The organism is Chroococcidiopsis sp. [FACHB-1243] (genome assembly GCF_014696895.1).
GTDB lineage: Bacteria > Cyanobacteriota > Cyanobacteriia > Cyanobacteriales > Chroococcidiopsidaceae > Chroococcidiopsis.
In genome coordinates this window covers 1-57,671 of sequence record NZ_JACJQX010000029.1, presented here as the reverse complement: position 1 = coordinate 57,671, position 57,671 = coordinate 1, and the positions used below count along the sequence as shown (strand labels likewise).

Annotated in this window: 49 protein-coding genes (1 of these 49 running past the window's edge); 14 read left to right on the top strand and 35 right to left on the bottom strand. The window is 43.8% G+C overall.

The genetic code is table 11. The features are described 5' to 3' along the window. On the bottom strand, positions 1 to 2,270 hold the 5' portion of the coding sequence (gene alaS, locus H6G17_RS21035) for an alanine--tRNA ligase (RefSeq protein ID WP_192160518.1). Its footprint begins 361 nt before the window's first position; 2,270 of the gene's 2,631 nt are visible here — the first part of the coding sequence; its start codon is at positions 2,268 to 2,270; the stop codon falls past the left edge of the window. A 306-nt stretch (positions 2,271 to 2,576) separates the two neighbouring features. Between alaS and H6G17_RS21030 the strand changes: the two genes are divergently transcribed. Together H6G17_RS21030 and H6G17_RS21025 are read left to right on the top strand one after the other, a co-directional pair. Continuing rightward, a complete protein-coding gene (locus tag H6G17_RS21030; RefSeq protein ID WP_106544111.1) occupies positions 2,577 to 2,786 on the top strand; it encodes a heavy-metal-associated domain-containing protein in 210 nt (69 codons plus the stop codon). Positions 2,787 to 2,953: 167 nt separating this feature from the next. Next, complete coding sequence (locus H6G17_RS21025; protein ID WP_192160516.1) at positions 2,954 to 3,739, top strand: SDR family NAD(P)-dependent oxidoreductase; 786 nt, start codon at positions 2,954 to 2,956, stop codon at positions 3,737 to 3,739. 535 nt (positions 3,740 to 4,274) lie between these two features. Here the strand turns inward: H6G17_RS21025 and H6G17_RS21020 are convergent. After that, entirely contained in the window at positions 4,275 to 4,808 is a 534-nt protein-coding gene (locus H6G17_RS21020) for a hypothetical protein (protein ID WP_192160514.1), read from the bottom strand. Between the two features lie 125 nt (positions 4,809 to 4,933). Continuing rightward, positions 4,934 to 6,046, bottom strand: a complete 1,113-nt coding sequence (gene dprA / locus H6G17_RS21015) for a DNA-processing protein DprA (RefSeq protein ID WP_192160512.1) — start codon at positions 6,044 to 6,046, stop codon at positions 4,934 to 4,936. Positions 6,047 to 6,170: 124 nt separating this feature from the next. Between dprA and H6G17_RS21010 the strand changes: the two genes are divergently transcribed. Further along, positions 6,171 to 7,151: an ATP-binding cassette domain-containing protein gene (locus tag H6G17_RS21010; RefSeq protein ID WP_192160507.1), complete on the top strand. Its 981-nt coding sequence runs from the start codon at positions 6,171 to 6,173 to the stop codon at positions 7,149 to 7,151. A 47-nt stretch (positions 7,152 to 7,198) separates the two neighbouring features. Here the strand turns inward: H6G17_RS21010 and H6G17_RS21005 are convergent, their stop codons facing one another. The 4 genes from H6G17_RS21005 to H6G17_RS20990 form a co-directional block, all read right to left on the bottom strand. Next, a complete protein-coding gene (locus tag H6G17_RS21005; protein WP_192160506.1) occupies positions 7,199 to 7,729 on the bottom strand; it encodes a Uma2 family endonuclease in 531 nt (176 codons plus the stop codon). A 67-nt stretch (positions 7,730 to 7,796) separates the two neighbouring features. Continuing rightward, complete coding sequence (locus H6G17_RS21000; RefSeq protein ID WP_192160504.1) at positions 7,797 to 10,229, bottom strand: DUF3769 domain-containing protein; 2,433 nt, start codon at positions 10,227 to 10,229, stop codon at positions 7,797 to 7,799. Between the two features lie 159 nt (positions 10,230 to 10,388). Continuing rightward, positions 10,389 to 10,505 carry a photosystem II reaction center protein I gene (locus H6G17_RS20995; RefSeq protein WP_015152134.1) on the bottom strand — a complete coding sequence of 39 codons (117 nt, stop codon included), beginning with the start codon at positions 10,503 to 10,505 and terminating at the stop codon, positions 10,389 to 10,391. A gap of 241 nt (positions 10,506 to 10,746) precedes the next feature. Next, positions 10,747 to 14,496 (bottom strand): hypothetical protein, encoded by a 3,750-nt coding sequence (locus tag H6G17_RS20990; RefSeq protein WP_192160502.1) that lies wholly within the window; start codon positions 14,494 to 14,496, stop codon positions 10,747 to 10,749. 461 nt (positions 14,497 to 14,957) lie between these two features. Here H6G17_RS20990 and H6G17_RS20985 point away from each other — a divergent pair, with 461 nt between their 5' ends. Then, the gene (locus H6G17_RS20985) at positions 14,958 to 16,196 is read left to right on the top strand and encodes a PAS domain-containing protein (protein WP_192160500.1); all 1,239 of its coding nucleotides are present in this window, start codon (positions 14,958 to 14,960) and stop codon (positions 16,194 to 16,196) included. Between the two features lie 112 nt (positions 16,197 to 16,308). On the opposite strand, the gene H6G17_RS20980 is transcribed toward H6G17_RS20985, so the two are convergent. Then, entirely contained in the window at positions 16,309 to 17,955 is a 1,647-nt protein-coding gene (locus H6G17_RS20980) for a hypothetical protein (protein WP_192160498.1), read from the bottom strand. 280 nt (positions 17,956 to 18,235) lie between these two features. Between H6G17_RS20980 and H6G17_RS20975 the strand changes: the two genes are divergently transcribed. Together H6G17_RS20975 and H6G17_RS20970 are read left to right on the top strand one after the other, a co-directional pair. After that, positions 18,236 to 18,592 carry an iron-sulfur cluster assembly accessory protein gene (locus H6G17_RS20975; protein WP_015152130.1) on the top strand — a complete coding sequence of 119 codons (357 nt, stop codon included), beginning with the start codon at positions 18,236 to 18,238 and terminating at the stop codon, positions 18,590 to 18,592. Between the two features lie 96 nt (positions 18,593 to 18,688). Next, positions 18,689 to 19,117 (top strand): tetratricopeptide repeat protein, encoded by a 429-nt coding sequence (locus H6G17_RS20970; RefSeq protein ID WP_192160570.1) that lies wholly within the window; start codon positions 18,689 to 18,691, stop codon positions 19,115 to 19,117. A 122-nt stretch (positions 19,118 to 19,239) separates the two neighbouring features. Here the strand turns inward: H6G17_RS20970 and cheB are convergent, their stop codons facing one another. After that, positions 19,240 to 20,313 carry a chemotaxis-specific protein-glutamate methyltransferase CheB gene (cheB, locus tag H6G17_RS20965; protein ID WP_192160496.1) on the bottom strand — a complete coding sequence of 358 codons (1,074 nt, stop codon included), beginning with the start codon at positions 20,311 to 20,313 and terminating at the stop codon, positions 19,240 to 19,242. Between the two features lie 109 nt (positions 20,314 to 20,422). Beyond that, positions 20,423 to 20,851 (bottom strand): response regulator, encoded by a 429-nt coding sequence (locus H6G17_RS20960; protein ID WP_192160494.1) that lies wholly within the window; start codon positions 20,849 to 20,851, stop codon positions 20,423 to 20,425. Here H6G17_RS20960 and H6G17_RS20955 point away from each other — a divergent pair. After that, entirely contained in the window at positions 20,850 to 21,011 is a 162-nt protein-coding gene (locus H6G17_RS20955; RefSeq protein WP_192160492.1) for a hypothetical protein, read from the top strand. The two genes, H6G17_RS20960 and H6G17_RS20955, sit on opposite strands and share 2 nt — an antisense overlap. A 161-nt stretch (positions 21,012 to 21,172) precedes the next feature. Here H6G17_RS20955 and H6G17_RS20950 read toward each other — a convergent pair whose 3' ends face one another. The 6 genes from H6G17_RS20950 to H6G17_RS20925 all read right to left on the bottom strand — a co-directional run bounded on the left by H6G17_RS20950 (position 21,173) and on the right by H6G17_RS20925 (position 30,781). Next, the gene (locus tag H6G17_RS20950) at positions 21,173 to 22,966 is read right to left on the bottom strand and encodes a methyl-accepting chemotaxis protein (protein ID WP_192160490.1); all 1,794 of its coding nucleotides are present in this window, start codon (positions 22,964 to 22,966) and stop codon (positions 21,173 to 21,175) included. A 130-nt stretch (positions 22,967 to 23,096) separates the two neighbouring features. After that, positions 23,097 to 25,586, bottom strand: coding sequence for a hybrid sensor histidine kinase/response regulator (locus H6G17_RS20945; protein ID WP_192160488.1), 2,490 nt, complete (start codon positions 25,584 to 25,586; stop codon positions 23,097 to 23,099). A gap of 7 nt (positions 25,587 to 25,593) precedes the next feature. Further along, positions 25,594 to 26,706, bottom strand: coding sequence for a chemotaxis protein CheW (locus tag H6G17_RS20940; RefSeq protein WP_192160486.1), 1,113 nt, complete (start codon positions 26,704 to 26,706; stop codon positions 25,594 to 25,596). Positions 26,707 to 26,824: 118 nt separating this feature from the next. After that, positions 26,825 to 27,985: a response regulator gene (locus H6G17_RS20935; RefSeq protein ID WP_192160484.1), complete on the bottom strand. Its 1,161-nt coding sequence runs from the start codon at positions 27,983 to 27,985 to the stop codon at positions 26,825 to 26,827. Between the two features lie 382 nt (positions 27,986 to 28,367). Further along, complete coding sequence (locus H6G17_RS20930; protein ID WP_192160482.1) at positions 28,368 to 29,141, bottom strand: sulfite exporter TauE/SafE family protein; 774 nt, start codon at positions 29,139 to 29,141, stop codon at positions 28,368 to 28,370. Between the two features lie 65 nt (positions 29,142 to 29,206). Continuing rightward, positions 29,207 to 30,781: a protein-glutamate O-methyltransferase CheR gene (locus H6G17_RS20925; protein ID WP_192160480.1), complete on the bottom strand. Its 1,575-nt coding sequence runs from the start codon at positions 30,779 to 30,781 to the stop codon at positions 29,207 to 29,209. A 167-nt stretch (positions 30,782 to 30,948) separates the two neighbouring features. Here H6G17_RS20925 and H6G17_RS20920 point away from each other — a divergent pair, with 167 nt between their 5' ends. Continuing rightward, the gene (locus H6G17_RS20920; RefSeq protein ID WP_192160478.1) at positions 30,949 to 31,437 is read left to right on the top strand and encodes a WbuC family cupin fold metalloprotein; all 489 of its coding nucleotides are present in this window, start codon (positions 30,949 to 30,951) and stop codon (positions 31,435 to 31,437) included. Positions 31,438 to 31,457: 20 nt separating this feature from the next. On the opposite strand, the gene H6G17_RS20915 is transcribed toward H6G17_RS20920, so the two are convergent. From H6G17_RS20915 to H6G17_RS20895, 5 genes are all read right to left on the bottom strand, one after another. Next, positions 31,458 to 33,818 carry a caspase family protein gene (locus tag H6G17_RS20915; RefSeq protein WP_192160476.1) on the bottom strand — a complete coding sequence of 787 codons (2,361 nt, stop codon included), beginning with the start codon at positions 33,816 to 33,818 and terminating at the stop codon, positions 31,458 to 31,460. A 253-nt stretch (positions 33,819 to 34,071) separates the two neighbouring features. Beyond that, entirely contained in the window at positions 34,072 to 35,256 is a 1,185-nt protein-coding gene (gene sat, locus H6G17_RS20910; protein WP_192160474.1) for a sulfate adenylyltransferase, read from the bottom strand. 185 nt (positions 35,257 to 35,441) lie between these two features. Then, on the bottom strand, positions 35,442 to 36,344 hold the full coding sequence (locus H6G17_RS20905; protein ID WP_192160472.1) for a DUF2382 domain-containing protein: 903 nt from the start codon (positions 36,342 to 36,344) through the stop codon (positions 35,442 to 35,444). A 250-nt stretch (positions 36,345 to 36,594) separates the two neighbouring features. Then, positions 36,595 to 37,584: a DUF2382 domain-containing protein gene (locus H6G17_RS20900; protein WP_192160470.1), complete on the bottom strand. Its 990-nt coding sequence runs from the start codon at positions 37,582 to 37,584 to the stop codon at positions 36,595 to 36,597. Positions 37,585 to 37,966: 382 nt separating this feature from the next. Next, positions 37,967 to 38,806 carry a DUF2382 domain-containing protein gene (locus H6G17_RS20895; RefSeq protein ID WP_192160468.1) on the bottom strand — a complete coding sequence of 280 codons (840 nt, stop codon included), beginning with the start codon at positions 38,804 to 38,806 and terminating at the stop codon, positions 37,967 to 37,969. Positions 38,807 to 38,954: 148 nt separating this feature from the next. Here H6G17_RS20895 and H6G17_RS20890 point away from each other — a divergent pair, with 148 nt between their 5' ends. Continuing rightward, positions 38,955 to 39,626, top strand: coding sequence for a bifunctional 4-hydroxy-2-oxoglutarate aldolase/2-dehydro-3-deoxy-phosphogluconate aldolase (locus H6G17_RS20890; protein WP_192160466.1), 672 nt, complete (start codon positions 38,955 to 38,957; stop codon positions 39,624 to 39,626). A gap of 55 nt (positions 39,627 to 39,681) precedes the next feature. On the opposite strand, the gene H6G17_RS20885 is transcribed toward H6G17_RS20890, so the two are convergent. The 7 genes from H6G17_RS20885 to H6G17_RS20855 all read right to left on the bottom strand — a co-directional run bounded on the left by H6G17_RS20885 (position 39,682) and on the right by H6G17_RS20855 (position 45,673). Continuing rightward, entirely contained in the window at positions 39,682 to 40,428 is a 747-nt protein-coding gene (locus tag H6G17_RS20885; protein WP_192160464.1) for a creatininase family protein, read from the bottom strand. A gap of 474 nt (positions 40,429 to 40,902) precedes the next feature. Next, complete coding sequence (locus H6G17_RS20880) at positions 40,903 to 41,097, bottom strand: NblA/ycf18 family protein (protein WP_015152113.1); 195 nt, start codon at positions 41,095 to 41,097, stop codon at positions 40,903 to 40,905. A 299-nt stretch (positions 41,098 to 41,396) separates the two neighbouring features. Continuing rightward, positions 41,397 to 41,570 (bottom strand): hypothetical protein, encoded by a 174-nt coding sequence (locus H6G17_RS20875; protein WP_192160462.1) that lies wholly within the window; start codon positions 41,568 to 41,570, stop codon positions 41,397 to 41,399. Positions 41,571 to 41,777: 207 nt separating this feature from the next. Next, a complete protein-coding gene (locus H6G17_RS20870) occupies positions 41,778 to 43,466 on the bottom strand; it encodes an AarF/ABC1/UbiB kinase family protein (protein WP_041462299.1) in 1,689 nt (562 codons plus the stop codon). Between the two features lie 88 nt (positions 43,467 to 43,554). Then, entirely contained in the window at positions 43,555 to 43,881 is a 327-nt protein-coding gene (locus H6G17_RS20865) for a DUF6825 family protein (RefSeq protein ID WP_192160460.1), read from the bottom strand. A gap of 216 nt (positions 43,882 to 44,097) precedes the next feature. Next, positions 44,098 to 45,474: a chromosomal replication initiator protein DnaA gene (gene dnaA / locus H6G17_RS20860; RefSeq protein ID WP_192160458.1), complete on the bottom strand. Its 1,377-nt coding sequence runs from the start codon at positions 45,472 to 45,474 to the stop codon at positions 44,098 to 44,100. Between the two features lie 61 nt (positions 45,475 to 45,535). Beyond that, a complete protein-coding gene (locus H6G17_RS20855; protein WP_192160456.1) occupies positions 45,536 to 45,673 on the bottom strand; it encodes a hypothetical protein in 138 nt (45 codons plus the stop codon). Positions 45,674 to 45,683: 10 nt separating this feature from the next. Between H6G17_RS20855 and H6G17_RS20850 the strand changes: the two genes are divergently transcribed. Continuing rightward, positions 45,684 to 47,105 (top strand): HhoA/HhoB/HtrA family serine endopeptidase, encoded by a 1,422-nt coding sequence (locus H6G17_RS20850; RefSeq protein WP_192160455.1) that lies wholly within the window; start codon positions 45,684 to 45,686, stop codon positions 47,103 to 47,105. Between the two features lie 84 nt (positions 47,106 to 47,189). Continuing rightward, positions 47,190 to 47,705, top strand: a complete 516-nt coding sequence (gene def / locus H6G17_RS20845) for a peptide deformylase (RefSeq protein WP_192160451.1) — start codon at positions 47,190 to 47,192, stop codon at positions 47,703 to 47,705. A gap of 49 nt (positions 47,706 to 47,754) precedes the next feature. Here def and H6G17_RS20840 read toward each other — a convergent pair whose 3' ends face one another. Then, the gene (locus H6G17_RS20840; protein ID WP_192160449.1) at positions 47,755 to 48,123 is read right to left on the bottom strand and encodes a response regulator; all 369 of its coding nucleotides are present in this window, start codon (positions 48,121 to 48,123) and stop codon (positions 47,755 to 47,757) included. Positions 48,124 to 48,250: 127 nt separating this feature from the next. Further along, a complete protein-coding gene (locus H6G17_RS20835; protein ID WP_015157499.1) occupies positions 48,251 to 48,496 on the bottom strand; it encodes a hypothetical protein in 246 nt (81 codons plus the stop codon). 336 nt (positions 48,497 to 48,832) lie between these two features. Between H6G17_RS20835 and dhaK the strand changes: the two genes are divergently transcribed. Together dhaK and dhaL are read left to right on the top strand one after the other, a co-directional pair. Then, positions 48,833 to 49,900, top strand: a complete 1,068-nt coding sequence (dhaK, locus tag H6G17_RS20830) for a dihydroxyacetone kinase subunit DhaK (protein WP_192160447.1) — start codon at positions 48,833 to 48,835, stop codon at positions 49,898 to 49,900. A gap of 86 nt (positions 49,901 to 49,986) precedes the next feature. Further along, the gene (gene dhaL / locus H6G17_RS20825; RefSeq protein ID WP_192160446.1) at positions 49,987 to 50,613 is read left to right on the top strand and encodes a dihydroxyacetone kinase subunit DhaL; all 627 of its coding nucleotides are present in this window, start codon (positions 49,987 to 49,989) and stop codon (positions 50,611 to 50,613) included. Positions 50,614 to 50,661: 48 nt separating this feature from the next. On the opposite strand, the gene H6G17_RS20820 is transcribed toward dhaL, so the two are convergent. Beyond that, positions 50,662 to 51,336 carry a hypothetical protein gene (locus H6G17_RS20820; RefSeq protein WP_192160445.1) on the bottom strand — a complete coding sequence of 225 codons (675 nt, stop codon included), beginning with the start codon at positions 51,334 to 51,336 and terminating at the stop codon, positions 50,662 to 50,664. A gap of 315 nt (positions 51,337 to 51,651) precedes the next feature. Here H6G17_RS20820 and ptsP point away from each other — a divergent pair, with 315 nt between their 5' ends. Then, positions 51,652 to 54,141 carry a phosphoenolpyruvate--protein phosphotransferase gene (gene ptsP / locus H6G17_RS20815; RefSeq protein WP_192160444.1) on the top strand — a complete coding sequence of 830 codons (2,490 nt, stop codon included), beginning with the start codon at positions 51,652 to 51,654 and terminating at the stop codon, positions 54,139 to 54,141. A 63-nt stretch (positions 54,142 to 54,204) separates the two neighbouring features. On the opposite strand, the gene H6G17_RS20810 is transcribed toward ptsP, so the two are convergent. The 4 genes from H6G17_RS20810 to H6G17_RS33160 all read right to left on the bottom strand — a co-directional run. Further along, positions 54,205 to 54,594, bottom strand: a complete 390-nt coding sequence (locus tag H6G17_RS20810; protein WP_192160443.1) for a hypothetical protein — start codon at positions 54,592 to 54,594, stop codon at positions 54,205 to 54,207. 76 nt (positions 54,595 to 54,670) lie between these two features. Further along, entirely contained in the window at positions 54,671 to 56,440 is a 1,770-nt protein-coding gene (gene argS, locus H6G17_RS20805) for an arginine--tRNA ligase (protein ID WP_192160441.1), read from the bottom strand. 143 nt (positions 56,441 to 56,583) lie between these two features. Then, entirely contained in the window at positions 56,584 to 57,450 is an 867-nt protein-coding gene (gene nadC, locus H6G17_RS20800; RefSeq protein WP_192160439.1) for a carboxylating nicotinate-nucleotide diphosphorylase, read from the bottom strand. A 31-nt stretch (positions 57,451 to 57,481) separates the two neighbouring features. Continuing rightward, on the bottom strand, positions 57,482 to 57,671 hold a 190-nt coding region (locus H6G17_RS33160), incomplete at its 5' end, for a hypothetical protein (RefSeq protein ID WP_206757168.1).

The window sequence follows — 57,671 nt, the reverse complement described above, 5'->3', positions numbered from 1 at the left end:
TCAGATTTTGCTAAAGCAAGTTGTGCTTTGAGGGTATCGAGTTGCTTTTGAGTGTTTTTGAGTTCGGTTTGCAAAGTTGTAATTCGATCCGGTAATTCTTCCGGTTTTACCTTAAAGCGATCGCTTAAATCTTTGACAACTTTATCCCTAACATTTAGGTAATCTAACACGGCGGAACCAGCTACCGCTTCAATTCTCCTGACTCCCGAAGCGACACCAGCTTCAGAAATAATCTTAAATACGCCAATCTCGGCTGTATTGCTGACGTGAGTTCCACCGCATAATTCCATCGATACGCCAGGGAAATCTAATACGCGCACTTCCTCGCCATATTTTTCGCCAAACATAGCAACTGCGCCTCTAGCTTTAGCTTCTGCTAGTGGCAAAATGGAAATTTCGGCTGTATGTGCTTCGGCAATCCAAGTATTAATTGTCTCTTCGATTTGCTGTAATTCATCTGGTGTCACCGGACGAGGACAGTTAAAATCAAACCGCAATTTCGTGAAATCTACTAAAGAACCTGCTTGCGAAATTGAATCATCGACAATCTTTTTCAACGCCGCTTGTAGTAAATGCGTGGCGCTATGATTAGCTTGGGCACGACGACGACAAGCACGATCGATTTGGGCTGTTACCTTATCTCCTACACGTAAAGTCCCGCGTTCAATTCTGCCGAAATGGACGAAGAAATCGGATTCTTTCTTCACGTCTTCAACCCGAACCAAAATCGCATCGCCAGAAAGATAACCGCGATCTCCTATTTGTCCGCCTGATTCAGCATAAAATGGTGTTTTGTCAAGCACAATTTGTACGTCTTGTCCTGCTTCTGCTTCCTCGACGCATTTTCCAGCCATCAGCAGCACTTTAATTTCAGCCGTAGCAGCGGGTTGAGAATATCCGACAAATTCTGTAGCGTGGATATGCTCGGCAAGTTTGTCTAACGAACCTTGTACTGTCAAATCGATCGTTTCGTGTGCTTCTTTTGCCCGTTCGCGCTGTTTTTCCATCTCCACCTCAAAGCCATCAACATCGACAGTGAGGTTGTGTTCTTCAGCAACTTCTTGGGTTAATTCTAAAGGAAAACCGTAGGTGTCGTAGAGAGTAAAAGCACTCTCGCCGCTAATTTGAGCTTTATTCTGCTGTTTTGCTGTTTCGATAATCTCATCCAGCAGTTTCTCTCCGCGTTCTAAAGTCTTGAGGAATTGCGATTCTTCTCGTTGCAACTCAGCTTTGATTTGTGCTTCTCGCACCCGCACGTTAGGATAAGCAGATTCAGACAAGGCGATCGCAGTCTCTACTACTTTAGTTGTAAATTCACCCTGAATTCCGATTAATCTTCCATGTCGGACGACACGCCGAATTAACCGCCGCAATACGTAACCCCGTCCTGTATTTGAAGCGCGAATTTCATCCGCAATCATGTGCATCACAGAACGGATATGATCGCCAATCACTTTTAAAGAGACTTTGGTTTTCTCGTCACACTTGTTATAGTCAATCTCTGCAATTTCCGCCGCTGTTTTAATAATCGGGAAGATTAAATCGGTTTCGTAGTTATTCGGAACTTTTTGGAGAATCTGCGCCATTCTTTCCAATCCCATTCCCGTATCGATATTTTTCTTAGCCAGGGGTGTGAGATTACCTTCTGCATCGCGGTTGTATTGCATGAATACCAAGTTGTAAAACTCGATAAACCGCGTGTCATCTTCTAAATCGATATTTGCGTCACCGCGTTCGGGATGAAAATCGTAGTATATTTCCGAGCAAGGACCGCATGGACCTGTAGGACCAGAATACCAGAAGTTATCATCTTCCCCCATGCGCTTGATTCTGGCTTCAGGAACGCCAATTTTATCCCGCCAAATAGCATAAGCTTCGTCATCTGACTCAAACACGCTAGCAACCAAGCGTTCTGGAGGTAAGCCAAAAACTGTTGTCGAGATTTCCCATCCCCAGGCGATCGCTTGTTCTTTAAAATAGTCGCCAAAGCTGAAATTGCCCAGCATCTCAAAAAAAGTGTGATGCCTTGCCGTGCGTCCGACATTTTCAATATCATTGGTGCGGATGCACTTTTGAGACGACGTAGCGCGTTTGAACTGGGGCGATCTCTGTCCCAAAAAGATCGGCTTAAATGGTAACATCCCCGCGATCGTCAGTAACACGGTAGGATCTTCTGGCACGAGGGATGCACTCGCGAGGATCTGATGTCCTCGCTGGGAATAGAATTCTAAAAACTTTTGCCGAATTTCGTTACCACTAAGATACTGCATGGCGCTGGGTGTGATTGGGAACGCGGTAGTTGGTAGTTGGTAGTTAGTAGTTGGTAGTTGACTTTTCTCAACTCACGACTCACGACTCCCGACTTACGACTCCCGCTCAATATATTTTTGCATTTCAGCTCTAGTTACAGCTACCAGTTGTCAGTTATCAGTTATCAGTTATCAGTTATCATGCACCACTAGCCACTAGCCACTCCCGACAATTCACAAATCTAGCTGAAGAGTCATGAGCGATCGCGCCTTAAGTCGATAAGATTGAAGCCTGAAGACAAAAAATGACGAATTTTCAGTTTTGCTATGGCACTCAAACTAAAAGTACCCGATATTAAGTGTGATGGTTGTGCAGAGACGATTACCGAAACTATCCATACGATGGAACCCGATGCTAAAGTCGATGTTGATGTCGATGCAAAAACGGTAACGGTAGAATCTGCGGCATCCGAAGAGACAATTAAGCAGTCAATCGTAGCTGCGGGTTTTACAGTTGAAGGATACCAAGCTGGGTAATTGGTAGTTGGTAGTTGGTAGTTGGTGAGTTGGATAAGAGACAAGTTTTGAATTTTAACTTTCAACTTTTGACTTTGCCATTGCCAACTACCTATTACCACCTCAGCAGCATGACTCATCCCTTGACTACGTGATACATAGCTGTCAGAGCATAGGGAGATATATTTATGCAATTGGCAGGAAAAGTCGCCTTAGTGACGGGCGCAGGTTCTGGAATTGGCAAAGCAGCCGCTAAGTTGATGGCAAAAGAAGGGGCGAAAGTTGCACTGTTGGGACGTTCTGAAGATGAATTACAGAAAACTCTAGCTGAAATTGAATCTAACGGAGGTACGGCTATATCTGTAATTGGTGATATTTCCAAACCCGAACAGATGCAACAAGCGAATCAAAAAGCTGCTGATGAGTGGGGACGGTTAGATATCGTTTTTGCAAATGCGGGAGTTAATGGTGTTTGGGCATCTTTAGAGGAATTAACACCCGAAGAGTGGAACAAAACGATAAATATCAATCTGACAGGAACTTTTTTAACAGTTAAGTACGCCGTACCATATTTGAAAAAACAACCGGGTTCGTCCATCATTATTACTTCCTCAATTAATGGGACACGGGTGTTTAGTAATACAGGTGCAACTGCATATTCTTGTACGAAAGCGGCTCAAGTTGCTTTTACCAAAATGGTTGCTTTAGAGTTGGCAGAACACAGAGTTCGGGTAAATGTAATTTGTCCTGGGGCGATCGAGACTAGTATTGATGAGAATACCGAACGACGCAATTTAGAAGAAATTAAGGAACCTGTAGAGTTTCCCGAAGGCAAAGTTCCTTTAACAGATGGTAAGCCAGGAACATCGGAACAAGTAGCTCAATTAGTTTTATTCTTAGCTTCCGATGCTTCTAGTCACATTACAGGTACGGAAATGTGGATTGATGGCGGAGAATCGTTGCTGAAGGGATAATTTAGCAAGTCACAAGTCATTTGTAGGGGTGGGTTTACCTAAAATATTTGTCTTATCAGAGTGATTTTGTGAACCCGCCCGTACAAAAAGTAAAAATTTAAATAAAAAAGGTGGGCATTGCCCACCTTACAATTTAAGCTAGTGTGTTGTCACGAACGATCGCCTTTTGTTGAGTTTTCGTTAAGATATGCAAAACTTGTTATCTCAGCAAAATAAGTTTGACGCTCTACCCTAGAGCTATTTGGTTGTAAGCGGATTCCCCAAAATAAATAGAGGGATACAGTGATCGATAAAGCTAATAATATTCTTTGAAACATAACTCTTTCCTCTTCACCACACACGTAATTGCAATCTCGTCTGAGGCAGCACAGAAAGCAATTTTCACTCTTGCCTTAGTGTGCCTAATATTTTCTACAAAACGATCGGACTCGATTCCGGTCTTTTAACTGGCACAATCAAAAGTGGTGAGTGGTGAAGCAGCGAACGTGCCGTGCGACGGCACGGTATTAGCTGCGTCATGGTGCGTGAAGAAAAATTAATTTATTTGCTCTAAAGCTTGACAAATCGCTTGTTTTTGCTCAGGGTCATAATTCCAGCGTTCTAAAAAGCCTTTGTACGTGCCTTCTCCAGTTTTGGCTGACTCTATCAGTTGTTGGGTGCGATCGCGTACTTGAGGCAAATCGACAAGCTGTATGAGCTTTTTTGTGCGGCGATGCACTCGATCTGAGCCTTCTGCCATGTCTTCTTTTTGCTGCCGACGATGAAAGATGGCTTGAGCCGTTGACATGGCTATATTTTTGACTAACAGCTCTGATACAATTTCTGGACTCGATCGCAATGCCTCGATAACTGCATCAGAAGGAGAATCTGCTGCGGATGATGCTGAGGTGAGGTAAGTGACGAAAAAACCCCTCGCACCGTTTTCTGTCTTGACTAATGCCGATATAACAGTAGCTATGTCTGTCTCACTCAGCGTTCCTGTTTCTATTTGTGATAGTAAAGATTCAGTTAAGGCAATCGCTTGCTCGAAGGAGACTGCTGCGGGTACTTCTAGAGAAGATTGTGACATTAGGGGTAAGTTGATGGTGGATGGTTGATAGTTGATGGTTGATGGTTGTCGTTGCTCTGCTCGTGCGCTCGTGCGCTCGTGCGCTCCCTACTCCCTGCTCCCTGCTCCCTGACAACTGATTCAGCCTAACAGCGTTGATACCGCATTCCTGGTAACTGGGAAACTAACCCCAGCAATTCCAACTGTAACAAAGCACTGGCAACTATACCTGTGGCGTAACCTGTTTGCTGGACGATCGCATCAAAAGACATTAACTCAGAAGCAATCGTCGTCAGCACTTGCTGAAGTTCTGGTGCTAAATCTGGCAAACTTAATTGCTCGAAAGCAGCAGGCGCTGAATCAATTTGGGGCAGACTTCCCAGCAATTCCAGCAAATGACCTTCACTTAAAATGACGGTAGCACCCTTATTGAGCAAACCCAAACAACCATGCGATCGCGGGTTATCTAAACTACCTGGTAATACATAAACATCCCGCCCAAAATCATTCGTAAACCGTGCCGTAATCAAAGCCCCCGACTTAGTTGGAGCTTCCATTACCAACACTGCACGACATAAACCTGCAATAATTCGATTGCGACGGGGAAAATGGGCGCGATCTGGAGGAGTTTTACTGGGAAATTCGCTGACTACTAAACCCTGCTCGACAATTTGCTCGTAAAGCTTTCGGTTTCGAGGTGGATAGACGATATCAACTCCCGTTCCCAAAACCGCGATCGTCCTTCCGCCTGCATCCAGACAACCTTGATGTGCTTCCGTATCAATGCCTTCTGCTAATCCAGACACGACGGTGAACCCATTACGAGCAAGCGCCATACTAATTTTCCGCGTCCAACGCTTGCCATATTCCGAAGGACTGCGCGTACCAACAATTCCAATTAGCGCTTTACTACCTTGATTTTCTCCCTCATCCACGATACCGCGATAGTACAGCACGGGTGGCGGACTAGCAATTTCCAACAGCAGGCGGGGATACTCATGGCTGTCTGCGGGTGTCCAGAAGTGGGAGTTTTGTGCTGCGTGGGTGACAAGAAATTCTACTGGATGCAGTTGCGATCGCGCCGCATTGACTTGTTCGAGCGTCTGCGTTCCCATCCCTTCCACCGCTTGTAAAGCCGCCGAACTCGCTTGCCAAGCTGCTGCCAGCGTTCCAAAATGCTGCTGTAAGCGTTGTAACAACACTGGACCCACGCCAGAAATTTGCGCCCATGCCAGCCAAAAAGCCCTTTCTTCCGTCAATGATTTATCCTTAATGTATGCGTGCCTGTTAGATTACTCGGTTATAGCCTGTCTTTTGGCTTAGTGGTAATTGGTAATTGGTAATTGGTAATTGGTAGTTTTGGGTTAGACAATAGGTTGCTAAATGTCTATAGTCTTAGTAGAAAATTTAAGTAAAGTCTATCCTGTGGCTGTAAAAGAGCCTGGACTGAAAGGAACTATCAGCCACTTTTTTCGCCGTACGTACAGACAAATTGAAGCAGTTAAGCAAGTTTCGTTTCAAATTGAATCTGGAGAAGTCGTCGGCTTTTTAGGGGCAAATGGAGCAGGCAAAACTACGACGCTCAAAATGCTCACGGGTTTGATCCATCCTTCTAACGGACGAGTTAGGGTAGCCGGACAAATTCCTTTTCAACGCCAACCGGAATTTTTGCGACAAATAACCTTAGTTATGGGGCAGAAGCAACAATTGATCTGGGATTTGCCAGCTTTAGACTCGCTAAAAATCAATGCTGCAATTTACGGACTTTCGACTCAAGAGTATCGCCGCCGTGTTGGGGAACTGACAGAAATGCTCTCCCTGCAAGGTAAGCTGAATCAACCCGTGCGCAAACTTTCCTTGGGGGAACGCATGAAAGCGGAACTTCTAGCCGCCTTGCTGCATCAACCTAAAGTCTTATTTTTAGACGAACCGACTTTAGGATTGGACGTGAACGCGCAAGTTGGAGTTAGAGAATTTCTGCGGGAATACAATCAAAGGTATGGGGCAATAATTCTGTTAACCAGCCACTACATGGCAGATATTACTGCCCTTTGTCAGCGAGTTTTGGTGATTCATAAAGGACAATTAGTTTACGATGGCAGTTTAGACCGACTCGTAGATAACTTTTCTCCCTATCGCGAAGTGCAGGTGGAACTTGCCCATCCTGTATCTAAAGAGGAGTTGCTACCCTATGGTGAAATTAAAGCCGTTACGGGTCTATCGGTACGTTTTTGTATCAAACGCGAAGAAATGACACGAGCAGTAGCAAAAATGTTAGCAGAATTAGAAGTCGTAGATTTAACCGTCACCGATCCGCCAGTCGAAGAAGCGATCGGGCGAGTTTTTACCGCAGGGAATGTGTAATAAAGGGAGTAGGGAGTAGGGAGCAGAGAGCAGATAATTCTACCTTTTCATCCTAGTAACTCATCTACTGAGACGCTAAATCCCTGCATGACTAACTGCGTACTCACTACATCACCATGATGAAAGCCTAAAGTCCGATCTTGAGTCAAAATTAAAATTCGCTGGCTGTCAGGAAACACTAACCAAACTTCTTGGCAACCCGATTCTAGATATTCTTGAGCTTTGGCGAATAATTCTTCGGCTACATCAGTAGGAGACACAATTTCTGCAACTAGAGGCGGACTTTGCGGTAATGCTGTAGCTGTGTCAAATTGTGTTGATAATTCAGCGGTAAGATAAGCCACATCAGGACGGCGACCTTGCCGTAAAGTTCGACAAGGAAGTTCCATATAAACGTCTCCTCCTTTCCCGCTATCGATAATGTAGTTACCCCAATATCGTCCCAATCTCGCTTGAATCTGACTGTGCTTTACCGTCACTTCTTGCTCCACAAGTTGCCCATTTACCCACTCCATGCAATCAGGGGGATTAGCTAGATAGTCTTCTAGGGATAAGTTGGTTGTGTTAGTAGTTACCATAGCTTTTGGTGGCGATCGCCTTACAAATCTTGCAATTGTTAATACATATTATGTGTTCTCTAGCAAATCAGTCGCCTTTCTCCACTCCGCCAACTACGGGACGAACTCCAGTGTTAGAGAAAGGATCGCCGCCACCCGTCCAGTTGAAATCGCTAATTCGCAAGCTAATAGAACCGATTTCTAGTTCGGGATTGTAACGCAAGACAACGCCGTAGGTACGCCGACTGTATTCTAAAACGTAGTCGGTACTGAGCGTGTCGTTGTTGTCTAGGTTGAATGATGTTTGAAAACCGATGCGAAAAGGACCGTAAAGTTGCTGGGTAAACCCAAAGCCTAAAACCCGAGTATCGGCAGCACGGTCAAACAAAAACGGCGATATACCACTGCGGATACCTTCGGAATAACTGACGTTAACGCGAGTGTAGTCCAAAAATGGGCGAGAGAAATGACCGATTTGCCCTTCTAGTCCTACCGTACCGATTAAGGTTGATTGGTTGTCGCCATTACTATAGAAACTGCTAGTTCCTGTGACACCAGCAAAAGCTGCTAAGTAGGGAACGACTGGAACGGGTGTGTATTTCAGTCCTTGCTCGGCTGTTGCAGGTAAACCTTTTCCCTCCCAAAGTAAAAAACCGCGATTGAGAGCTACACTACCTTGAAAGCGACCGAGAGACGCGCGATCGTTTTCCCGCACGGTATCTAACAATTCCAAGCGGTCTGTATTGGCATTAATATATTGATAACCTAGTTGATAGCTTAAATTAATACCTGTATTCCCCAACGGCACGATGGGAGAATTCACAATTCCACCAATGCTACTTTGGACATCTTGATATCCTAAAGTACCGTTATACAAGCGATCGCGGTAGCTAGCTTCCAATGAGACGGTATGGGCTAAACGTCCGCCAACTAACTGTTGAAAGCGCAAACTGCCGCGTAAGTTGTCTTCTAAGTCACCAAAATCTAGACTAGTTAGGATTGCCGAACCAGTTATCGCATTTCTCAATCCCGTACTCGCCCTCAGATTTGCCCTCAAGCCAAAATACTCTGAGTCAAAGAAATTACCATTTCCCTCATCGATTGCCTTTTGCACGAAAAACTGAGGCGTAACGCTGAACTGAACTGCATCGGCATTGAAAATAGGGAAATTGCGTTCGATAAAAATTCCGCCGCGATCGTCGCCATCAAAACCAATTTGAGCCAAGGCGGGGTTGGTTTCGCGCTGGTTGCGATCGATCACTGCTTGGTCGCGGGGAATTGGTAAGGCAAATCTTTGGTCGAATACCAAACGTTGCTTTTGGGTGCGAATGCGATCGCGTTGAGGTGTTTCTCGCACCAACGTTACCCGATCTGCCCTCAGTTCTAACTCTGGTGGTGAAAATGGGTCGTTTGTAATTCTGACATTTTCTGCCTGCCAGCCTTCGCGGTAGAAATCGATCTTCTCGGCTTCAAATCGCAGCCGCTTTACCGTCCCACCTTTTTGATTGAGTGGAGGAACGCCAGCTATGCCCCTTTTACTGCCGTAGTTGATATTCAGTCCTCCGGCGCTGGTGACTTGCTGTAATGGCTGACTGGGAGCAAAGCGATCGCCACCTGGTAAAACGCTACTCGTAGTCACGTCAGACTCAATTGGCGCGGCAAAATCGCGACTCGCTGAGGGAATAAAAATTTCCCCTCTCCCCCCTTGGAGAGTCCCGCTATCTTGGATGATGTTGAATGTAAACCGTTCTCCCCTTAAGACTTGTTTTCCCGTGGTGTAGACAACATTACCTTCACCGACAGCAATTAAATTCGGAATGCTAACTTGCAAGCGATCGGCGTTGAGGACTCCATCTTGCAATCTCACCTCAACCCTACCTTCTGCTGTCACGATGCGGCGATTGGCATCATATTCTTGACGGTTGGAATTGACTTCTATCACCCTACGTTTCGTCGCTGGAACGTTCGTAGGTGTTGGTGGCGGCGCTTGTTGCGGCTGCGTTTGCTGAGGAGGACTAGAAGGTGTAGGGGCGCGAAAATCTAATTCTTGAGGACGAGTTTGGTTAAGTTCTGAAAGGTTTGTTGGTGTCTCGACTTGTGCCAACAGCTTGTTAAATTTAACGATCGCCCCAGACGGGCGAAAAGCAGGGATTGGTTGCGCTGGTTTTTTGACAGCAGAAGTCCGATGACAGATAGCGGCAGCGGAGCAGATAAAATTTTCTTCTACCTTCTGTTTTTTGTTCTCCGTGCCAATTGGTTCTATCCCTATATCTTTCTGAGCAATATCAAACTGCTCCGCACCATAGCTGACGGTCACTTCAGAACCTAACATCACAGCCTTTTTTATGGCGATCGCGGCTGCGGTTCTGGTCGTCGCTGCTGGAGAGGTAGCAGATTTAGCTGTCAACAATTCAGCAACAGCAAAAGGTCGCTCTTCTCGACTGCGGGGCGGGAAAATTTGCTTTGGTGTTAGATGTTGAACGAGAGCGGGTGGTTTGGGCGGTGGCACAGATTGAGTCATATTTCAGCTAAAGATGCAAACAACCAGCCCAGAGTATAACCAACCAACGCACAGCTTTACCGCTTGTTGCTAGAAATTGAGCGCGTTGGCAAATCCAAACGCGCTGTCACATCACTTGCTAGTAAAGGTTTCTTTTTATCGTTACCTAGTTATTATTACCTAGTCGAGATCTCTCCGACCGGGGTTACGAGCTGGGTCATTAGACAAAAAGCCAAAGACGAACAGCGTCAAGAAAAAACCAACAACGATATATACGACAATCTTAAGCGTCAGCATAGGTGTATCTCCAAGCTGTATGAGAAGCTGATATTTGTGTCTGATTCAACTCAGACAGCTCTCCTAATCATACATGAATAAGCGGTTAGGGACTAAAGAGAGCTGAGGAAGCAAGACAACTCAAAATTCACGCATTCACGCATTCAAAATTTCCCACTCGCAAGAGCGCAAGAACGCCTTTCACCAATTACCAACTACCCATTACCCATTACCCATTACCCATTACTACTAACAACAATCGCTAGTCACTGATAACTACTTCTGGCTTGTCGTCTCGGTCTGGTTGGTAAAGTTGTTTTGGTGTTGCTACGCTCATTCCTGCTACTGGTGCGGCAGTCGTCATGATTTTGGTGCGGCTTTGAGACTTCCAGTGCTGATATCGCAGGAAAGGAAATGAAGCGACTTTTTTCGCTAAAGCCCAGAAAAATACGTAACTGGCTAGTAACCGCTCAAAAGCCCCAAATCGAGATTCTCTCAAATCCTCAATCAGTTCTTTTTGATCTTCGGCATTTTGGTCTTTAAAGTAAAAAGCGGCATTTCTAAAATAAAAATACTCATCGTTACCTTCTAAAACGAGCGCGCTACTGAAGCCTTTGCGGGCAATTTCAGGGTTAGCACCCATGACAACAACTTCTGGTCCCACATCAATATTTCTCACGCCGTCTGCTTGTTTGCCAGTCATGATGGCAGCGTTTTCTTGGTGTTTTTGCTTTTGTCCCCGCCTACCATCGGGTACGCCCAGAAATAACAGAGTCCCTCTCACGACTCGATGTCCAAAATCATGCAATAAATCGTCTGATGGATTTGCCCCATGGACTTCTAAAGAAGCAATGCCATAGCTGAGAGAAAACAATTTGCTGACATAGGATTTTAATAATTTGCTCACCCAAGGCACATCACCAATGACCAAGGTTCTTTTGCCAATTCGGGCGAGGAGTTGTCTGCCTTGAAAATAGCGCAGTCCTAGCGTCCAGAGCCACGAACCGAAAATGTATATGGCAATGTCAATTAAATTAACAACAGGATTGACTATTCCCAAAAGAAGTGCATCTTGAGGTATATGAGCTATCCAAACAATCAGATTCAAGATTGTCTTAGCTAGGGGAATTGTCTGACCGAAAGGAATTGCCCATCCAACTGTAATCGCGACATATAAAGTATGAATTCCCCAGGCTAGAGGTGTTTCTAAGATATGGAGCGCCCATGTGCGACCACCTGCGATCAGAGTTCTTCGGATCGCAGTTTCAATTGTGTTTCCAGTGGGAGTTGTCCCCATAATTTGCACGACATTGATATCGAGAAAGTCATCCTTCATTTTTTCTAAGGCGGCGAGACTTTCTTGAGTCAAGGTCATCCCAAAGGGGCTAGAGTCAGGAAAATGATGTTTGACTTGCTTTGCTAGATAAAGTAGCAATTCCGTTAAAGTATGTTGAGCTGCGGCAACTGCGATCGTGGCAGGTTCGGAAGTTCTGCGTCCGCTCCCATTGACAAAGATATTGTGACGCACGGTATTTGAGTGCTTCGGTTGAATCACCCGAGAGCCTAAAAAACTGCTTAACTCTCCAGTCAAGATAAACAGTTCGCCGATGATGTCTTGCCGATACAACTGGTCGAAGGTATTAATTGCCTGCACCGTAGGAAAGGTTTGACCGGATTGAGTAATTGCTAGGACGATTGAATCTTTGCCGAGCTGCAAGCTGCTAAAGTCGTGCTGAAGTTGCTGCAAAACTTCGTTGGAAGAGATAACCCGCACGTTGAGCCACGGAAAGACAATCTTTAAATCCTGGGCAAATCTCTCTCCCAGCCACAAACTATTTTCTACTCCAGTCACGAGCAGATCGACAGACGGTAATTGCTGCATGTGTCCGGTCAACCCAGCGCGCACCATTTTTTGCCGCTTTTGCTCGAATTTATGCGCTTTTTCACAAAAGAGTTGAACCAGATAATCTGCACTTTGGCGATCGAGTGAAGCTGAATTTTGCCACGATAGTCTAATTTCTGCCAGAATTGGCGGAATTTCTCGACAGTCGGCTGCAATTGGATCTATAGCATCGTTTTCGGGATATTTAACGTGGGGTAGATAGGGATGATCTGCCATTGATATCCATCTATCTTTGAGGTCTGATGAAGCGACTTCGCACTTTTGGCTCATGGAGTAAACTGCAATGTCTTTGGCTGTAACCATTGCAATTTCTCCCATTTTCTGATCTAAATCTAAACGATAAGACTCTGGCAGATTTAGTAACACAGCGTCAACGGCGGCTGGTTCAGAAGCATAAACCATGTATTCGTCTTGCCAATTGAAGCCAATGGACATCGGTTGTCCTTGAGCGCTCAGTACCAGTCGTCCTTCGTCTAGGGTAGAAACCGTAACTAAACCAAAACTCCCTTCGGCTCTCGACATGAACGTTTTGGTAGCAAAATACAAGTCGTTGTGGAAAAAAGCATGAATTGCTGTTCTGACAAAGATGACTCTTCTTTGCCATGACCATTGGCTCATCGAGCTATCGTTGGTCGTTGCTTGTAAAATATCGTGTTCTAGACGACAAAAGTATTGGCTAGAAGCGGGAGAATCTGGAGCTGCTAACAGCTTGCGATACAGCACGAAGATATTTTCAAACGTGGCTGCCCAATTACCGATCTCTTGCGGAGAAGGGGCTGTATTCGGGGCATCAACGGCAGGTTTTTGTCCGCCAAAGGTTGACTCGATTGAAGGAGCGATCGCTAGTTGATAAGCTAATCTGACCGAAGCATCCCACATACCTTGAGTCACCAGTAAATCCATCATGCCCGCAATTTTGGGCGAATCTCCTCGCGTGTGGTTGGGGGTATGCAAGACTCTTTCTAACCACCAGCCTAACTCGGTATTTCCAATCGAGCGATCGAACAGCGTCCAAGCATCAAAATCGCCGTTATGGGTAATGCGATAATTGACGTTTTTGTGCTGGTGAACCCACTCTCCCTCAAGAAATTGCCATACAGATGCTTGTCTGGCGCTCATCCATTCATGCCAGTGAGTTTCCAATACAGCCGGGGGTCCGCTCGTGCCAAAGCGATAGTGCCACACCCCCATGACTGTCGATTCTAGAGGCTTAATACCTGCGATTGCTGCTCTGCGTCTTTCTGCTGCAAAAGCTGTTTCTAGAGATTTTGTCAAATTATCTCTTTTTTTGTTAACAACTTTTTTCCCGACAAATACAGTCTGACGATCGCGGTTTGTTGCCACAACCAGTCCACCACCAGCTTGTTCGCCACGAATTTCTGTCTCTCTACCCATTGCATGAAAGACGTTTACCACTCTTTCTGGCAAAAGCTGGCGCGGGTCGTCGTCAGCATGACGCTGACCTAAAAAGCCAAAGTTACCGCAGCAAAAAATCTCTGCAACTCCAGTTACTAACGCTGTCAGATCTGACCAGGAGCTAAGCATAATGAGCAAATTGGCACCCAGAAAAGATTGACTGAAAAACGCGCTAATCAAAGCGATCGCTCGCTCGTCCCTCGTCCAAATATCGCCAAAATAATCGGCAGAAAATTGCCATGTTATGGCAATAGCCAGAAGATTAAAACAGAACCCACCTAGAGCTTTAATTCTGATCCGCCACGGAGTGAAATCGCCTGCTGCTACCCATAAATCGGCTCGATCGCATCCAGGAATAAATATTGGCCCAAAAGGTAGTAGCGATCGCAAAGTTACAGCAATACTTCTATGTTCGAGAATATTGACAATATTCAGGGCGTTTGGTTGTCGGTCGAGAGTGGCGATCGCGATCGCATGTCCTAAGCCATGAATGACAATCGCACTATTCCAAACCAATCTGAGTAATGTTGCACTCGATATAAATAGTAAAACAGTAAAAGGAAAATAAAAATTATTTGTACTAATAACCGGAACGAGTACAGCCGCTGTAATTTCGGGAAAAACGTTTTTGAAACAAGAAAAAAATTTTTGCCGCTGCAACGACTGAATCAAAAGTAATGAGATAACTTTCATAAAAATAACTATTGACTCCGAGCGTAAAGATGCACCCTTGATGACTCAAATTGAAATATAAAAGAGAAATCGAATTACATATTGTATTTTTCGCTACTGAAATCTAGTATTTGTTAATACTTAGAGCGCGAAATGTTTGTAGCATAAGGAATAAAGCATCTATCGCTAGACAGAAATATTACAAAATTTTGGCAATTTAGTTCGTGAATTTAATAAACGCCGAGCCTCGCAGTAAATGCAGTCAGCGCTATTTTGTACCGCGTTTTCCAATTTCAGAGCTATTAACTCCGATCGACAATTGATTGTATGAATTCATACTTACAGATTAGATAAGCGCAAAAAATTGGGAGTCATTCTCAATATCGAAGAGCTTAAGTATAATCATTTGTCATATTAAACAGTTTACTAAATAGCGTTATTAAGAGTAAGATGAATCTACCCTGAGTGTTTTATTTTTTGCTATGGAAGTAGAGTTTCGTAGACTGCATCGTCAGCTTGCTCCAATTCTTTTTTTACCTCTACTTGCTAGTGCGCTGACTGGAGTTGCATACCGCTTGGGCAAAAGTTGGTTTGGAGTTTCTAACTCAGTTGGTGATGTTTTGATGACAATTCATCAAGGTGAATATCTGGGCAAACGTCTCGTTCCCATATACATTATTCTGACTAGCTTGGGGATATTGGGAATGAGCGTAACAGGTACGCATTTACTCGATCGTCGGAGTAGCGATCGGGAGCTAGCAAAATCGAATATTCGTAATATCCACCGGCTGCTTGCATTGATTTTACTTTTACCACTTTCAATCAGCGCCGAAACAGGTGTAGCCTACACAATAGCAAGGGATTGGCTCGGTTTATCTAGAGAGCAAATCGGATTTTTGCTAGAAATTCATCAGGGATTATATTTAGGAGGGACATTCAGTAACTTTTATATTCTCTTATTAGGTTCGGGTTTAGTAGTGCTATTAATTGCTGGAATTAGAATGACTTCGTTAATCGGCAGTCAAATTCCGCGACAGCAACCGCAGCAATCTCCCGTTCAAACATTATCACCCTCTGCTTTAGCTAATACAGTTGCTTTACTCCGCAGACAGGCTTGGCTGGGACTCATCTTATTTTTAATTGTGTTTTGTAGCGCTCTGTACGGCATCACGTCACGAGTAGTTCTGAAAAAATATAACGTAGCAGTGTCTGATGTATCGCTATCTAATTTTTCTGCTCAAGACTTGCTAATTCCAATTGGGATTCTCGGCTTGGTCTGTGGCGTATTAGGTGCGATCGTAGTAGAGAAACTAATTCAGAACTGGCGGCGACAAAAAGAAGTTCAATCTGCCTTGTATGAAAGTGAAACGGCGAGTAGTACTATATTAAGAGCGCTGCCAGATTCTATATTGCGGATGAAACAAGATGGTACGTGTCTGAGTTATATGCCAGCAAAAGAAGCTAATTCATTTATTTTGAATGGAGATATCTTAGGTAAGAACGTGAATGAGTTCTTACCAGCAGAAACGGCAAAACAGCTGATTGAATATGCTCGATTAGCTCTGAGAACTGGCGCAACTCAGATTTTTCAATTTCCGGTTTCTTTCAAGGACAAACAGCAGTACCAAGAGGCACGAATTAGTACAATTGGCGATAAAGAATTTTTGATTATTTTTCGCGATCTCGCCAATTTAGAGCAACACAAAGTAGAGCAAAATTAGGGAGCAGGGAGCAGGGAGCAGAGGGGCAGGTGAGCTTCAGGTGCAACAACCAACAACCAGCCATTACCTATTACCCACGCCCCAAACCCTTTCTTTATTGATAACCGATCGCTCATTCCATCTGCGGCATTAACTGAAGCATTCCAATGCCTAAATCTTTAGATGAAAGAGATCGCGCTTCAAATAGAGCCATCATATCTTTCATTTGGGGTTGTCCCCGCGAAGCACCCATCAGACCTCTGGCGACGATTAAGCCGCAATAGCCTTTGGTATGCTTGCAGCGATCGTTCCACTTCTTTCTAGCGACGACGTGAACTGGATCGTCTTCTAAAAATTCGCCAAACAAAAATAATTCCCCATTGTTGGTTTGCAATACTCCTAAATCATAGCGATCGCCACCAAACGGATCTGCTCCGGGATTAAAACCGATACCTCTAAGTCCTCCCGCACTCAAGAGAGCCTCAATCGCTTCTTTGGCTTTAGGACGGGAAGTTTGAATCAAAATCACTGGCAATCCATCTCCTGCTTCTGTAGGTTTGCCGACTTGCTGATGGGTGACTTTCTGGCGCAATTGCTGCACCATTTCCCAAGACACAACCCCCAAACTGAGAAAAGAATCTTCTGGGATTAGGTCGTCCCGTAAAGACTGAAATAGAGGCATGTTGTCCAAATCTTCTGCTTCTATTGCCTCAGTTGCAACTGCATCTGCCATTTCCTCTAACTCTGTAGCCAAATTCGGCAAGGTGGAGACAGTCACGCTGAGGGGTTGAGATTTTTTCTCCGACTGGGATGAAGGTAGTGTAATGCGATAGTTGCGGCTAATCTCAGGGAACGTTTTCCCGCCTAGTTGTCGCCGCTCGTTTCGCAAAAAGCGATTTAAAGCTTCCAAAGCAACAAAGACAGCACTAGCCTCCTCCTCATAGAGGACAGAGCGCAGTCCTTCTAGAGGATGGATATTACCAAAAGATGGCTCAATCTCCGACAGGGGTAGGTCTGCTAGATCGACAAATTCTCCACCATCATCCATCTCTTCCGAGCGCTCGAAAGTGAGAAATAAGCAATCTTGTTTGAGAAATGCTTCTTCTAGCTGTTCTGTGGCATCTTCTTCAATCAAAACTTTCGCCCGAAATCTTTGCAAGGATTCAGCAGAGCGATAGAGCAAAATGCCATATTCCATCCCCAACATTCCCATCACGGAAATATATAGGGTTTCGATGTCAAAATGGTTAAGCTTGACGGCGATAATTTGGTGTTCTTCTAACAACTCCCAAGGAGCAGCTTGCCAGATCTCAAATGCTTTCTTCTTGAGGGCGGTGGCATATTGAGGTGGTAATTCGGGGGGATGAGCTTCCCCAAATTCTTCAAAGCCGCGATACAATTCATCAATTAGCGGTAGATCGGGGACGTAATCGATTGCGATGTCTAATTCTTGTAACACGCCGCGCAAATAAAACTGAATTTCGCGATCGCGCACGACAATTTTTTGAGGACGAGCGGGTTTGGCGGGACTGTTGGGATGCTCCATTGCCCGCAACAGCGTGCGCACGACAACTTCGGGTCCGCTGTCGGTAGCCACGACATCCATTGCCCGCACGACTCCTTGAGAGCCATCGACCCACAAAATACACTCGCTCCCTGCCTCTGCGTCCCCTCTTGGGCTTGGCGCTGATAACGTGCGGCGATCGCCCTCCCAGACACAAGGAATTTGATTCAATTTCTGCAAACGCCGTCGCGTGGAGCTATTTAACGAAGTTGTCATAGACCAACCAAGCCAATCAGGGAGACAGTGCAAACTTTCGATCTTACTTAGGTGTGGGAGTTGTAGTTAAGCAATTGGCAGCCTTGCCTCAGCCAACAGGAGTTGTATTTTCCCCGATCCCGTTTCATCCAATTAGACCTATCAATTCTAGGATAGAAATCTTTGTGGTGCTTTGGTCAGGATCGTTGACAATTTCTCAAACCGCACCTCGGTTGCCGTTACAATGGACGAAAAAGCTGCATATTGCATTCTAAAACCATACCAGGAGTTGTAACAGTCTATGACATCAGCAACCCAGTCTCAACAGCGAGGCATTCAGTTAACCCAAGCAGCTCTGCAACACATTTCATTTCTGCGCGATCGCCAAGGGCAAGACCTCTGCTTGCGGGTGGGAGTGCGTCAGGGTGGCTGCTCTGGAATGTCTTACATGATGGATTTTGAAGATATTAGTAAAGTTAGAGCCGATGATGAAGTCTACGATTACGAAGGCTTCAAGATCGTGTGCGATCGCAAAAGCATCTTATACCTCTATGGCTTACAGCTAGATTACAGTAATGCCATGATCGGTGGCGGCTTCCAATTCACGAACCCCAACGCCAATCAAACTTGTGGCTGCGGGAAATCGTTTGGTGTTTAATATAATGGCTGAGTGGTAATAGGTAATAGGTAATTGGTAGTTGTGTATCCATTACCCGTTGCCCATTACCCATTACCCAAATTCCTGCCGTTGACAATGACTGACACAGTTGCATCCCTCTTTGAATCAGCACTCGAACGCTACAAGGCTGGCGAAGAACCAGAGAAGTTAATTCCAGTTTTTCAAGACATTTGCGATCGCGCTCCCAAAAGCAGCGCTGCTTGGACTTGTTTGGCGTGGTTGTATTTATTACGCGATAAATCAAATGCTGCCCTCAAAGCGGCGCAAAAGGCAGTTAAGTTACATCCCCAAGATGCCCAGTCCAGAGTTAACCTTGCCGTAGCAATGCTGGAAACCGGACAAAAAGGCGTGCGAGAACACGTCGATCGCGCCATGCAGTTCATCATGATTGATTCCGATATGCGGGATGAAGTCAAGCAAAACATTGCCGATGGCATGAGCCGCAAACCAGATTGGCAAAGCATGGAACGAGTTAGGAAGTGGTTGTTTGAAGCTTCTGAATGAATGGTAATGGGTAATGGGTAGTTGGTAGTTGGTAGTTGGTAAGTATTCTCCCCCTCAGCTCCTCAGCTCCCAGATCGCTCCCTCAGCTCTCTTTCCCCCTGCTCCCTGCTCCCTGATAACTATTACTTACTAAAAACTCGACTCAGCACGAAGGGAGCTATGCTTTGGATTGGTAAGATGTGTTGCACGGCTCCTAATGCGATCGCTTCTTTTGGCATTCCGAATACGATACTGGTTGCTTCATCTTGGGCGATTGTCGTTCCTCCAGCTTGGGCGATCGCTTGCATTCCCATAGCACCATCTCTACCCATTCCTGTTAGTAGCACGCCCATGATTCCCTTACCGTAAAATTGGACAGCAGATTTAAACATGACTGTAACTGAGGGGCAGTGACCGTCTACAGCGCCAGTTGCTCGGTTAAGCGTAAATTTGCCTAGAGAACTAAATTCTAAGTGACACTTTTCTGGTGCAAAATAAATCGTTCCCGGTGATGGAATTTCCCCATTTTGAGCAATCTTAACTTTGACTTGACACTCAGTTGCTAGCCAACTCACCAATCCATGCAAAAATCCTTCGCTAATATGCTGAGTGCAAATAATGGGGGCTGGAAAGTGACTTGGTAGATGGCTAAAAAGCTTCTGTAATGCTTGAGGACCACCTGTAGAAGCGCCAACAGCCACCATCCGAATCGAGGATAACCTACTATAAGATCCTAAAATTCTACCTTGAACTAGGGGTTGAGCTGCGATCGAGAGTACGGGCTGCTTCAATGGTTTGGTGAAGACGCTGACACCAGAAAGCACTTTGATTTTGGTAATTAACTCTTGCTTAATGCGATCGTACTCTGAAGGTGTTCCCATTGCAGGTTTGGGAAAGACATCGATCGCTCCAGCTTGTAACAACTGAAAAATCGTACTGGTGTCGCTTGCCTGTACCGAACTGCTGATAACTAGAATTGGTAAAGGGTGTTTTGCCATCACCTGTTTGGTAAACTCCAGACCATCCATTTTTCTCATGTGTAGGTCTGTACAAATTACGTTAGGTTGCAGCTCTGGAATTTTTTCCAAAGCTTCCTGACCGTTACTAGCCGTGCCAACAACTTCTATTTCTGATGTAGCAGCTAATAGCTTTTTCAGAATTGCCAGGACAACAGGTGAATCTTCAACTAATAAAACTTTTACTGGAAATTTTGACATCAATTGGATCTCGAATCAACCGTACAAAAGTGATACAAATGGCATAGAGACGTTACATATAACGTCTCTACACCGCGCAGATATTCTGTTGGCGCACTTCCTGTAACGATTATGTGAGTGGTTTAGCGCTGACTTGTTTGCTTGCCAAAACTCGAATTTTGGTAATTAATTGCCGCTTCAGTTCTTCTTGATCTGCGGTTGAGACAGATAGGGGTTTAGGCATCACATCAACGGCTCCAGCTTGCAAAACTTGGAACACATTATCAATATCTTGCTTTTGGACGGCATCGCTCAAAACTAAAATTGGTAATGGAGACTTTGCCATGACTTGTTTAATGAATTCCAAACCGTCCATTTTGGGCATTTTCAAATCCGTACAAATTACTTGAGGTTGTACTCTAGGAATTAAATTCAAAGCTTCTGCACCATCTTGAGCTGTACCTACAACCTGCACTTCTGGTGCAGAATCAAGCACTTTACGGAAAATGCTCATAGCAACGGGAGAGTCATCGACTAATAAAACTTTAATTGGTGTCATGGCAGTTATCAGTTATCAGTTATCAGTTATCAGGGAGTCGGTAGGGGCGCACAGCAGTGCGCCCGTACTAGGGAGTTGGGAGTCGGTAGGGGCGCACAGCAGTGCGCCCGTACTAGGGAGTTGGGAGTCGGTAGGGGCGCACAGCAGTGCGCCCGTATAGGAGTCGGGAGTCGGTAGGGGTGCACAGCAGTGCGCTCGTATAGGAGTTGGGAGTCGGTAGGGGCGCACAGCAGTGCGCCCGTACTAGGGAGTTGGGAGCGATCGGTAAAAAAGTTTTGACTTTTGACTTTTGACTTTTGACTTTTGACTTTTGACTTCTTTCTAAACAATTGCCTGCAATTGTTGGGCGACTTGATTGAGTTGCTGAGTTGAAACGCGAACTTGGTTGATGCCAGCCGCCGTATCTTTTGCACCGAGGTTGATTTCGTTCATTGCTGAGACGACTTGCTGCACGGAAACCGCTTGCTGCTTGGCGCTGAGGGAAATTTGTTGGCTGTTGAGGAAAACGTGGTTAACGGCATCTGCGACTCCGGTGAAGGATTCTACGGTTCCTTGGGCTAAGCGCAGTCCATAATCAACTGATTTTGTGCCTTCGTCCGTCGCCATTACAGTGCCGTTAATTGAAGCTTGAATGTCGTTAACTAATGCATTAATCTTCTCGGCAGATTTCTTACTTTGGTCGGCAAGTTTGCGAATTTCGCCTGCAACGACACCGAATCCCTTACCGTGTTCGCCTGCCCGTGCTGCTTCTACTGCTGCATTGAGGGCTAACATATTGGTTTGGTTGGCAACATCTGCAACTAAATCGGAAATACTACCAATTTGAGTCGTTTGTTCTGATAATCGCATAATTTGCTCGGCGATCGCCCCAACTTTATCGCGGACGGTGGACATTTCTGCCATCGTTTGATGTACGGCTTTGCTACCGTTATCGGCGAGTTCTAAGGCTTGACGCGCCCCAGCAGCAGAGGCTTCAGCTTGTTCGGCAGATTGGCGAGAAGCCGCACCTAGTTCTTCTACAGTGACGGTAGTTTGGTTGACAGAACTTGCTTGTTCGGTGGTGGTGCGTTCTTGTTGCTCGACTGTTGCTCCAATTTCAGTAGAGGAGGAAGCGACAGCATTGGCAATTTGTTGAATTAGTTTAGCTGTACGGCTGGCGAATAGAATTGCTAACCCACCAGCAACCAATAAAGTAATCCCAGTTCCTAACAATAAGTTGGTGATGAGTTGCTGCTGCCCAGCAAATACAGATTTTGTATCTTCTGCTAAAATTACGCTCCAGTCAAGTTCTGGCATTCCTTCCATGTTTGGTACTGGCGCGTAGGAAACTAATTGTTCTGTTTTGTCAAGGCGATCGACATCAATCGCTGTAGCTATTTTTTTCTCGGCGTGCATTTTGACAAAGCTAGCAAAGTCTTCTTTAGCATCGTGACCAACTTGTTCTGCTTCCCGCGCTGCAAAGAACTTATCATCAGAACTCACGAGATGATATTCTTTGCTACTCGATCCGGCTTGTTGCGCCTGCTGTGATGCATTGAATATTTTTTCATTCAAAATGCTATCTAAGCTTTTTACGGGCATACGGGTGCGAACTACGCCGATCATTTTGCCTGTATTAGCATTAATTATCGGTGCAGCTAAGTGAATCGCAACATCACCAGTTGAAGTTTTTCTAGGTTGTACAATGACTGGCTGTTTAGTTCTCATCACCTCCTTGAAATAATCTCGGTCTGCCAAATTCGTTGATGTTTCTCCAGTCGTGCGCAAAATCACTTTCCCCGACAGATCCATGACAGCAATACTGTCGTAAACGCCATAAATTCTCATAAATCCATCTAGCACGTTTTGTCTTTGCTGCTGAGTAATTTCTTTTGTGCCTTCGGGATTATTCAAAATTGGCAGTCTAGAAATAACTCGAATATCACCAGTGCGCTCGAACATAAAACGCCCGACCTTATCTGCTAAAGAAAAGGTAAGAGATTCTTGCGATTGAATTGCATTTTGGCGATAGTTGTTACTAGCAGAAATATAGTTGCTAACTCCGATCGCCATAGCTGGCAACGTACCGAGGGCGATAGAAAAAGCGATTGCTTTAGTTGTTAATGAAAACTTCATGAAAGTTATTCCTTGTATTTGATGCGATTTTTAGGTGAAGTTTTGAATTGGTAAACTAGTTTTTGACACAATTACCAATAAGTTTTGCGCTACTATTTCTAGTTGTTGAGTACCATTGAAATTTTGACTTTCAAATCAATCTATTCAGCGTATCGAGTAGTAATTTTTGATCGAACGTACTTTTAGTTAAATAAGCATTTGCTCCTGCTTCTGCACCTCGACGTTTATCTTCATCAGAGGCAAGAGTTGTGACGAGAATAATTGGTAACTCCTGGTATTCTTTGTGTTGGCGGATTTTTGCCGCTAGCCCCAAACCATCTAAATTCGGCATTTGTACGTCTGAGATCACAGCATCAAAACTACCTGTCCTCAACTTGTTGAATCCATCTGCCCCATCTACAGTAGCAGTCACGTCATAACCAGCACCCTCTAGCAAGCGCTTGACCTGAGTGCGGATAATAATTGAGTCTTCGACTAACAGCAGTTTTTGCTTGGTTTGTACCTGCTGGAATTCGCTGGTATGTATGGCGACAGGCTTCTTCTGTACGGATTTGAGTAAATCTTGAGGATTGAGAACCATGCAAACTTCACCTGTGCCGAGGATAGTTGCACCAGTTACGTTCCGAATGCGCTTAAGTAATTTACTTTGCGGCTTTAGAACGATATCTTGCCGATCGAGTAGAGCATCTACTAACAACCCAAGGCGATCGCCGCCGACTTGCAGCACGACACAAGGTAGCATTTTGGCAGCAGACTTGAGACTGGGAGCGATCGCGGGCAATTCTAGTAGATCGTCAAGCCAAGCCACAGAGATTGGTTGACCTTCAATGGCGATCGTTTGACTGCCTTCCAAAGCAAAGATATCTTGCCGAGACACGAGTAAGTTTGTCTGTACGAACTCCACTGGCAGTGCGTAGGACATGCGATTAACTTCCACAATTAAAACTTGAGTAGTGGCTAACGTCGTATCTAATTTGATCCGAAACTCACAGCCCATCCCAGGCAAAGATTCGATTTGAATCGTCCCCTTCATTCTTTCGACATTTGCCCGCACCACATCTAAACCAACCCCGCGACCAGAAATTTCTGTCACTGTCGTTCGAGTCGAGAAACCAGGGGCAAAAATCAGTGATTGAATTTGAGCTGTCGTCATGGCTTCCAATTCTTCTTCACGGTGGAGTCCCCGTCGCACTGCTGTGCGTTTAATGCTATCGATATTCAAACCGCGCCCATCGTCTGTAACTTCAATCCCAATACTGCTAGCAGTTTGATACCCTCGCAAGTGGATAGTTGCCGTGCGTGGTTTACCCGAGTTTTCCCGTTCTTGAGGTGTCTCAATACCGTGATCGACTGCATTGCGTAACAGGTGCAGCAATGGGTCTTTCATTTCCTCTAGAATTCGTTTGTCTGCCTTGGTATCTCCGCCTTCAATGACTAGATTAATTTCCTTACCTTGCTGCTTGGCTAAATCTCTGACGAGACGGGGAAAAAGCGCAAACATATTCGATAGAGGTAAAAGGCGTAAAGTCTTGATACCCGATTCTAATTCTCCAGTGACAATATCTAACCGAGCGGTGTCTTCGTAAGCTGTGCTTTTCAGATGGTTAATCAGAGAGCCGAGGCGTTCTAACCGTTGCTCCGACCGATGTTGAAAGTTCTGCAATTGCTTGATGTTGTTGGTTTGTAAGCCACGCTCTATCTTGTCAAACACCGAGCGATGGACAAAAGCATCCCGGCTCCACTCTTCCCAGAGGGTGAGAATTTCTTCAATTTCACCCATGCGTTGAGCAATTCGTAGTTTAGTCACTGTTAACTCACCCGCTTGAGTCATCAATGTATCGAGCTTTTGCGGTTCGACTCGAATCGTATCGATTTGATGATTACTGGTTTGGGCTGTCTCGCTTGCTTCGGCTGCTAGAGCTGGCTGCGGCTTGGCTTTAGCTTCGGGGATGGGTACGGGTTCAGGCTGTTTAACTGGCAGTGATGCAGGTGTAGGGAGAACCTTCGGTAATACAGGAGGTTCGGGCAAGAAGAAATCGTCGTCGAGTAGGTCAAATGATGCAGCGATCGCTTCAGATGGTTTTGTAAAGGACGGTTCGGAGAATAGATCGTCTTCTAAAGCAGTAACGGGCGGTTCGGGAAATAGATCGTTCTCAAATAGCGGGATGTCTGCGGTGGCTACAGGTTCGGTAAATATTGGAGTTTCAGCAGGTAATAGTTCCTCGTCTTCACTTGCAGGACTAGACTGCGCTCCCATCAATCGGGCGAGGACGTAAAAAAGATTGATGCTTGGGGCAACACCCGTAACCGCCTCATGGACGAACTGACGCATGGCATCGAGTCCTTGATAAAGGCGATCGCACAATTCTACGGTTAAGTTGCTCTCACCCCGCTTGACTCCAGCTAGTACTTCTTCAATTTGATGTGTCAGCGTTTCAACACCCTGTACTCCCAGCATTCGAGAGTCTCCTTTGAGAGTGTGAATTTCGCGCAAAAAATCTTCTAATTGCTCGCGATCGCCTGGATGTTTTTCTAAGTGCATTAAGCACTCTTCCAATTTCTGCATCCGTTCGGCACAAGCTGTTTTATATATATCTCTGAGTTCGGGATCGTCTATCATAAAATTGTCAAATTTCTTCGTCTACAACTAAGCTGTTCTTAGATAAAAGCTGAGGTAAGTCAAGCACGGTAAGCATTTTTTCTAAATAGGGGGCATTACCTCTGAGATATTCATCGTTAGCGGAATGTACTGCTACTGGTACTGGGGTCAGATCTGATGGACGGAGATACATCACATCAAAAACTTCATCTACAGGTATTCCGGCGATCGTCTCGTTAAAACTAATGACAATGGCTTTTGAGGTAGTTCGATCGCGATCGAGCGATAAGTTTAAAGCTTGACGGATATCTACTAAAGTGACAATTTCTCCGCGTAAATTCATGTTGCCAACAATACGATCTGGGCAGCATGGAATCTGAGTCACATGACGAATGTTGGTGAATTCTCGCACGATATCTAAATCTAGTCCAAAATATTCATCGTTAAGACCGAAAACTGCTAATGGTATGAGTCCTGTAAAATCAGAACTCTCAGCTTGCCGTCTCAAGTTCTCAGCCCGTTCGCGAAAAATTGCTTTTTCTTGTGGGGTAACTTGTGGATAATATAAATCGTAAAAACTATGCTTATGAATGCTTTCCCGATCGTTTAAATGGTTGAAATGTATTTCTTTCTCTTTTACTTGAGAGCGATCGCCATGAGTTTCTATCTCACCTGAATCGCTGTTTAATACTGGTAAAATATCTTCAACTGAAGCAGAGCAGATGAGTTGCTCTGGGTCTAGCAACATGACCATATCTGCATCTAGCTTAGCAATACTATGAATAAATCGAGCTGTAGACTCTTTGACTCGCCCGTATGAAATATTTGTTTCTATAACTTCAGGACTAATATTTGTGACTTCAGAAACAGAATTAACAATAATACCAATCTGTAAATCTTGCCATTGTAGAACGATAACGCTATCGCTGAGGTGGCAATTCTGCATTTTATATCCTAAACGCATACCGAGATGCATTACGGGTATGAGTTGAAAACGCAAATTGAGAATGCCTACAATATCAGTTGGTGCTTCAATGATAGGATTCAACTCTGGCAGCAGAAAAATTTCTTGTACGAGAGTCGCATCAATTCCATACCGCAAGTCATGCAAGCTGAAAATTAGATAAGGTTTAGTTTCCATTTGCTGTTGTCACTTGAATAATTGACATAGTTATTGATAAATACTGATATTAATAAACTCGTTATTTGAATTTGACACAGAAATATTGCTCGATAGAGCTTGTGAAAAAATGTAACGATTAACTTTGATTAGACAAATCAAACGTAACTGCGTCTTTGTTATTATTAGAGCTAATTCCTAATCCGATATATCTGCCTACTATCTGACGTAACTGTTCTGCATCAAATGGCTTGGTTAAATAGTCGTTAGAACCAGCAAATTTACCCTTAACTTTATCAAAAAAACCGTCTCTTGCTGTCACCATAATAATTGGCAAATCGCGAAACTGAGGAATACTACGCACAGTCCGACAAAGCTCTAAGCCATCTATCTCTGGCATAGAAACATCGAGTAGCAATAGGGAAATTTTTTCGTGATAAATGACGTTTAGAGCATCTACAGCATTACTAGCTAATATAACTTGGCAATAACCCGTCAGCGCTCGTTTGATCAGTTGTTGCATGACAGCACTGTCATCTACAGCTAAAACTGTAGATAAAGAGATTTGAGTTGTATTAGTGTTGTTATTTGCTATATCTAACCAGCCTGCTTGTATCCAATTTACATAAGATTTTGCTATACTTAACGGATCTTTATTCAAACCTTCAGCGATATCCACTAGCGATCGCTGTCCGTTAACCCATTCTTGTAAATGTTTGCGTATATTTGGCTCTGTAATATTAGCTAAAGTATCGGGTTTTAAACTCGGCACTGCATCCATTGACATAATAGTAGGTTTGAAGCTGTACCATTGTTCCTGGCGCTGAGTAATATCTAGCATTAGCTTTGACAATTCAACGCCACGACAAAAATTTAGCTGGTTATGACTATCAAATTGAAACCTACCTGGATATGGTAAAATTTGTTCTACAGTTAATCTCAACTGACTGTAAATAACAGACTCAATTTGTTCCCAGTTATACAGCTGCATTTGCACCAAACGCTCTAGTACATCGCGAAGTGATGCTTCCTCTGGAACTTGGCGCATTGCGAAGGCTACAGCAGAAGCTACCCATTCTCGACTCAGTTTTTGTTCTAACAATTTGACTAAGCCTTGAGCATCTGGAACTGCTTTACCGCCGTAGAGGGTGCGTCCATCTTTCCAAATCAGCACGCGAGATTTTGCCGGCTTTTCTGAATCGACGTGTGCATCTATATACAAAACACCGCTTGCTTGTTTAGCTTGGATATTTTCTAATAGATTAGATAATTCCTGTGCTTGATACTGATTAGGCGACATAGTTTGCTTAGCCGTGAAAGTTGTGTAGCAAGAGAAACAGCACAGCTCGCTCGAATTGTCATCTAAATATGAAGCGCTTTTTGCTATATTGCTGCGTTTTTAGTATGGCAAACAGCAAAAAGTAATTGTATCGGTAGCAATACCGAATTATAAAGATAAGATAAGGTTTTTCAGTGTTATTACAGTATTTTAATAACTCAAATTTTCATCAAGACTTAAAAAATGTGTGACTCAAAAATACTGTTAAAATCAGTAATTTATACAAAACTGTAACTTCTGTAACTCTTTATGGGTGCATTTTGCTACTAATGTTAAAAGCGACTTCAAATTCTCATTATTTTGTCTATTAACTCAAGACAATTGACAAGCGACACATACTTAATCATGAAGCAGAATAAGATTGCCAAGCCTGCCAAAAAACATAGATTGATAATATGCCCAAAAATAGACGAAACACAAAACTAACTATTCGATCTGGTAGCTTAGGTAAAACGCGAGTACTAATTTGCGCCCCCAATAAACCACCACAACCTAATAGTAAACCTGGTATAAATAATACATTACCTGTTACGGTATGACCGACAGTTGCAGAGATAGCTGTAATTACAATTACACCTAAACTCGTCTGAATTGCAACTTTGATTTCTTCTTTTAAAAGTAACATTTGAAGCGGAACCATAATCACCCCTCCACCTACACCAAATAATCCAGCGAGAATACCTGCTGTTCCTCCGGTGAAAAGTCGAGCAGGTAAAGGATTAAATTGCGTCTCTGTCGAAGTCTGTTTAGTCGTGAGGTGCTGGCGCAAGTTAACTAAATAAATATTGATGAGTAATAAAATACCAAAAGCCAGTAGCAGGATGTATGGTTGAATGCGACTAGCCACATACACGCCAATTTGTGAAGTTACAACCGCAGGAAATCCTAGCAAGCTCACCCGCTTCCAGTTAAAGTAACCCATGCGCCAGTTTTGGATACTACCAGAAATAGAAGTGACTAAAATTGCCAAGCTGCTCGTAGCAACTGCTTGTATGGGTGCGTAACCTAGAGTAACTAGTAAGGGAACGAGAACAGTACCACCACCGATACCTAATAATCCGGCAAGAATACCAGAAAATAAGCCACCAGTAGCTAAGATTAGCCAGTTTTCCCTCATTATCTGTTGCTCCTACGTTCTAAAAGCGATCGCCTTTATGCTCGCCTTTGCGGTTGTAGGTTGTATTATATTGCTAAAGTCTGTTTAATTTTAGTAATTAGTTCATTTGCTAAGACTCGATCGTAAGGTTCGATCGCACTTGTGGGAGATAGTTTTTTCAGAAGTTCTAAGGCTGTAGCTAGCATTTTGTTGGCTCGCTGGCGATCGCCTGCTTTTTCATAAAGCGAGCCTAATTCTAGATAGGCAGCTATAGATTCAGGAGTAAGATAAATAATCTTTTTTAAGAATATTTTTGCTTGTTCTAAATCTCCTTGTTCCTCAGCAATTCGCGCTAATAGAAAATAAGGTTTTTCAGATAAATTGTCGAGCTGTGTGGCTTGCTGACAGTAGTGAGTTGCGCGTTCGTAATTACCGAGGTTTGCCCAGGATTGAGCAATTAAATAATAAGCTTCAAAAGATTGAGGATGTTGATAAATCAGTGTTTGAGCTGCTTGGATAGCTCTGCTATATTCTCCTGCTTGAAAGAGTGTTTTTGCTGTGGCGAGATCGGAGGTAAATTGAGAGACGATCGCAGGTAAGGCAACAGGCGATCGCGGTGATATTGGCTTCGGTTTTAGAACGTCATTTTTAGGATAACTGAGTTTGAATTCTATTGGCTGATAAGATATAGGTTTACGAAGAGTTTCGGTAATTTCTGCTTGTTTATTTAAGCTTTGAATGGAGGCGAAATCTGGTATATTTTTCGCTTCGGTTGATGTGTTTTGCCGTTGATAGACTATAGATTCTGTAAAAGCCTTAAGTTGAAATTTACTGAGATTTTGTCCTGAAAGTTCTGTATGACCGACAATTAAATATCCATTCGGTCTGAGGGTTTGATAAAACTTCTCGATGACGGTAGCGATCGCATTAAAACTAAAATAAATAAAGACATTACGGCAAATAATAATATCCATATCGTGGATATTGAGAGTTGAACTAGGGAAGGAATCTTGCAACAAATTACTACACCGAAATTTCACCATACGGCGAATTTTTGGATCGAGTTCCCAACCGAGTTTGCGTTGTTGAAAATAGTGCTTCTGAATTTGAGGATCTACTTGACGGAAAGACCAAGGTTCATAAATGCCTCGTTGTGCTTTTTCAATTGCTTCTAAATTAATATCGGTTCCAAATATAAAAACTTCCCAGTCGCTGAGATCGGAAATGAGTTCTTTGACTAAAATTGCAATAGAATAAGGTTCTTGACCGCTGGAGCATCCTGCACTCCAAATTCTCAGACTTGGCTTTTGTGTTAAAGAATGAAGACAAGCCTTTCTTTTACTCTCGATCAACTCAGGTAAAATTTGATGCTTGAGTAGCTTAAAATGTCCTTGGTCGCGAAAAAAATAAGTTTCGCCAACTGTTAATAAACCGAGTAGCTCTTGCCATTCTCTTTCGCTACTGGAGTCGATCGCTTCCAGCTTCGATTGCTCAGTCGATCTTAGTAATAGTTGATAGTACTTTTCTGGAGCATCCAGTTTCAAAACCTTCATCCGTGTCTCTAGTTTTTGACAAAGCTCCTGGCGATCTTGCGGGCGAATTTGCAAACCCGTACGTGCAGAAATCAGTTGGATAAAGTTTTGTACTGTTGTCTCATTCATTTCTAGGGAGCTGAGGGGTAAGGGATAGAATAGTCGATCGCTGTTAATTGCTTACCTCCAGTATTCCCATCTGTAGAAGCTAATCTCACACGAGCATTTGACTATGGGTAATGCATCTAGGTAAATTTCTAGAGAACGTGCAGTAAGGGCGATCGCAGGAGATTGAAATGCAGATTTTACCTATCAAGCGCTTGGATCGGGAGTTAATCGAGCGAATTGCTACTCAAGCGCGTCAAAGTCCGCGCTTGCGCCAGACTTATAGCTTTCATGATGGATCGGAAAAAGTACAGCGCTTTGTAAATATTCTCCAGCCTGGTACTTATGTTCGTCCGCACCGTCACTGTCGCGATGGTGGGATAAACGGGTTTGAGTTCTTTCTAGTTTGCCAAGGTGCGCTAGGAATGTTAGTTATGAACGATCGAGGTGAGATTGTCACGACAGAACTTGTTAGTGCTAGTGGTGCAGTGTGGGGACTTGAACTTCCTGAAGCAACTTACCATACAGCAATTGCTCTAGCTCCAGATACGATAATTTTGGAACTGAAAGAAGGACCCTACAACTCCAGTACGGATAAAGAATTTTTAGAGGAGTTCCCGGCTGAAGGCACGGATGCAGCTCAGCAGTTAGTAGCCACCTGGGAGACATATTTTGAGTAGAAACGCGATCGCGTTTCTACTCATACGACTTGGTAAACAAAGCTCAGACTTGCCCAGTCGTTGACATCAAGAGCGTAAGTATCTGAAGAAGGGCTAACAGCGTCATTGCTGGCGCTAGCAGTGATGCGTGGAGGGGCGATCGCACTAGCATCCTGTAAATCTTTCATGACAGCTTGAATCACGTCCAAGGGATTGGATAAAACTCCAATGTGTTCTGGCTCGTCGAGATCCCGATCGGTATTTGCCAAGACTGCTAAGGTTTGCGTAAAGCTGGCACTACTAAAAATCAGTTGATGCTCTGCCAACCCAGATGGTTTGTGAATCATCCAGGTAGAATTAGCTGTGGATTGCGGTACGATCGCCGTCTCTCCTGGCGCAATTTCTATATCCTCAAGAATTGGCTTAGAATTAGACTCGTTATTATCGGTAGGTAATTGAGAAGAGTAAAGGGCGATCGCGCTTTTGCTGCTATCTAAGCCCAGTAAGAGTAAATGCACCGGGCGATCGCCGTTATTCTGGACTCGATATTGAATGCGGCTACCGATTGGTATAGCAGGAATAGTATCGGGGGAAGTCGGAAGTTGTTTTTTGAGTTTTCCGATAAGAGTCGGTGATTCTTCTTGTGGCGATCGCAGGGTTTCCCGTTGCATTAACACTCTGTTTTCGGGATCGAGCATTTCCAAAGTTGCTTTGACGTTGAGGTGAGAAGAACCATCGTTGGTTGTCAGCCGCCAAATTTTAGCAGCTAAGAGAATTTGTAGCTTAGGTGACAACCGTTGCACGGCAACTTTTACCGCTTCGCCGAATTCTCCGGCTGTATTGGGGATCGGTTGGCGATCGAGTGTAAATAAACCGTAGCGAGATGCAGGCGAACCAGCATTTGCGACAATTGGTGTTTCTGCCGATTTCGGCGGGGGAACTAAACCAAATACATAATCTGCTAATTGTTCGCTCGTCGTAGCAAGGGACACGAAAGGCATAGCAGCAAATGCACTGGTAGCATCTACCCGTTCGATGCGTTCTAGGCTCGGATCGAGAGCAATAATCAAGCGAAGATTACGGGGTAAAACTCTGACGGCTTCTTGTACTAACTGTCCGACTTGCGGAGAATCATTGCCAGAAGCACCCACGACTTGAGCTTTGGCAATTAATCCATTCCGCGATCGCACTTGTAGTTGAATGGTTGTTGGTTGTTGGTTGTTGGTTGTTGCTTCCCCTACTCCCTGCTCCCTACTCCCTACTCCCTGCTCTAAAGCAGGAACCAAATTTAATTTAGAGCCAGCCTCGTAGTAGGCAAGAACTGTAGGTGGTAGTCCTGCCAGCCATAACTGAGCGCTCTTTTTGTCTTCTTCTACAGCCATGACAACACCATCAGCACTTATGCTGGGTTCCTGACTGAGGTAGTCAGTGAGAGTGGACTGAGGATTTTTTTGACTGTTGACTTGTGGCTGCTGCTCGTTACCTACTAATTGCTCTACTGTGCCACTGACACGACTGAGACTGACTTGTACTGTTGTCGCTGGAGTCGCTTCCCAGAGGTGTTGAGTTAAGGCATAGGTAAACAGTCCGGCGCTAAAACCATTCCAAGCTGTCTCAATAGCACTTTGGGTAGGACTAGCTGCGGCGATCGCAACACCAGGAATATTTGCAGTTGGTGTAGGTTTAATTGAAGCATCTATACTTCCGCAAATAATCCGATCTAAAACGCCTTGGCAAAGGAAGTCTTGCTGAAGCTGTTGTTGAAAAGCAAGTTCGGCTGCGCTTACTTGTCCTGGAAGCGTTTGCGGAAAAGAGCGCACGCGCAAGTTAGCTGGAAGAATCTTAACAGGAGTGCCAAAACTCGTATCGAGAAAAGTTGCAATTTGTCTAGTCGGCAGCGATCGCAACAGCAGCCATAAAGTCTCATCTAGAAGATCTTCACCATCAGCGCAAACTAAACTATTGACAGGAAATTGATTGTTGGTTGTCTCGAATTCCGAATTCCGAATTCCGAATTCCGAATTCAAAACCCGCCGCCCGTAGCCGCTAAAGTGAAAAACAACGGTATCCCCAGTTTTGGTTTGCTGCGTGAGATGTTCTAGGAAAGCAGCTTCAACTTGTTTTCGAGTGGCTTGTCGATCGGTAAGGGTAAGAATATCAGCTGGATTGAACCCAAATCGGTGAACGAGCAGTTCTCTTTGTAGTGCCACATCTGTTAGGCAACCGCCCAAAGACAAAGTAGCGGGATATTGGTTAATCCCTACCAAGAGAGCTAATTTCCGTCCCGTTGGCTGGGCGAGTGCATGGGCATAGCGATCGCCTATTCGCAGCCACCCAGCATCAACCACACCCAATGTTGCGATCGCTTGAGCTAATCGTCTCAGAAAATCTCGCCGCTTCATTTTAGCTATCAGCTACTACTGGTTTCACCAGCTACCAGCCTATCAATAAACTAGGGAGTCAGTTATTAGTTATCAGCAAGAGAGTGACTAGTGACTGGTGACTAGATGAAGAATTCTACTACTAGCTACTAGATGTAATGACACACAAGGTTAGTTCAAAATTATGCTTATTAAATGCTTTTGGGCAGAGGAGCAAGTTCGGCTAACGTCATGTGTCAATCCAACTAGCCACCAACCACTCACATATGACCAATTAAATCTCATATTGGGTAATATTCATGGCTTTAGCTAGTTCTGCTGCAATTTCCGGTCGGGAGAATTCTGGTGGTGGCAATTCACCCCGCCGCAACATTTCCCTGACTTTTGTTCCCGATAAGTGAATTCGTTCTTCGGGTCGAGAAGGGCTGGTTTTGGTAGTTGCCATTTGCAGAGTCCGCTTGCAGTAGAAGGCGTGTTCAAATTTTAATGGCATAATTCCTAATTCTTTTGGCTCAAACTCGTCAAAAATATGTTGAGCGTCATACGTACCGTAGTAGTCTCCTACTCCAGCATGATCGCGTCCGACAATGAAGTGGGTGCAGCCGTAGTTTTTGCGGATGAGAGCATGAAAAATTGCTTCCCGTGGACCCGCGTAGCGCATGGAAGCAGGATTGATTGCTAGAATGACTCTGCTTTCAGGGAAGTAAAATTCCAACATGAGTTTGTAGCACTGCATCCGCACTTCGGCAGAGATATCATCACTTTTTGTTACCCCTACTAATGGGTGTAGGAATAAACCATCAACAATTTCGAGGGCGCACTTGATAATATATTCGTGCGCTCTATGGATGGGGTTACGTGTTTGAAAACCAACGACTGTGCGCCAACCTTTTTCTCTAAAAAGTTCGCGGGATTTGGCTAGATCGATTTGATAGTCGGGAAATAAAGGGTGTGGATCGCGGTGTAACAACCAAATGGAACCCGCTAGGTTAACTTCACCTTGGTTGTAAACAACGGCTACGCCAGGATGTGCTTCGTCATCGGTGCGGTAAACGCTGACTGCTTCACGGATTTTGTCATAACGGTACTTTTGTGATAGTTCTAAAACTCCAATAAAGCGATCGCTTTTATCGTCTAGCCGGACTAAGCTACCTTCTTTCAGTGGTGCTGCAACTTCTTCACTGACAGAGAGAGTAATGGGAATTGACCAAGGTAGACCGTTACTCAGGCGCATATTGTCAACGACTGACTGATAGTCTGCTTGTGCCATAAATCCAGTCAAGGGACTGAATGCACCAATTGCAATCATTTGCAAATCGGAAACTGCCCGTTCGTCTAACTGGACTCTAGGCAGAAAATCAGCCTTGTCTAGGAATTCTAGACGCTGTGCGTGGTTGGCAATGCGGTTAATTAATTGTCCGCCGTGGGGAGCAATACCATCTATGCGATCGCTCGTCATATCTTTAAATTTTGTTTAGATCTTGGCTGCAAGCATTTATAGTACCAAGATTATGTATCTTGCTACAAAGCGATTGGCTAGAAGTCAAAAGTTAAAAGTCAAAATTCTTTTTGAATTCTCCCCACCACACTCTACACCCTCTTTCCTACACCCTAACACCCTGCTCCCTACTCCCTGCTCCCTTCTTACTGAGAACAGCGATCGCACCATTCTTGATAGAGCTTTTGTTTTTCTGGACTGTCTACGACAATTTCAACCCGAATTTGCTGACATCCATGTTGGCGTTCGCGGGCGATCGCGTTTAATAATAAACTGGCAACTTTAGGCGAATCAAATCTACCTGTTACTGTCAATTCACCTACACTTTGGTTTTTTACACCAACATCCCAGGAATTCAATTTGCGATCGGCAAGAGTTTCTTGTCCTAAATTAATTTCAGCTATTTGCTTGTGTTCTGGATTAACCTGTTCTACAATCAGCTTCTCATACCGTACTGGTACTTCTACCATCCGCGTTTCTATTTCTTTGCGGACAATAACTTCGCCAACTTTACGTTTTTTTCGCTCTACTACTACTCTTTCTGCTAGTAATTTAATAATCTCTTCTGTTGATATGTCTTGAGATGAACTCAATTGGGTGTTAGCTTGGTTGTCTATTTCGCTGGTCATAGGTACTGATAGTTCCGGTGGTACAACTTCCAATTGCCTTACTAAAGGTTCGCTAGTAGCAACTTCTAAGCGATCGCCTATCATCATTATGTCTTGACTGCTACTTGAATGCAGTTCTCGGTCAGATTCTTGAGTGACTCGCTCTATTTCTTCAGGTACAAATGTAAAATCGACTGCTACAACTTTATCTGCTACTTCAATTTTTCGTATTTGCTTACTGTTGATTTGCAAGTTTGAAGCTAAGTTCCCGACCTTAGAAAAAACGATCAATTGTAACTGCTGTTGACGATCTACAATGATATCCTTTACTATGCCAATTCGATCTCCTTGCAAATTTACGACGAAGAAATTTTTTAACTTCTTTCTGAGTTTTTCCACCAAGAAATTGAAATGGCTGCGATCGGACGTTGGATATATCATTTTAGAACACCTATTTCAAAACTTATTAAAATTTATTTGTATTGCAAATATGATGATTTCTATAAAATACGTATTAACTCTGGTTATAAATGAAAGGTATGTTCCTAATATGGTAGGAAAGAGCTTTTTAATGCGATCGCGAGAAAGATAAAATTCAAAAAAGACGTTGTGAAAAAGTACAGACAGTGCGTGATTTCCGCTCTGTCTGTACTTACTTTTAAGAAGTAGCGATCCCTACTTCCAGTATGTCTTAAATGCGATCGCGGTTTTCATCAACTGGTAAGTTGCCAGTATTTACATCCAACTCTTCGCGGCGGATTGTTTCTTCGGCGTTAACAGTTTGATGATCTACGACCTTCTTCACTTTAACTTCTTCGCGTACGAACGCTTCTTTACGGATTTCAGGCGTTTCTTCATAAACTTCCATCCGTGCTACTTCTCCCTCACGGAAGTCTACTTCGCCAGGTGCTACAGGTCTACCAGCATCCGTCGGTGTCACGCGCTCGATGACGACTCGCTCTTTTTCTACGGGTACTGCAACTCTCTCTGTTTCAATCTCTACATGCTTGCCAATTGTAACTTCCCCGGTCTTGACGCGACGCTTGTTGGCAATCAACCTTTCTTCATAGAGTTTGAGACTCTGGTGGTTCTGCTCGTTAAGATTGTACAAGTCTGAATCGTGGTCGTCATACTTGTACGTATCGCGATTGTAGCTAGCAGCAGCTGCTGTGTAGCCTGTATTAGAAGGAGATGGATCTAGCGGTGCAGTTGCATCAAGTGGTGCAGTTGCATCAAGTGTAGCCTCACGCTCGACTGGAGCAGCTGCGGTTGAACCCATCGTACCCATCGTACCCATTGTACCCATCGTACTTGCTGTACCATAATTTGGGGTACGATATACTCCTCTGACTCTCTCTTCGTAATCGTAATCGACTAAATCGTGCTCGTTATACTCTGGTAAATTCTCTGCTTGTTCGCGAGTCAAACCAGTTACATATATCCGGTCTGCATTGTAATCAATTCTGGCGCGACCCATTGGCAACAGAACTTTTTTGCCAAAAATCCAAAAACCTAAATCTACTATAAAATAGCGGAAGCGCCCTTCTTCATCTACTAAAATGTCACTAACTGAGCCGATCTTTTCGTCATTTTCTGAATATACAGAGTAACCTTTCATATCGCGATCATCAAAGCTGCTGCGATAATCAGGGTCGAAATCTGAGATTTTATGCAAAGCCATAATTTGTTTTCTCCCGCTTCAATTTGTTCTATACTAGAAAACAATTTTTCACTTCATCATCTCCCAAATGAAATATTCAATTTTATCCTGAGAATGAGTTATTTCTACGGGCAGTCCGCAATTAGATAAGCGTTGGTTCGTTTCCTTTAGTTTTTTATAGAAAAGAAAGAAAGACAAATCTACCACGGAGGCGACTTGTAGATTTTTTCTGCTACTTACGTTAAAGCTATACTCATAACATTTCCTCTGGCTATTGAAGGATATTGTTTAAAGACCATACTTCTATGGATAGATTGTTCGGCATTACTTATATATTTTGATTTAGTAGGGTGGGCGTTGCCCACCCGATCGTAAATTGGCAACTAGTAATGGTAAGAGCAGACTAATCGCGATCGCGCATCCGGTTAACTAGATCTACGTCTAACTGACCTTTAACTGTCACATCTAGTTCTTGATGGCGCACTGTTTCTGTTGCTTCTAGAATATCTTGTTCTATTACTTTTTTAACTTTGATTTCCTCTCTGACAAAAGCTTCTTTATAAATTTCTGGCGTTTCTGCGTGCAGTTCTACCCGCGCAACTTCTCCCTCAGCAAACATAGGTACGTCGGCAGCAACTATATTGGTATCTGAGGCAGGCAATCTCTCAATGACCAATCGCTCTTTAGTAATTGGCACTTCTACCCGTTCTATTTCTGTTTCAACAAGTTTGCCGATCGCAACTTCTCCAGCTTTAACGCGCTTCTTATTAGCTATTAGTCTTTCTTCATAAAGTTTAAAAGTCAGGTGATTTTGCTCGTTTAAATTATATAAAGATGCATCTTGTTGATAGTTGTACGTCTCCCGCTCGGAGCCGATACCCTGCTCGTTAGTTACACGATAAACATTGCGTACTCGTTCTTCGTAGTCATAGTCAACGGCATAGCGATCGCTATATTCTGGCAATCGTGCCACTTGTGCGTAACTCAAATCGTTGACGTAAATTCGTCGTCGGTCATAATCAATTCGAGCGAGTCCAATTGGAATTAATATTTGCTTTCCTGTCGCATCAAAACGATAATCAATGACTAGATAACGAAATCGACCTTCATTATCGAGTAGTGCGTCAGTCACCGTGCCAACTTTTTGTCCTTCTTCTGTGTAGACTTCCAACCGTTTGACATCATCCCCATCAAAAATCTGTTGATAATTAGGATCGAAGTCTACAAGCGTGTGCAGTGGCATACTTATACTTCAGTATAGTAAAGGGATGATAATAGATTAAAAGCGCCTGGTTTTAGGTTCATCCAGCTGGCGACTGACATCTGAACTGTTGCTGGACGTATATTTTCAGATAGGTAACGCTCGATTTTCTGAGCTGCTCGGTAAGACAATGTTTAACGATTCATGGTTGAAGTTATTGCAGCAAAATAGAGCGATCGCTGTGATCCGTGCCAATAAAATTGAGCTAGGTTGTCAAATGGCAAAAGCGGTAGCAGCAGGAGGAATGCAGTTAATCGAAGTTACTTGGAATAGCGATCGCCCCGCCGAGTTGATTTCGCAACTGCGTCGCGAGTTACCTGCTTGTACAATTGGTACGGGAACGATTCTAACTCTAGAACAACTACAACAGGCGATCGCCTCTGGAGCGCAATTTCTCTTCACTCCCCATGTCGATTCTGTCTTAATTCAAGCTGCTGTAGCTCGGGGTATACCGATCGTACCAGGGGCGCTCTCTCCCACAGAAATTGTAACGGCGTGGATGGTGGGAGCCAGTTGCGTTAAAGTGTTTCCCGTGCAAGCACTAGGAGGCGTTAGCTATATTAAGAACCTACAAGCACCGTTGGGAAACATTCCTTTAATTCCTACAGGTGGAGTGTCGTTAGAAAATGCTAAAGAATTTATTGCAGCGGGTGCGATCGCGGTAGGCTTATCCGGTCAGTTATTTCCCAAAAGTTATATTGAAGCAGAAAATTGGGAGGCGATCGCGCAATTGGCTAAAACTCTCATGTTAGGAGTCGGGAGTCGGGAGTCGGGAGTCGGGAGTCGGGGAGAAGAGAGCTGAGGAAGCGCAAGGTTGCTGAGGGAGCAACTACCGATTACCAATTACCAAGTATTGTCTACTGTCCATTCACAAATTCTAGATAAGTATGACTCAACTCCTTCACCGCTAACTCATAGAACTGCTTTCCGTGTTCGGGGGTTGCTAAGGCGGGATCGGAACCCATTCTGCCATCAGGATAACGACGGCGGAAATCTTCTGCACCGTAAATTTTATATCCTCTCCCCACTTCTGGCGATAGAGGCGCTTGTTTGATTGCTTCTGGATAAACGTACTGGGTGAGTGCAACTTCGCTGGGCGTAGCGTGAGAGCCTTCTTTGTCGCCGTATAATTCTTTTGCTAGCTGGTAGACAGAGCCGCACATAAACCAGTTACCCAGGTAGCACTTGACGTTACCAGCATTAGGTAGGTTGAGGTCGGCTAAATGAGCGTAGGTTTCGGAAAATGCTGCTTTTAGGGTAGCAATGTTACCACCATGACCGTTGATAAAGAAGAATTTAGTAAATCTAGCCTTTGCTAGACAAGTCACGTATTCTTTCACCACCTGAATCATCGTGCTGGGTCGCAGGCTCATAGAACCAGGAAAAGCAGTGTGGTGCAGTGCCATTCCAATGTTGATTGTAGGTGCAACCAGTGCTTGCGTCGCCTCTCCAACTCCTTTAGCGATCGCTTCTGCACAAATCGTATCCGTTCCAATCAGTCCTGTAGGTCCATGTTGCTCTGTAGAACCAATTGGCATAATTACACCTTGGGAATGCTCTAGATATGCTTCTACTTCCAGCCAGGTACTCAGATGCAATAACATGACTTACTCAGATAGCAATACTCTTCTTTGATTATGAGCGATCCATAAGTTTTATGTTATGTACTTTGGATCGTGGAAGTATTCTCAATTACCTTCGTACATCAAAAACTGGTATACCTGAAACTTAGCAGTTTTCGATCGCCGATCAAATCTATCAAATTTCTTTAACTGACTCGTTACGATTTGGGTGGCTTTTACTTTCTGTCCGCTATCACCCTTGCCACTGTTTGCTCGATCGCGAGAACTCTCTAATTTTCACGCGCTTATCTAGCCTGCTATTGACATCTACTGGTTGTTTGTACAATTTTTTCATCAGTAGTGTAACTAACTATTAAACATTCTAATCGCAGTCTGATATTTTCTCAGTTTTTGGTTTTTGTGTTGAGTTGACGCCCCAGCATCCCCAGCTCCTTTCCCGCTTGGAACTCAGCAAGAGATGGAGGTCGCCTACTGCTGTAGACATGGCTTAGGCGTTTATTGCCAATTACCTCCGTCTATACCCCAATGGTGCTTGAGCAATTCCTTGTATGTGGCTTCGCGCATGACCATTTGACGATATAACTTCACCAGGAAGTCTTGTGCCTGTTCTCGATCCATCTTCTCTACCTGAGTTTCAAACGAGCGGATGTTGAATTGCTGTTCGAGTGAGAGTTCAATTGGGTGACTCATAAGTTAACTCCTAAAAACAAACGTAGTGACTGAGTTGCTTCTAGCTCGGCTTCGCGGAAGCTTTGCTTGAGTATAACAGCAGTTGTTTCTCTATGTATTAACAAATTTAACAACTGCTTGACAAGATGCGCTACTTCTTATTGGGTATACATATTAAATCAAAAGGCAGAATCTCGATTTCGGTAGATTTGAGGAAATTTATCGATACTTTTAACAAGTTCTGTCACAGAAAAATGCTCAGACTGAACAAAAATAAGTAGTTATACTTATAGGCAGACCTAAATCAGCGGCTTGGGAAGTCAAAAGGCAGGAATTGTCGGGGCGGGTTTTGACCAAAAATTTCCAGTTGTGGCGATCGATCGATTTTCTAAACCCGCCCGTACAGAAGTCATGTATTCAAAACGTTTATGTTTGCTGGGGATCGAGGTTCTAGCAATCTGCGGCGAGTCGGCGAAATGTATAGCAGGTTGCATATCTCAATCTTTGCGGTATGGCAGGCGATCGCCATCTCACTTGCGAACGAAACAAAATAGGGTGCGTTGTGTAACACACCCCATTGGTCATTGGTCATTGGTCAGGAGCCAGGAGCCAGAATAATCTAATTTCTCCTCTGCCCCGCTGCCCCTCTGCACCTGAAGCTCTTTTCCCTGCTCCCTACTCCCTACTCCTTGCTCCCTAACTTAAAACATTTTGTCGTAGCGATCGAGGCGCATCAACAGGCGAATCAGAGAAAATCCAGTTCCGGCGGCGATCGCCCCAGGGATCAATGCTAACCAAGCAAATTGACTAATCAATAGAATTGTTGCCGAAATCGTGAAGGAACTGACAATTAGAGCGTAAGTAATGGCGACTTGGACGCTACTCTGTCGCCGCAACAAGCGTTCTGTTTCAATTGACCGTACCCGCACGCGCAAATCTCCTCGTTCCAGTTTTTCGAGGGTGTCTTCTAAGCGTCTTGGTAAGCCGAAAGCGGTACTACCCACTTGGGCAGCTTGACGACTTAATTCGTTCAAGAAGCTATTGCCATCAACAGAACCATTACCATCAGTCATAAGCTGGAATGCAAAAGGTTTAGCAACTTCCATAAAGTTGAACTCAGGGTCTAAGCCCTTGCCGACCCCTTCAAGAGTAGAAAAAGCCCGCATGACGAACGTAAAAGTAGCCGGAAAGCGAAATGGCTGACCGTAGGCAATTTCATAAAGATCGTCGCTAATCGCACTCACCGATTGATTTTCAAACGGCTTATCCATGAAATTGTCCAGCATAAACTGCACCGATCGCCGGACTGGACCCATATCATCTGTAGGTGCTAAAGCGCCCAGTTCTACTAAAGATGCAACCACGCGACCGCCATCTTTTTGCGCAATGCCAAACAGAGTTTCCATTAACTGTTCGCGCACGTTTGCCTTAATTCGCCCCATCATGCCAAAATCATAAAAAATCAGCGACCCTTCGGGACTGACAGCGATATTACCTGGGTGCGGGTCGGCGTGGAAGAAGCCATTATGTAGTAACTGATGTAAATAGGCTTCTGCTCCTTGTCTAGCTATTAACTTCCGGTCTAAGCCAGCGGCTTCTATCGCTTCATAGTGGCTGATCTTGATTCCTGGTGCGTATTCTAGAGTTAAAACCTGTGGGGAAGTGTAACGCCAGTAAATTCGAGGGACTTTAACCCAATCGTATTCGCGAAAATTGCGGCGAAACGTATCGGCATTGCGACCTTCATTTAAATAATCGATTTCTTCCCAAAGAATGCGACAACACTCTTCATATATTCCCAGCCAATCGCGACCGCGCCCCCAGTCGGGATGATTTTGAAAGTAGCGTGTAATACCTTTGAGAATCGCTAGGTCAATTTCAAACAGTTTTTTTAATCCAGGGCGTTGTATTTTGACAACAACCTCCTCACCCGATCGCAATTTAGCTTTATGGACTTGACCTAAACTCGCCGCTGCTAGAGGTATTGGCTCAAAACTATGAAACAATTCGGGAATCTTTTTGCCTAATTCTCGTTCTACCGTTGTTTCTACTTGCTCGTAGCCAAAGGCAGGAACCCGATCCTGGAGCTTTGCGAGTTCCTCGACATATTCGCCAGGAAATAGATCGGCGCGGGTAGAGAATAGCTGTCCGACTTTGATAAAGGTCGGACCCAGATCCAATAAAGTATTGCGAATCCAGATTGCCTGTTTTTTGCGCCTAGCAATCTTTCTAGCTTCAGTTACGCCGCCTGGATAGCTCCAAGCTTTTCCATCTAGCCACAATCCAAACAGTAGCGTCAGGACAAACATCCAAATGTCTACGAACCGTCGTTGGCGCGAGTAATTTTCGCGGTTCCAACGATAGGACTTATTCGTGTAAGTCTTCTCCATGCGATCGGCGTAACTTGTAATTTGGGCGGAGTCGGCAGAAAAAACAGACACTGAGCGAGCAGTAAGGGGTAAGGGGTAAGAGATGTTGTTAGAGGGAGTTGCTGCGATAGCGTTGTAATTCAGCCCGCAGTAAGGCAATTTCAGCCCGCATATCGTCGATTGTTGCCTGCAAGTCGGCGGGTTGCGAGTTTTGAGGCACTATCTCCGTAGTACTTCTACCTACAGTCGATACTTCCATTTCCCGCTCTGCTCGCTCCGTTACCTGTTCGGTAAATTGCCGCAGTTGCTCTCTTGCTTCAGCATCAAATTTACCTAATTCGCTTAGAGCATCGGTCAATGCATTTTCTAACTTTTCGCTGACAATTTCAGCTGCTGCCCTACCGACAAAGAAGGCATGAACCAGAGGATTACTCATAGCTACAAATTTCTACACAATTGCCATCCGCAAAGATTATAACTTGCTGGCTCGCTCTAATGCTTGTACCTTTTGTGAGGTGTAAGGAGTTAGAGATGGGAAATGCGCTCGGTAATACGGTCTCAGCAGCGAATTGCAGCCAGTCTTTCCTCATCAGTAACCCCCGACTGTGCGCCAACTCGTTAGTCTGCTGGCTTGCTTTTCATTATCCATAGTTTAGTTCCGCGAACGACTCGTAATGCTAATGCGATCGGCTAATTGTCTTAACTTTTGTTCTAAACTGGGATCGCTATCCTTGAGCTGAGAAATTTTCTCACAACTATACAATACGGTGGTATGGTCTTTTCCGCCGAATTCTTCGCCAATTCTCGGTAAACTCAAATCTGTATACTGTCGCATTAAATACATGCCAATTTGTCGCGCCCAACTAATTTCTCTGCGCCGTGAATTGCCTTTCAAATCTTCAATCGAGATATCATAAACGTCGGCGACGACCATCATCACTGATTCAGCTGAAGCAGCTACTTTTTCTATGCCTGGGTTTAAAACTGGTCGAAGATTTTCCACTGTCATAGATAAGCCAGAAATAGAAATATAAGCGACAGCACGAATCAAAGCTCCTTCTAATTCTCTAATATTAGAAGTATAATTTGAGGCAATATACTCAATCACGTTTCTGGGCAGACGCATATTTTCATACTCTGCCTTTTTTTGTAAAATTGCCATTCTAGTTTCAAAATCTGGCGGCTGAATATCAGCAATCAATCCCATTGAGAATCGAGAACACAAGCGAGCCTGCAACTTGGGAATTTGGTTTGGCGGACGGTCTGATGCTAGAACGACTTGTTTTCCCGCTTCATGCAGCGTATTAAATGTATGAAAAAATTCTTCTTGCGTGTACTCTTTACCTTCAATAAATTGAATATCATCGACTAATAAAATATCGGCAGCACGATAATGCTCTCGAAAACTCTGCATACTATCTTTGCGGATCGAAGCAATCAGATCGTTCGTGAATTGCTCGGTAGAAACGTAGAAAATTTTAGAATTTGCGTCAATTTCTAAGCGATAGTGACCGATCGCCTGCATCAGATGAGTTTTTCCTAACCCCACGCCGCCACATAAAAATAGCGGGTTGAATTCTCGCCCTGGGGATTCCGCCACTGCCAAAGCCGCAGCATGAGCCATCCGACTGTTAGAACCGACGACAAATCGAGAAAATACATACTTTTGATTCAGGTCTGGCGGCTTCACATTGTTGCTAGGAGAAGCTTTTGGGGTGGTATCGTTACTCGGAGACGACCGAGCAACTTCTGACTCGGCAAAACGCACGGATTCATCTCCCTGAGCCACGGTAACGTGAATTTCTACAGGATAGCCGAGAATATCTTGGACTGTATCGGCAATTGTTTTGATGTAGCGCTTTTGCAACCAATTCCGATGAAATGCATTGGGAGTGCAAATTGTCAAGGAGTTATCCTCAAGCCGCTCAGCATTGGCAGTTTTAATCCAGGATTCAAAAGAAGGTCTGCTTAACTGGAGTTGCAATCGCTCCAGTACTTGAGTCCAAAGATTATCGGGGGAAAGATCCACCTTGTACCACCTCTGCTGTTAGCTGTCAAAATAGGGATAGGTTAACTAATCTACCAAACTCTTATTCGATCGCAGCGATCGCGATCGACAAAAACATCGATCGTATAACTCCTTTGCAAAACTCTTTACCTGCACTCAGCGGCAAAACTCCGCTCAATTGAGGCAAAATCGAACTAGCTACCGATCGACTTTCACCCACAGCAAAACAGATGAGCAGCAGGCAACGCAATATTGAGTCACGACCTGAGCCACAAGAGAGAAAACCAAGGCGTTTGCAGCTTGATGGCACTGAAAAAACCCCAGGCAGTAATCGGAATGGGTTTGGCGGGTATTTCTTTGGCAACACAGGCAATCTGGTTAAAACTAACCTTGTAGGACTCGTAAGGAAGAGTTTATCAGACAAAGTAGGGGGCGATCGGTGGCGATTGCCTGGAACTGCTGGTAGGAAGGCATTGACGCTGATCTCTGGTGTTTTATGCGTTTCGTTAAGTAGCTGTACCACTATTACAGAGCCTTTCCGTCAATCCCAAGCTCAACAAACTCCCATAGCTCCATCCCCTGTCGTTCCTGCGCCAACAGGGACTCCTCTCGCTGCTTTACCTAGTGTCAGCGACCCTAATTTTGTCGTCGCCGCCGTTCAGAAAGTTGGTCCGGCTGTGGTGAGAATCAATGCTTCTAGAACAGTGAAACGGCAGCTACCCGAAGCATTTGAAGATCCCTTATTTCGCCGCTTTTTCGGCGTACCAGAGGCTCAACCGCGAGAACGGATTGTGCGCGGAACTGGTTCTGGATTTATTATTAGTGCTAACGGTCAAATCTTGACTAATGCCCATGTGGTCAATGGAGCCGATCGCGTCAGCGTCACGCTTAAAGACGGTCGTACCCTAGAAGGAAAAGTTTTAGGCGAAGATCCGGTCACTGATATCGCCGTAATTCAAGTTCAGTCAAATAATTTACCCGTAGTAGAAATTGGCAATTCTGACGAACTACAACCAGGAGAATGGGTAATCGCGATCGGCAATCCCCTCGGTTTAGATAATACGGTGACAGCAGGAATTGTCAGTGCAACAGACCGTTCTGCGAGTGATATTGGCGTAACTGATAAGCGGATTGGCTTTATTCAAACCGATGCGGCAATCAATCCAGGTAACTCTGGCGGACCCCTGCTGAACTCCCGTGGTGAAGTTATCGGCATGAATACGGCAATCATTCAAGGTGCGCAAGGATTAGGCTTCTCCATTCCAATTAATGCCGTCCAGCGCATATCTAAGCAACTTATTGCTACAGGCAGCGTTCAACATCCTTATTTGGGAGTGCAAATGGTGACGCTAACACCAGAAATTAGACAGCAACTAGAAGTAGAGTCGCAAGGACAAATTCAAATCCCTGCCGAGAGTGGCGTATTAGTAGTCAGAGTCGTGCCTAACTCTCCCGCAGCTGCAGCGGGGATCAGAAGTGGAGATGTAATTCAGTCAATTAACAATCAACCCGTATCGAAAACAGAGCAAGTACAACAGATAGTCGAACGAAGTTCTGTAGGAACCCAGGTTTCGGTCCAAGTTCAACGCAATGGTAAAACTGCACAGCTATCTGTGAAGTTGGCTAATTTACCCGCACAACAAGAAGGATGAATTCGGAATTCGGAATTTATAAGTTATCTACCACTAACTATTCTTTACTACTTCCTGCTGCCTACGCGCTGCTCCCTGACAACTATGGAAATTATTCAACTTGGTAATCCGATTCTGCGAAGTAAAGCTAAGTTTGTGGAAAACATTGATGAGCCGCAAATTCAACAGCTCATAGACGATTTATTAATTACAGTAAAACAGGCGAATGGTGTGGGGATTGCTGCACCGCAAGTTGGAGTTAGCGATCGCATTTTTATTGTTGCTTCCCGTCCCAATCCCCGCTATCCTCACGCTCCAGAAATGGAGCCAACACCGATGATTAATCCTAAAATCTTGGCTTGTTCTAGTGAGAGTGTAAAAGGATGGGAAGGTTGTCTGAGTATCCCTGGGATTCGCGGTTCCGTACCCCGAGATCGAGCGATCGAAGTTGAATATAGCGATCGCTACGGCAAGTTACACAAGCGAGAGTTAACCGATTTCGTTGCCAGAATCTTTCAACACGAACTCGACCATCTCGACGGTATCGTCTTCCTCGATCGCCTCGAAACCAATCACGACATTATTACAGAGCAAGAATATCAAAAATTAGTGAGTGGATAATTGGTAGTTGGTAGCTGGTGGTGCGCGATCGCTGATAACTGGTCACTGGTCACTGGTCACTGATAAAAGGCGCGATCGCCGTCATCAACTCAGCTGTAGAAAACGGTTTACATAGATAACCATTCGCTCCCAAATTTGCTCCCATAGCCATAACTTCTGGAGTATTCTCAGCAGTCAAAAAAATAAATGGAATAGCAGCAGTGTTTGGATCTTCTCGCAGCGATTTTAAGACTTCGTAACCACTCAGTCCCGGCATTCTCACATCGCATAGCACCAAGTTAGGAAGATTTTCTTGAGCAAGTTTTAATCCGACGTACCCGTTTTCAGCTGCGATCGCTGTCAAACCTCTGAGTGTGAGTACGTTGACAATACTATCGCGCAATAGTGCATCATCCTCAATCGCCAAAACCTTCGTCATTCTTACATTTTCTGAATTTGAGTGCAAGATAACAAAAGGACTGGTAGTAAATCCATAACCTTAAATTGCTTAAAGTTCAAATTTATTTGTTTAATATTTAGTAGCAGAAAGATTTTTAGGGCGATCGCTACTTCGAGCCAATGTTCATGGCGCGTTTGCTCTGCTCTATCTTTTGCCATAGACTTGCCACCTGTTCGTATGCTTTCTCTGAGGAAAGCTTTCCGCCTGTATGTAAAGCAGAAATATAAGCAAGTTTCTGAGCAAATTCTTGTAAGTTAGCATTAAAAGCCAGATGTTCCGGCGTAAACTTGCCATGATACCTGCTTTGGGCGTAAATAAAACTATTTTTATTACTTAGCTCTGCTTTTGCCATACTACCCTACCTATAAGAAAGAATTTATCTTAACCTATCCTTAAATTAACTTTAGTGACCTTCATCCATGAGAAAGATTTTCATTTTCCAATCTGTAGTTATGAATACATAAACCTTGGTATTCGCCAGTCATCTGCTTATTTTGGTGATATTTCCCTATTGAGTTATCAAACTGAGCTTACTCTAGAAAAATATATTATGACTTATATTTTAACCATAGCTTAACCTCATGTTAACCAAATTTACATTGAGCGGTAAGGATAGCTGAGTCAATGTCAAGACTGCTCCAAAGTCTTTTATCCTGAGTTGTAATAGCCTCTCGAATAGGAGCGAACCATGAAGAAGTTGATTAACCAACCGGACAGCTTCGTGCGGGAGAGTTTGGCAGGTATGGCAGCAGCTTATTCCAGCTTGTTAAAGGTGAATTTCGACCCTACATTCGTCTACCGCGCCGACGCACCCGTGACAGGTAAGGTAGCAATTATCTCTGGTGGAGGTAGCGGTCACGAACCGATGCACGCTGGCTTTGTCGGTATGGGTATGTTAGATGCTGCGTGTCCTGGAGAAGTGTTTACTTCTCCTACACCCGACCAAATGCTAGCAGCGGCAAAACAGGTAGATGGTGGTGCTGGGGTGCTTTACATTGTCAAAAACTACAGTGGCGACGTAATGAATTTTGAGATGGCAGCCGAACTAGCCCATGCTGAAGATATACGGGTGTTGAATATATTGATAGATGATGATGTTGCCGTCAAAGATAGTCTTTACACCCAAGGCAGGCGAGGTGTAGGCACGACAGTACTAGCAGAGAAAATTTGCGGTGCGGCTGCGGTAGACGGATACAACTTGCCGCAAGTGGCAGATCTCTGTCGGCGGGTGAATCTAAACGGTCGCAGTATGGGTATGGCTTTAACATCTTGTACCGTACCCACGAAAGGATCGCCTACTTTTAGTTTGGGCGATCGCGAAATGGAAATTGGGATTGGCATTCACGGCGAACCCGGTAGAGAAAGAATGCCGCTGAAATCTGTAGACGAGATTACAGAAATACTCGCCTTATCAATAATTAACGATCGCTCCTACAGTCGTATAGTCCGAGAATGGGATGAGACTCAAGAAGAATGGGTAGATGTAGAGTTAGTCAATTCTGAGTTTAAGTCGAGCGATCGCGTGTTAGCTTTTGTTAACGGTATGGGTGGTACGCCCTTATCAGAACTATATATTGTGTATCGCAAATTAGCCGAAATTTGTCAAAAACAGGGATTGCAAATAGTAAGAAACCTAATTGGCAATTACATCACATCTTTAGAAATGCAAGGCTGTTCCATTACCTTACTCAGAGTCGATGATGAGATGCTGCAATTATGGGACGCACCCGTGAAAACTGCGAGTTTATGTTGGTAATCAGTTATCAGTTATCAGTCATCAGTTATCAGTTATCAATGAATGACCGTCAACAACCAAAAACAAATGACTAATGACTAATCAATATGAATAAAAGTCAAGTAATACAATGGCTGCAGAATTTTGCAACTGAAATTGAGCAAAACAAAAAATATTTGACAGAATTAGATGCAGCGATTGGCGATGCCGATCATGGTATCAATATGGATCGTGGTTTTAAGAAAGTCGCAAGTCAGTTACCTAGTGTTACTGACAAAGATATTAGTACAATTTTAAAAACTGTCAGCATGACCTTAATTTCTACTGTAGGTGGTGCGAGTGGTCCTCTTTACGGCACATTCTTCTTAAAAGCAAGTACAGCCGTAACAGGTAAAGAAGAACTCGCAACAGAAGATTTACTCAAGTTATTACAAGTAGGTTTAGAAGGTGTAGTTCAACGAGGTAAAGCGCAACTTGGTGACAAGACAATGATAGATGTTTTATCTCCAGTTGTGGATAACTTTCAAAAATCTGTGGATAACAATCAAACCACTTTAGTAGCCATGCAACAAGTTGTAATAGTAGCAGAACAAGCCATGAAAGATACTATTCCCATGCTAGCCAAAAAAGGGAGAGCAAGTTATCTAGGCGATCGCAGTATTGGACACCAAGATCCAGGCGCAACTTCTACTTACTTAATGCTGAAGAGTTTGCTAGCAGCATTGGAAAGCTAAGGCGATCGCGCTCCTGGTAAAAGTATGTTTTATATTGAAAGAATCTATTTAATTCAATAAGTCTTCAATAATATGAACGCGAAGTCGAGAATCACTATAACCTAACTGCTCTCTTATCGCCTCTAAAAAATTTAGAATATCTTTTATTTGACTATTAGTTAACTTTGAATTTGTATTTAAACATATTTTTATAAATTCAGGCTTTAGAATAGACCATTGTAGTTGTGCTTGATAAGAGCCTGATTCAATTATTTTTGCAGTCATTTCATTACAGAAAATTAATACTCTTTGCTCCTTTGAAGAATATTTGATTAAGTTGAATCGAGCTTCAACCAAAAAACGAATAAAATCTGCTTGAATAATATCGACTTTATCATTTCTAGTTTTTACAGCAGTTCGCCTGTTTTGATAAGAAGTTACCATACCTACCAAGAGTGGTGTCATAAATGTAGAAAATAATGCTGCGGTAAGTGAAGCGGCAACTTCTGGTTTTAGGTTGAAGCTAGTAAATACATCTAATAATACTAGTATTACTAGCGTAAGAAAAATTATACCAAAAACAAAATAGTATACTGGAAATGATGCTGAAAAACCACCATATATATATTTAAAAATGTATTGAAATATAACAGAAATATTTTTTTTGCTCGAATCAGTTTTAGATAATATATTTGTTTTAGCGAGTAAAAAATGTTTTTTGATGTGCTTATTAATTTGTGGCATTTGCTACTTTTCTCCCAGAAGATGAAGTGCATTAATAGTGGCTGAGTCGAAATTTATAGTACTTTAGTACTGCTGCTGATAGAAGTCAACCCCTACTCTGCCGTACTAAAGATAAGAATGATAGTAGTCTTCTTGCTAACTTTGTTATGCAGCGATTGCCTCTATGTATACTTAATTACTTAGTTAGCTTACTGAAATATTTCCTTTTATCAGCTAGATACAAAAGCTAAAGCTGTAACTTTTCATCGAGTAACATTGCGCTAAGTTAGAGTAACTGAGTTGGTAGAAGCTTTTAAATACCCTTGAGGCGATCGCATGGTTAGCATTGTCATTGTCTCTCACAGCAAAAAACTAGCCGAAGGCGTGCAGGAACTTGCACGGCAAATGGTACAGGATAGAGTACCCATAGCCGTAGCAGCAGGAATTGACGATCCAGAAAATCCACTGGGTACAGATGCCATGCAAGTCTACGAAGCGATCGCCTCTGTGTATAGTGACGATGGTGTTCTCGTACTTATGGATCTCGGTAGCGCCATACTTAGTGCGGAAATGGCAATAGAATTTTTGCCGGAAGCACAACAAAATAAAATTCATTTATGCGAAGCGCCTCTAGTAGAAGGTGCGATCGCTGCCTCTGTTGCAGCTACATCCAGCAATGACATCAATCGCATTATCTCTGAAGCACGACAAGCACTCACAGCAAAAGCAGCACAATTAAGTATTAATCCCCAAAACCAACATTCTACTGTTCCCCTTAAAAAGGGGGGTTGGGGGGATCTCCCAACGCGAGAAATCCACCTAACCATTCACAACCCCCAAGGATTACACGCTCGTCCTGCGGCTCAATTTGTCACTACAGCCACTCAATTTCACGCTCAAACTCGCGTGCGAAATATCACCAGAAACACAGAATTTGTGAGAGCAGATAGTATTAATCAAGTCGCTACATTAGGAGTACGCCAAGGACATGAAATTGCGATCGCTTCTGTTGGTGAAGATGCAGATACAGCGTTAGCTGCATTACAAACACTTGTCGAAAATAATTTTGGTGAAACCGATCGTACTTCATCTCCTCACCTCCATACTTTCTCTCATTCTCCACAAGGAATTCCCGCTTCCCCAGGAATTGCGATCGCCCCAATTTTTCAATATCATTTGCATCAAATAAAAGTTCACGAACTTTGTGTAGCTGATGTAGAGGCTGAATGGCAGCGTTTACAAACAGCGATCGCAACTGCTAAACAAGAAATTCAAACCATCAAAGCTCGAAGCCATATTCATGAAAATGAAGCAGCAATATTTGACGCACATCTTTTAGTTTTAGCAGATCCAGCAGTTATCGAACCCTTACAAAAACGAATTTTTGAGCAACATCAAAATGCTGAATTTGCTTGGGCTACTGTTACTGATGAAATAGCGAATAGTTATCGCCATCTTGATGACGTTTATCTCCAAGAACGGGCTAAGGATGTCACTGATGTAGGACAAAGAGTTTTGCGATCGCTCCTTGGTATGACTACTGCTAATATAGAATTAACTCAGCCTAGTATTCTCGTTGCTCGCGATCTTTCTCCTTCTGATACAGTCCAATTAGATCGGACAAAAGTATTAGGAATTTGTACGTTACAAGGTAGCGCTACTTCTCACAGTGCAATTCTGGCACGCACGTTAGGAATTCCGGCTGTTGTCGGTGTCAACTCACAGATTTTAAATTTAGAACCTGGTACGCTGTTAGCAATTGATGGTGAAAATGGCAATATTTGGATACAACCCGATTCTCAAACAATTGCTACCCTCGAAGCGAAAAGAGATGCGATAATTACCGCTAGACAGCAAGCACGAGCTAAAGCGCAAGCACCAGCGATCGCCCGTGACGGTAAGCGAATTCAAGTCTTTGCTAATATTAGTAGTATTGCCGATGCTCAAATTGCGATCGCTCAAGGTGCAGAGGGAGTCGGATTATTACGCACCGAATTATTGTATCTCGACAGAACTTCCTCACCTACAGAAGCAGAACAATTTGAAATTTATCGTGCGATCGCCCAAATTTTAGCAAACCGTTCCCTAATTATTCGTACTCTGGATGTAGGTGGCGACAAACCTCTTGCTTATCTGGGATTACAAACAGAAACTAATCCTTTTTTAGGCTGGCGAGGTATTCGATTTTGCTTGGATCGTCCCGATCTTTTCAAAACTCAGTTACGAGCAATATTACGAGCTAGCTCAGGATATCAAATTAAAGTTATGTTTCCCACAATTGCAACTTTAGCAGAACTACAAGCAGCTAAAGCAATTTGGGTAGAAGTACAAACAGAGTTGTCCCAAGCTGGTATTCCCTTTGACAAAAATATTGAAATTGGCATCATGATAGAAATTCCATCTGCGGTTGCGATCGCAGATAAACTTGCCTCTGAAGTCAACTTTTTCAGCATTGGTACGAATGACTTAAGCCAATATATCATGGCAGCAGACCGCACCAATCCGAAAGTTGCTCCATTAGCTGACGCTTTTCATCCTGCTGTATTGCAAGCAGTTCAAAAAACTGTGCAAGCCGCACACCATGCAGGAATTTGGATAGGATTGTGTGGCGAACTCGCAGCCGAACCCTTAGCTGTACCCATATTACTTGGCTTAGGTTTGGACGAATTAAGTCTTAATCCTCAATCTATTCCTCAGATTAAACAAATAATCAGTCAGTTAATAACACAAGAAGCAGAGGCGATCGCTCATTCTGCAATGCAATTTGACTCAGCCACCCAAGTTAAATCTTTTATCTCCGATTCCCCCCTTTTTAAGGGGGGTTAGGGGGGATCGAAACTTGACTCTTACTTGCTAATTCCCCCCTTTCTAAGGGGGGTTAGGGGGGATCTAAAACTGAACTCCTACCTGTCCATTAAATCCGCGTACAGAATTATAACCAACTCCTATAAAGAGATTGTCCGCAGCATCAATTTGAACCCCACCAGACACGGCGAAATCCTCATCATCCGAATAATATCCCACCCCAATATAGGGATCGACAACAGGTAAATTAATAAACTTGAGTACGTCCACTCCCGTTGAATCACCCGGACCAAATCCTAATTCAACCCCTAAACCAATAATTCTCGCACCCACAGAAAAAGTCACATCACCATCGTCTCCTCCCACTGAAACCCAAGGCTGTGGAATAAGTTGAGCTTTAGCCGCAGCTGGTGTAAAAACTGTAGATAAAGACACGAGCGCGATCGCAATTTGACTAATAACTGTTATCTTCATAATCTTCTCCTCAACACCTAACTAACCTAAAATAAATAGTAGGGTGGGCATTACCCGCCTTATTTGAATCTGCTATTTACATCCTCTCCAACACGGGAATTCCTAATAAAGATAATCCCAACTTGAGAGTTCTAGCCGTTAAATTACACAGCACTAACCGCGACGTTCTCTGAGGTTCTTCCGCATTCAAAACTGGAACACCTCGATCGCGATCGTAAAATTGATTGAATTTTTGGCTCAATTGAAACAAATACTCGCACAATCGATTTGGTAATAAATCTTCTTCAATTGTTGAGATAACCTCATCTAACTGAAGTAAATGCTTTGCCAATACGAATTCAGTTTCATGCTGTAATACAACCTTAATGTTATCACTCAACTGCTCGAAATCAATTCCTCCCTTACGGCTAATGCCTTGAATCCGTGCATAAGCATATAGCATATAAGGGGCAGTATTCCCTTGCAAAGCTAACATTTTATCGTAACTAAAGATGTAATTGCTATTGCGATTTTGGCTCAAGTCAGCGTACTTAACCGCACTAATACCAATAACCTGAGCGACGTGGTTAATAAACTCTTCTGTTTCTTCTCTACCTTCTTCTTTTAATCGAGATTCTACATCTTTGCGAGCATGGGCGATCGCTTCATCTAATAAATCTTTTAAGCGTACAGCTTCCCCCGAACGAGTTTTCAATTTCGATCCATCTTCACCCAAAACTAAACCAAAAGGAGCGTGAAAAAACTCCACCTCATCTGTAATCCAACCCGCTCGTTTTCCCACCTGAAAAATTTGGGCAAAATGATTAGTTTGCTCAGCACCCACTGGATAAATTACTCGTTGTGCTTTATCAACATTTACTCGATAGCGAATTGCCGCTAAATCTGTTGTGGCATAATTATAACCTCCATCAGATTTTTGCACGATTAGAGGCAAAGGTTTACCTTCTTTATTTGAAAAACCTTCTAGAAAAACGCATTTTGCGCCTGCGTCAATTTCTATAAGTCCTTTCGCTTCTAACTCTTCAATTGTTTCTGCTAACAAAGCATTGTAGAAAGATTCTCCTCTTTCTATAAACGAAGCAATTCCCATCAAATCGTAAATAACTCGATATGCTCTACTAGATAGTTGACAAACAATTTTCCAAGCCAGGATAGTTTTTTCTTCTCCTGCTTGCAGTTGCACTACAGCTTGTCTTGCTGCTTCCTTAAACTCTTCATCTGTATCAAACTGCTTTTTAGCTTGACGATAAAATGAAGATAAATCTCCTAAATCCAAATTTTCATCTGTTGTCAAAGCTTCTGGATATGCCTTTTGTAAGTAAGCAATCAGCATTCCAAAGGGAGTTCCCCAATCGCCTACATGACTCAGACGCACTACGTCATATCCGATAAATTCTAAAATTCGCGAAATACAATCTCCAATCACAGCCGGACGCAAATGCCCGACGTGCATTTCTTTAGCAATATTTGGGCTGGGATAGTCTACAATAACTTTCTGAGGATGTTTAACTGGTGCAATTCCCAGCCGAGGATCGGGATTAATTTTTTGTAGCTGTGCCTCTAAATAAACAGACTTTAATGTCAAATTAATAAAACCAGGACCAGCAACAGTAGGATTTTCGCAGATATCGCTTACATCTAATTTTGATACAATCTGTTCTGCGATCGCCCGTGGAGGTTTTCCTACTTGTTTCGCTAGCGGTAGAGCTACATTTGCTTGATAATCTCCAAATTTAGGATTGCTAGCAGGTACTAAAATTGGATCGACTCCAGCATATTCTGCACCCAACACAGTAGCCAAAGCTTGCTCGAATCGAGGTTTGAGCTGTTCTAAAGTTTCTTTCATAATAGTTATGTATAGTGTGTCAGCAAGGCGTAGGTGATTCGATCATTCTACCTAGCCGCAGACACTTCTAAATAGTTATATATAGTGTGTGAGTAAGGTGTAGGCAGTTCGGTCGTTCTACCTAGCCGCAGACACTTCCAAGCTCAACATTCAATTTTCATACTCAAATCCAACCACTTCGCTTGAGTAATCGGCGCACTACTAGAAATATAATCTACGCCTGTTTCTGCTACCGAGCAAATAGTTTCCAAAGAAACGTTACCAGAAGCTTCAATTTTGATTTTGCTATTGTGCTGTCGGATTGTCTCTACTGCTTGATGCATCATCTCTAGAGACATATTATCCAGCATAATGATATCTGCGCCATGCTGTATGGCTTCTGATACTTGTTCCAAAGACTCGGTTTCAACCTCTATGGTGAGAGGATATGGTATGCGCTGGCGGATTTGGGCGATCGCCTTACCAATTCCACCAGCCACTGCAATATGATTATCTTTGATCATCACTGCATCATCCAATCCCATTCGGTGATTAATTGCTCCTCCTAGTTGAGTTGCATACTTTTCCAGTACTCTCAGTCCTGGAGTTGTTTTGCGCGTATCGACTAATTGAGTCGGTAAATCTTCTATTCTCTCCACATACTGACGGGTAAGGCTAGCAATACCGCTCAACCTCATCGCCAAGTTAAGCGCAACTCTTTCTCCCATCAGCAATGCATCCAACGCTCCACTCATCTGAGCAATAACTTGTCCTGTCTGACACAATTCTCCTTCAACCGCACAAGCGACAAATTTGACTTGCTCGTCTAAAGTTTGAAACACTCTGGCTGCAACTGGCAAACCTGCAATAACCCCGGGAGCTTTAGCTACCCACTTGGCTTGTCCAGTACGAGGATTTTGAGATAGCAAGCTTTGAGTCGTGCGATCGCCTCGTCCAACATCTTCAGATAACCACTCACGCAGCAGAGGATCGAGTATTAACCAAGGCGGTAAAACAGCAAAATTACTCACGACTAATAAACTTCCTGGCTTGACTCCAGAATTACTCTAGCTCAAACCCGTGTGGGAAGGGAATTTGAGAAAAAGTCAAAATTTTTTTGCCAAAAGGGTTGACACTTTTGGTGGAGATTAGATAGATTAGTAAAGCGCCGGAAGAGAGGCAAGCCGAGAGGCGAGCGCTAGAGAGGGCGACCGAACCTAGAAAAGAGTATAGTTTGAAAGCGCCAACAAGC

Coding starts and splice junctions, on each gene's coding strand:
- H6G17_RS20975 (WP_015152130.1), top strand. CDS start 18,236: ATGACATCAGCAACCCAGTCTCAACAGCGAGGCATTCAGTTAACCCAA.
- dhaL (WP_192160446.1), top strand. CDS start 49,987: ATGAATAAAAGTCAAGTAATACAATGGCTGCAGAATTTTGCAACTGAA.
- H6G17_RS20875 (WP_192160462.1), bottom strand. CDS start 41,570: ATGCAACCTGCTATACATTTCGCCGACTCGCCGCAGATTGCTAGAACC.
- H6G17_RS21025 (WP_192160516.1), top strand. CDS start 2,954: ATGCAATTGGCAGGAAAAGTCGCCTTAGTGACGGGCGCAGGTTCTGGA.
- sat (WP_192160474.1), bottom strand. CDS start 35,256: ATGACGAGCGATCGCATAGATGGTATTGCTCCCCACGGCGGACAATTA.
- H6G17_RS21005 (WP_192160506.1), bottom strand. CDS start 7,729: ATGGTAACTACTAACACAACCAACTTATCCCTAGAAGACTATCTAGCT.
- H6G17_RS20960 (WP_192160494.1), bottom strand. CDS start 20,851: ATGACACCAATTAAAGTTTTATTAGTCGATGACTCTCCCGTTGCTATG.
- H6G17_RS20980 (WP_192160498.1), bottom strand. CDS start 17,955: ATGACAACTTCGTTAAATAGCTCCACGCGACGGCGTTTGCAGAAATTG.
- H6G17_RS20840 (WP_192160449.1), bottom strand. CDS start 48,123: ATGACGAAGGTTTTGGCGATTGAGGATGATGCACTATTGCGCGATAGT.
- H6G17_RS20890 (WP_192160466.1), top strand. CDS start 38,955: ATGTTTAACGATTCATGGTTGAAGTTATTGCAGCAAAATAGAGCGATC.
- H6G17_RS20885 (WP_192160464.1), bottom strand. CDS start 40,428: ATGTTATTGCATCTGAGTACCTGGCTGGAAGTAGAAGCATATCTAGAG.
- H6G17_RS20900 (WP_192160470.1), bottom strand. CDS start 37,584: ATGGCTTTGCATAAAATCTCAGATTTCGACCCTGATTATCGCAGCAGC.
- H6G17_RS20850 (WP_192160455.1), top strand. CDS start 45,684: ATGAGCAGCAGGCAACGCAATATTGAGTCACGACCTGAGCCACAAGAG.
- H6G17_RS20955 (WP_192160492.1), top strand. CDS start 20,850: ATGGCAGTTATCAGTTATCAGTTATCAGTTATCAGGGAGTCGGTAGGG.
- H6G17_RS20810 (WP_192160443.1), bottom strand. CDS start 54,594: ATGAAGATAACAGTTATTAGTCAAATTGCGATCGCGCTCGTGTCTTTA.
- H6G17_RS20930 (WP_192160482.1), bottom strand. CDS start 29,141: ATGAGGGAAAACTGGCTAATCTTAGCTACTGGTGGCTTATTTTCTGGT.
- def (WP_192160451.1), top strand. CDS start 47,190: ATGGAAATTATTCAACTTGGTAATCCGATTCTGCGAAGTAAAGCTAAG.
- H6G17_RS20905 (WP_192160472.1), bottom strand. CDS start 36,344: ATGATATATCCAACGTCCGATCGCAGCCATTTCAATTTCTTGGTGGAA.
- argS (WP_192160441.1), bottom strand. CDS start 56,440: ATGAAAGAAACTTTAGAACAGCTCAAACCTCGATTCGAGCAAGCTTTG.
- H6G17_RS20935 (WP_192160484.1), bottom strand. CDS start 27,985: ATGTCGCCTAATCAGTATCAAGCACAGGAATTATCTAATCTATTAGAA.
- H6G17_RS20985 (WP_192160500.1), top strand. CDS start 14,958: ATGGAAGTAGAGTTTCGTAGACTGCATCGTCAGCTTGCTCCAATTCTT.
- H6G17_RS20865 (WP_192160460.1), bottom strand. CDS start 43,881: ATGAGTAATCCTCTGGTTCATGCCTTCTTTGTCGGTAGGGCAGCAGCT.
- H6G17_RS20895 (WP_192160468.1), bottom strand. CDS start 38,806: ATGCCACTGCACACGCTTGTAGACTTCGATCCTAATTATCAACAGATT.
- H6G17_RS20995 (WP_015152134.1), bottom strand. CDS start 10,505: ATGCTGACGCTTAAGATTGTCGTATATATCGTTGTTGGTTTTTTCTTG.
- H6G17_RS20835 (WP_015157499.1), bottom strand. CDS start 48,496: ATGGCAAAAGCAGAGCTAAGTAATAAAAATAGTTTTATTTACGCCCAA.
- H6G17_RS21020 (WP_192160514.1), bottom strand. CDS start 4,808: ATGTCACAATCTTCTCTAGAAGTACCCGCAGCAGTCTCCTTCGAGCAA.
- cheB (WP_192160496.1), bottom strand. CDS start 20,313: ATGTCAAAATTTCCAGTAAAAGTTTTATTAGTTGAAGATTCACCTGTT.
- H6G17_RS20940 (WP_192160486.1), bottom strand. CDS start 26,706: ATGGAAACTAAACCTTATCTAATTTTCAGCTTGCATGACTTGCGGTAT.
- H6G17_RS20990 (WP_192160502.1), bottom strand. CDS start 14,496: ATGAAAGTTATCTCATTACTTTTGATTCAGTCGTTGCAGCGGCAAAAA.
- dhaK (WP_192160447.1), top strand. CDS start 48,833: ATGAAGAAGTTGATTAACCAACCGGACAGCTTCGTGCGGGAGAGTTTG.
- H6G17_RS21000 (WP_192160504.1), bottom strand. CDS start 10,229: ATGACTCAATCTGTGCCACCGCCCAAACCACCCGCTCTCGTTCAACAT.
- H6G17_RS20820 (WP_192160445.1), bottom strand. CDS start 51,336: ATGCCACAAATTAATAAGCACATCAAAAAACATTTTTTACTCGCTAAA.
- H6G17_RS20920 (WP_192160478.1), top strand. CDS start 30,949: ATGCAGATTTTACCTATCAAGCGCTTGGATCGGGAGTTAATCGAGCGA.
- H6G17_RS20925 (WP_192160480.1), bottom strand. CDS start 30,781: ATGAATGAGACAACAGTACAAAACTTTATCCAACTGATTTCTGCACGT.
- H6G17_RS20870 (WP_041462299.1), bottom strand. CDS start 43,466: ATGGAGAAGACTTACACGAATAAGTCCTATCGTTGGAACCGCGAAAAT.
- H6G17_RS21010 (WP_192160507.1), top strand. CDS start 6,171: ATGTCTATAGTCTTAGTAGAAAATTTAAGTAAAGTCTATCCTGTGGCT.
- H6G17_RS20945 (WP_192160488.1), bottom strand. CDS start 25,586: ATGATAGACGATCCCGAACTCAGAGATATATATAAAACAGCTTGTGCC.
- H6G17_RS20915 (WP_192160476.1), bottom strand. CDS start 33,818: ATGAAGCGGCGAGATTTTCTGAGACGATTAGCTCAAGCGATCGCAACA.
- H6G17_RS21030 (WP_106544111.1), top strand. CDS start 2,577: ATGGCACTCAAACTAAAAGTACCCGATATTAAGTGTGATGGTTGTGCA.
- ptsP (WP_192160444.1), top strand. CDS start 51,652: ATGGTTAGCATTGTCATTGTCTCTCACAGCAAAAAACTAGCCGAAGGC.
- H6G17_RS20950 (WP_192160490.1), bottom strand. CDS start 22,966: ATGAAGTTTTCATTAACAACTAAAGCAATCGCTTTTTCTATCGCCCTC.
- H6G17_RS20970 (WP_192160570.1), top strand. CDS start 18,689: ATGACTGACACAGTTGCATCCCTCTTTGAATCAGCACTCGAACGCTAC.
- H6G17_RS20880 (WP_015152113.1), bottom strand. CDS start 41,097: ATGAGTCACCCAATTGAACTCTCACTCGAACAGCAATTCAACATCCGC.